We start from the raw sequence: 54,486 nt of genomic DNA, 5'->3' as shown, positions 1-54,486 counted from the left end.
CTCGCGATCGGGGCGACTCGGTCTTCCTAGACCTGCCCCTGAGCCCCTTCAAACCAGGCCAGTTTCTCGCGTAACTGCACCACTTCCCCCACGATCACCAGCGTCGGCGCATGCACCTCATGCTCAGCCACCAGCCGTGGCAAGTCGGCCAAAGTGCCGGTAAAGACCCGTTGGTTCGACGTCGTGCCCTGCTGGATCAACGCCGCTGGCGTATCCGCCGCGCGACCGTGCTTGATCAGCTCGTTGCAGATCATCGGCAGGCCGACCAAACCCATGTAGAACACCAGCGTCTGCGCCGGCGACACCAGGTCGGCCCACGGCAAGTCGCTGGTGCCGTCCTTGAGATGGCCGGTGATGAAACGCACCGATTGGGCGTAGTCGCGATGGGTCAGCGGGATCCCGGCGTAGGCCGCGCAACCACTGGCGGCGGTGATGCCCGGGACGACCTGGAACGGAATGCCATGGGCCGCCAGCTCTTCGATCTCCTCGCCACCACGGCCGAAAATGAACGGATCGCCGCCCTTCAACCGCACCACGCGCTTGCCCTGGCGAGCCAGGTCGACCAATTGCTGGTTGATCTGGTCCTGGGGTACGGCGTGGTCGGCGCGGCGCTTGCCAACGTAGATGCGTTCGGCGTCGCGTCGGCACAATTCCAGAATCGCCGGCGCCACCAGGCGGTCGTACAGCACCACGTCCGCCTGCTGCATCAAGCGCAAGGCGCGGAAGGTCAGCAGGTCCGGATCTCCCGGCCCGGCCCCCACCAGATAAACCTCGCCCGGCGCGCTCGGCGCCTGGCCGTCGATCTTTTCCCGCAGCAAGCGCTCGGCTTCGCCGCCCTGCCCGGCCAGTTGGCGGTCGGCGATAGGGCCTTGGAACACTTCCTCCCAGAACGCCCGGCGCTGCTGGACATCGGGAAACAGTTGCTTGACCTGATTGCGAAAACGCGCCGCCAGCCCGGCCAACTGCCCATAGGTCGAGGGAATCCAGGTTTCCAGCTTGGCCCGGATCAGCCGCGCCAGCACCGGCGCGTCGCCGCCACTGGACACTGCGATCACCAAGGGCGAGCGGTCGACGATCGCCGGGAAGATCACGCTGCACAGGGCCGGCGCGTCCACCACGTTGACCGGCACGCAACGCTTATGGGCGTCGGCCGAGACCTGGGCATTGAGCGGTTCGTCGTCGGTGGCGGCAATGATCAGCCCGCAACCGTCCAGATCCGCCTCAAGGTAACCGCGCTGGATACACTCGCCGCCGCTGCCACTGACCAGTTCCCGCAACTGCGGTTCGATGTCGGGTGCGACCACCCGCAGCAACGCGCCGGCATCGGCCAGTAGGCGGGACTTGCGCAAGGCAATTTCCCCGCCGCCGACCACCAGCACGCGGCTGCCGCGCAGGTTGTGGAACAGTGGCAAATAGTCCATTTAGCCGATGACCTCGATGCCGCCCATGTAGGGTTTCAACACCTCGGGCACACGGATCGAACCGTCGGCCTGCTGGTAGTTCTCCAGCACTGCCACCAGGGTACGCCCCACCGCCAGGCCAGAGCCATTGAGGGTGTGGACCAGTTCCGGCTTGCCGGTTTCCGGGTTGCGGAAACGCGCCTGCATGCGGCGGGCCTGGAAGTCGCCGCAGTTGGAGCACGACGAAATCTCGCGGTACTTGTCCTGGCTCGGAATCCAGACTTCCAGGTCGTAGGTCTTGACCGCGCTGAAGCCCATGTCGCCGGTGCACAGCGCCAGGGTGCGATACGGCAGTTCCAGCAGTTGCAGGACCTTCTCGGCGTTGGCGGTCAGGCTTTCCAGCGCCTCCATGGATTTCGACGGCTCGACAATCTGAACCATCTCGACCTTGTCGAACTGGTGCTGGCGGATCATGCCGCGGGTATCACGGCCCGACGCCCCGGCTTCACTGCGGAAGCACGGCGTGTGGGCGACGAACTTGATCGGCAGTTGCTTGGCGTCGACGATCTCGCCGGCCACGATGTTGGTCAGCGACACTTCGGCGGTCGGGATCAGGTACAGGTCGGCCTCGCCGTCGCGGCTGATCTTGAACAGGTCTTCCTCGAACTTCGGCAACTGACCGGTGCCCTGCAGCGCCGGGGCCTGGACCAGGTACGGGGTGTAGGCTTCTTCGTAGCCGTGTTCGGTGACATGCAGGTTGATCATGAACTGCGCCAGGGCCCGATGCAGGCGCGCGATCGGCCCGCGCAGCAGGGCGAAACGGGCGCCCGACAGCTTGGCGGCGGTTTCGAAGTCGAGCCAGCCGAATTTCTCGCCCAGGGCCACGTGGTCCTGCACCGGGAAATCGAAGGTTGTCGGCGTGCCCCAGCGGCGCACTTCGACGTTGCCGTCTTCGTCTTCACCAACCGGTACCGATTCGTGAGGCAGGTTCGGGATGCCCAGCAGGATCGAATCCAACTCGGTCTGGATCGCGTCCAGCTCGACCTTGCCCGCGCTCAATTCGCCCGCCATGCGCTCGACATCGGCCATCAGCGGTGCGATGTCTTCGCCACGCTGCTTGGCCTGGCCGATGGACTTGGAGCGCGCGTTACGTTCAGCCTGCAGGGCTTCGGTGCGGGTCTGGACGGTCTTGCGCTGTTCTTCCAGCGCTTCGATGCGCGCGACATCCAGGGCAAAGCCACGGGAAGCCAGGCGGTCCGCTACGTCCTGGAGGTTGCTACGTAACAGTTTGGAATCGAGCATGTCGGTCTCTCGTTATCAAAGTTTGGTCAAGGACAGGCCGGCCCAGGTGGCGAGCAGCCCGCCGAATACGCTGATGGCTGCATAGCCCAGGGCCAGCGGCACCTGCCCGCTTTCCAGCAGGCGCACCGTATCCAGTGAAAAGGATGAAAAAGTCGTCAGGCCGCCGAGAAAGCCAACCATCAACCCGGCCCGCACCTCGATGGGCACTTCCGGGCGAATCAAAAACAGACCGTATAGAACGCCGATCAGCAGACAGCCCACGATATTAACGGCCAGCGTCGCGGTATAGAAGTGCCGGGGCCAATTTGCGTTGATCCAGTTGCCCGTGGCGAAACGCAACAACGTGCCGACGATGCCGCCAGCGGAAACGGCAAGTATCAGGGGGATCAAGGTTTTCTCCGCTGCCGTGGACTCAGGCGATCCAGTTGTGCCAGGTGGTTGAGCTTCTCGCCGATCTTCAGTTCAAGGCCCCGCGGTACTGGCTGGTAGAAGCGCTGGGGTTCGAGTTCATCGGGGAAATAATCTTCGCCGGCGGCATAGGCGTCCGGCTCGTCATGGGCATAACGGTATTCTTCGCCATAGCCCAGTTGCTTCATGAGCTTGGTCGGCGCGTTGCGCAGGTGCAGCGGCACTTCGAGGGAGCCGTGTTCGGTAGCGCTGCGCATCGCCGCCTTGAAGCCCATGTACACCGCGTTGCTCTTCGGCGCACAGGCCAGGTACGTGATGGCCTGGGCCACGGCGAGCTCACCTTCCGGGCTGCCGAGGCGCTCCTGCACGTCCCACGCCGCCAGGCACAGGCTCAGGGCCCGGGGGTCGGCATTGCCGATGTCTTCGCTGGCCATGCGCACGACGCGCCGCGCCAGGTACAGCGGATCGCAACCGCCGTCGATCATGCGCGCAAACCAGTACAAGGCCGCGTCGGGGTTGGAACCACGGATGGATTTGTGCAGCGCCGAAATCTGGTCGTAGAACGCCTCGCCGCCCTTGTCGAAGCGGCGCCGGGTATCGCCCAGCAGGCTTTGCAGCAGCTCGACGCCAATCTCGCTGTCGTCTTCGGCCAGGTCCGAGGCGTTTTCCAGCAGGTTGAGCAAGCGCCGGCCATCGCCATCGGCGGCTGAAAACAGGATCTGGAAACCTTCATCGCTGAGGCTCAAATGCCGCTTGCCCAGGCCGCGCTCCTCGGTCAGCGCCCGATGCACCAGCTTGCGCATCGCCGTCTCGTCGAGGCTTTTGAGCACATAGACCCGCGCCCGCGAGAGCAAGGCGTTGTTGAGTTCGAACGAAGGGTTTTCGGTGGTGGCACCGATGAAGATCAGCGTGCCGTCTTCGACGTAGGGCAGGAATGCGTCCTGCTGGGACTTGTTGAACCGGTGCACTTCGTCGACGAACAGGATCGTGCGCTTGCCGTACTGCCCAGCCTGCTGCTTGGCCACTTCCACCGCCTGGCGGATTTCCTTGACCCCGGCCAGCACCGCCGACACCGTTTCGAAGTGAGCGTCCGAGACTTCCGCCAGCAGCCGCGCCAGGGTGGTCTTGCCCACGCCCGGCGGGCCCCAGAAGATCATCGAGTGCAGGGCGCCCTGCTCCAGGGCCTCGCGCAGAGGCTTGCCGCGGGCGAGCACATGCTCCTGGCCGACGTACTCATCCAGGTTGGTCGCGCGCAAGCGGGCGGCCAATGGCTGGGCAATCGGGGCGCTTCGAAACAGGTCCATGATTACTACAAAACCTCCGCTGGGTCCTGTTGCCATTCCTCTCTGCCGGAGCAGATCCATGGGAGCCAATCTGTGGGAGCAAGGCTTGCCCGCGATACAAACACCTCGGTGCATCTGGTGGACCGAGACGATGCAATCGCGGGCAAGCCTTGCTCCCACAGACCTTTTCCCACAGGCCATTTCCAACAGGGGGCCAGTGTTTATTCCTGGATTACATCGGCACCCTTGGGGATGTCGAACTTGAACTTGGACGCGGCGATCGGCTCGTTGGCCTTGACCCCGGTGAACAGGATATTGGTGCGCTGGCCGACACTGTCGATCAACTGCATGTCGTTGACCAGGCCGTTGCGGAACGACAGGCGCAGGCTGTCGAACAGGCTGTCCTTGGTCTTGGGCTTGAGGGTGAAGTCGATCACGCCACCGGCCTCCTTGGAGGTGATCTCGAAGCTCTGGCTGATCTCGGAGATGTCACCGGACAGCAACAACGCCGGCGTCTGGGTCAGGCGCTGGTCGAGGGTCTTGATGGTCACCTGTTCCAGGTCCGGGTCCCACAGGGAGACTTTCTTGCCATCGGACACCATCAGTTGTTCGGCTGGTGCATCCGTGTGCCAGTAGAACAGGCCCGGGCGCTGCAGGGCCATGTCGCCGGCGGTTTCCTGCAATTGGGTGCCACTGCCATCGAGGGTCAACTGGGAAAAACGTGCGGTCAGGGTCTGGGAGCCCCCCAGCAATTGGGTCAGGCGAGCCACGTCCTTTTCGCCGGCGTGGGCCGACAAGGTAGACAAGGCCAGTACGGGCAACAGCAACATGCGAATCAGGCGCATGGGAGTCCTCATGAAGTCGTGGGGGTTCGAGCGGCGCTTCGGCAGGCCGCCCGGGTCATTAGTCGCGCATCGGGCCCGGCGCCAGTACTTCGCGCGAGCCGTTGGTGTTCATGGCCGTCACCACCCCGGCCATTTCCATGGCTTCGATCATGCGGGCGGCGCGGTTGTAGCCAATCTTCAGCTTGCGCTGGACGGCGGAAATCGAGGCCCGGCGGCTCTCCAGGACAAACTGCACCGCTTCGTCGTAGAGCGCATCGGTTTCAGCGTCGTCGTCACCGCCGCCACTGCTGCCCTCGAAACCGCTGCCGGCCTCTTCGACACCGTTGAGGATGTCGTCGTTGTATTCAGGCGCGCCACGCAACTTCCAGGCTTCCACCACGCGGTGCACTTCGTCATCGGAAACGAACGCACCGTGCACACGAATCGGCAGGCTGGTGCCCGGCGGCATGTAGAGCATGTCACCATGCCCCAGCAACTGCTCGGCGCCACCCTGGTCGATGATGGTCCGCGAGTCGATCTTGCTCGATACCTGGAACGCCATGCGGGTCGGGATGTTGGCCTTGATCAGGCCGGTGATCACGTCCACCGACGGCCGTTGTGTGGCGAGGATCAGGTGGATACCGGCCGCACGGGCCTTCTGGGCGATACGGGCGATCAGTTCTTCGACCTTCTTGCCGACGATCATCATCATGTCGGCGAATTCGTCCACCACCACCACGATGGTCGGCAGCTTGTGCAGCAGCGGCGCTTCGTCGTGGATGCTCTCGCGGTGATACAACGGGTCGCTCAATGGCGTACCGGCCTCTTCGGCCTCCTTGACCTTGGCGTTGAAGCCCGACAGGTTGCGCACGCCCATCTTCGCCATCAGCTTGTAGCGGCGCTCCATCTCGGCGACGCTCCAGCGCAGGGCGTTGGCGGCGTCCTTCATGTCGGTGACCACCGGGCACAGCAGGTGCGGAATGCCTTCGTAGATCGACAATTCGAGCATTTTCGGGTCGATCATGATCAGCTTGGCGTCTTCCGGGCCGGACTTGAACAGAATCGACAGGATCATCGCGTTCACGCCCACCGACTTACCGGAACCGGTGGTACCGGCCACCAGCAGGTGGGGCATCTTCGCCAGGTCGGTGATGACCGGCTTGCCGCCGATGTCGTGGCCCAGGGCCAGGGTGACCGGCGACTTGTGGTTGTCATACTCAGGCGTCGACAGCACTTCGGAGAAGCGCACGATCTGGCGGTCTTCGTTGGGAATCTCGATGCCCACGGTGGTCTTGCCGGGAATCACCTCCACCACCCGCACGCTGGTCACGGCCAGGGAACGCGCCAGGTCTTTCGCCAGGTTGGCGATGCGACTGACCTTCACGCCGGCAGCGGGCTGGATTTCGTAGCGGGTAATCACCGGGCCCGGGTGGATCGAATCCACCGACACCTCGACCCCGAACTCCTTGAGCTTGATCTCCAGCAAGTGGCCGACGGCCGCCAGGGATTCGGGGGAATAATTGAGCTGTTTCTTCTCGGCCGGGTCCAGGATCGAGATCGGCGGCAAGGTGCCTTCCACTGCACTGTCGACGAACAGCGGCGCCTGTTTCTCTTTCTGTACGCGCTTGCTCTGCTCCGGCGGCTTGGCCGGGGCCATGGTGATGACCGGCGGCACCTGTTTTTCGCGCTCGGACATGTGCTTGCTCAAGGCCTGCTCACGCTCGATCAGGCGCTCCTTGACCTTGGCCTGCTCGCGCTTGTCCGGCGTCGTCGGGGCCACCACGTCGTGGACGCGGTCGTCGACTTCACGCAGTTGCGCCACCAGTTGCTTGCGCTCGGTGCGCGCCGCCCACCAGCGGTTCATGGCGCCCTGGATCAGTTCGATCAGGTCGAGGGTGATCTTGCCCGTGACGTCCATGACCTTGAACCAGGACAGGTCGGTGAACACCGTCAGGCCAAACAGGAACAGGGCGATGAACAACAACGTGCTGCCCTGGATGTTCAGGGCATTCCTGGCCAGGTCGCCGAGGCTTTCCCCCAGGGCACCACCCGCCCCGGCCGGCAAACCGGTGGGCGCATGGAAATGGATATGGGCCAGCGCGGCCCCCGACAACACCAGGAATACCAGGCCGATCAGGCGCCAGGAGAACAACCAGCCGCTCCACTGCCACGGCTCGTGGCGCTGGCGGAAGATCTGGTAGGCCTTGATCGCCAGCAGCAACGGGAAAATGTAGGCGAAATAGCCCAGCACCATGAACAGGATGTCGGCGCTGTAGGAACCGGCCGGACCGCCAAAATTCTGCACGTCGTCGATCTTGCTGTTATGGCTCCAGCCCGGATCGTCCTTGCCGTAGGTCAGCAAGGCCATCATCAGGAACAGGCACAGGGCACCGATGGCGATCAATGCACCTTCCTTGAGCCGGTAGTGCAGTTGCTGGCGCCAGAGCGGAACGACTGGTTTGGGTGCTGCGGTGGATTTCTTCAAAACGCTTCTTTTCCTGCGCCAACGGCGCGTCCATCTGTTGAATGACTATAAAAAACTGCCCATGACGAGCAGGTAAAAAAGTGAATGTGCACAACCGGTACTACTTTTACCACTGTGAGGCGCATCCAGAAAACTGCAGGCGTGGCCGAAAATTCTGATCTTTAGCCTATCCCGCGTTCAAAACCCAGGCATTGTACGGGTTTGTCTGCACCAATTGGACCATGCATTCTCTTTTGTGACAAAGGCTTATGAGGTGTTTTTATGAGCGAAGTGAAGCATTCACGCCTGATCATTCTGGGTTCCGGCCCTGCGGGGTACAGCGCGGCCGTCTATGCCGCCCGCGCCAACCTCAAACCCGTTGTCATTACTGGCCTGCAGGCCGGTGGCCAGCTCACCACCACCGTGGAAGTCGATAACTGGCCCGGCGATGTCGAAGGCCTGACCGGCCCGGTACTGATGGAGCGCATGCAACGGCACGCCGAGCGTTTCGACACGCAGATCGTCTACGACCATATCCACACCGCCAAGTTGCAGCAGCGCCCGTTCGAATTGATCGGCGACAGCGGCATCTATACCTGTGATGCGCTGATCATTGCCACCGGTGCCTCAGCCCAGTACCTGGGGCTACCCTCGGAAGAAAGCTTCGCCGGCAAAGGGGTTTCCGCGTGCGCGACGTGCGATGGCTTTTTCTATCGCAACCAGGTGGTAGCGGTAGTCGGCGGCGGCAATACCGCGGTCGAGGAAGCCCTGTACCTGTCGAACATCGCCAGGGAAGTGCACCTGATCCACCGCCGCGACAAGCTGCGCGCCGAGAAAATCCTCCAGGACAAACTCTTCGAAAAGGCCACCAACGGCAATATCAAGCTGCACTGGAACCAGAACCTGGATGAAGTCCTGGGCGACGCCAGCGGCGTGACCGGCGCACGCCTGCGACACAGCGAGACCGGCGAAACCAGCACCCTGTCCCTCGCCGGGGTGTTCATTGCCATCGGTCACAAACCCAACACCGATCTGTTCCAGGGCCAGTTGACGATGCGCGACGGCTACCTGCTCGTGCATGGCGGCAGCGAAGGCAACGCCACCGCGACCGATATCGAAGGCGTATTCGCCGCAGGCGATGTGGCCGACCATGTCTATCGCCAGGCGATTACCTCCGCCGGCGCCGGCTGCATGGCCGCACTCGACGCGGAGAAGTATCTCGATGACATCCCTGCCGTTTGACGGTTAACCTTCCAGGCGGGGCCTCGCTGACCGGCGAGACCCGCATCTGCCGCCCTCCCCTTCTACAAGCCGGACGCCCATGCTGACCTGGTTACAACGCAACAGCCTCGAATTTCCGCCACTGGCAAAAGCCATGCGCGATCCCAACGGATTATTGGCCGCCGGTGGCGATCTATCCGCCGACCGGCTGATCCAGGCCTACCGCCACGGCTGCTTCCCATGGTTCTCCGAGGGGCAACCGATCCTGTGGTGGTCGCCGGACCCACGCACGGTGTTGTTTCCCGACGAACTGCACATATCCCGCAGCCTGGGCAAACTGTTGCGCAAGCAGCGCTATGACGTAACGTTCGATCAGGATTTTGCCGCGGTCATCCAGGCCTGCGCGGCGCCGCGCGACTATGCCGAGGGCACCTGGATCACCGACGCCATGCAAACCGCTTATCTGGAACTGCACCGACGCGGTTTCGCCCATTCGGTGGAAGTCTGGGACCAGGGGGTGCTGGTGGGCGGCCTGTATGGCTTGGCCATGGGCCAGTTGTTTTTTGGCGAGTCCATGTTCAGCCGGGCCGACAATGCGTCGAAATTCGGCTTCGCCACCCTGGTCCAACACCTCAAGGCCGCCGGTTTCGTGCTGATCGACTGTCAGATGCCCACCGAGCACCTGCACAGCCTGGGCGCTCGGTCGATTCCACGCACCGAATTTGCGGGCTATCTAAAGGCACATCTGGACCTGCCCAACCAGGCAGCATGGGTTTGCTGAGCGACATTCGCGCTCCTGGCTTACAATTAAATCCAAAGCTTATTCCGAGGGCCGATCATGACCGAGTTGGCGCGTTTGAAGTTCTATGCCACTCAGCCCCACTCTTGCAGTTACCTGCCGGAGGAGCAGGCCACGACGCTGTTCCTCGACCCTAGCCAGCCCATGGATGTGCATGTCTACGCAGACCTGTCGGAAATGGGCTTTCGTCGTAGCGGCGATCATCTCTACCGGCCCCATTGCCAGCATTGCAACGCCTGCGTCCCGGCGCGCATTCCCGTGGCGCAATTCTTGCCCAATCGCCAGCAGAAACGCATTTTCAAGCGCAACGCCGACCTTCAGGTCCGCCCGGCCAAGCCGCAGTTCACCGAGGAATACTTCGACCTGTACCAACGCTACATCGAACAACGCCATGCCGATGGCGACATGTACCCGCCCAGCCGGGATCAGTTCTCGACCTTCCTGGTGCGTGACCTGCCGTTTTCCCGCTTCTATGAATTCCGGCTGGAGGGACGGCTGGTCGCCATCGCTGTCACGGACCTGCTGCCCAACGGCCTTTCAGCGGTGTACACCTTCTATGAGCCGGAGGAAGAACGGCGCAGCCTGGGGCGCTTTGCCATTCTCTGGCAAATCAACGAAGCCCGGCGCCTGGGACTGGAAGCGGTGTACCTGGGCTACTGGATCAAGAACTGCAAGAAAATGAACTACAAGACCCAATATCGGCCTATCGAATTGCTGATTAACCAGCGATGGGTCGTCCTGAGTTAGAAGCCTTTGGCTTAAAAGTTAGAACCCCTTGGCTTGAACCCCCTTTTTCGGGCACAATGCACGCCGCTTTTGCCTGGCGCAGTTGCACCGGGCCATTCACTGGATACCGAGGGCTTTACTGCATGTCGAAAGAAGACAGCTTCGAAATGGAAGGCACTGTCGTCGACACCCTGCCCAACACCATGTTTCGTGTGGAGTTGGAAAATGGGCACGTCGTAACCGCGCATATCTCCGGCAAGATGCGCAAGAACTACATTCGTATTCTTACCGGTGACAAAGTGCGCGTCGAGCTGACGCCCTATGACTTGAGCAAAGGGCGCATCACTTACCGCGCTCGCTAACAAGTCAATACAAGACGCCCGGCTAGATGCCGGGCGTTTTTGTTTGCCTGCGATTTGATGCCCCCCCCCGCCCTCCTTGTGGGAGCGAGCTTGCTCGCGATAGCAGAGGGTCAGCTTGCATTGATGCAGGATGTGCCGCCGCCATCGCGAGCAAGCTCGCTCCCACAGGAATTGGCGGTGGGGCCAGTAACAGCAAAAAGGCGCCTTTCGGCGCCTTTTGCTTTGTTGCAGTCAACGGTCAGGCCATTTCGGCCGTGGTTTCGAAGTCGAAGGTCAGTTCGCCGTCCTTGATGTCGATGTGAACCACACCGCCATGCTCGGCCAGCTCGCCAAAGAGAATCTCCTCCGCCAGCGGACGCTTGATCTTGTCCTGGATCAAGCGAGCCATCGGCCGCGCGCCCATCGTCACATCGTAACCACCTTCGGCCAGCCAACTGCGGGCCGCATCGGTCACCTCCAGCAACACACGCTTGTCTTCGAGCTGCGCCTGAAGTTCGGTAAGGAACTTGTCCACCACGCTCTTGATGACTTCATGACTGAGGCGACCGAACTGGATAATGGTGTCCAGGCGGTTGCGGAATTCAGGCGTGAAGCTCTTCTTGATCACTTCCATCGCATCGGACGAGTGGTCCTGATGGGTGAAACCGATCGAAGCGCGAGCTGCGGTTTCGGCACCGGCGTTCGTGGTCATGATGACGATCACGTTGCGGAAGTCCGCCTTGCGCCCGTTGTTATCGGTCAGCGTACCGTGATCCATCACCTGCAGGAGCAGGTTGAAGACTTCCGGATGCGCCTTCTCGATTTCGTCGAGCAGCAATACGCAGTGCGGTTGCTTGGTGATGGCTTCGGTCAACAGGCCGCCCTGGTCGAAACCGACATAGCCCGGAGGCGCACCGATCAGACGCGATACGGTGTGGCGCTCCATGTACTCGGACATGTCGAAGCGCACCAGCTCGATACCCATCGCCTTGGCCAACTGCCGTGCCGCCTCGGTCTTGCCGACACCGGTAGGACCGGCGAACAGGAACGAACCCACCGGCTTGTCCGGCGACTTGAGACCGGCGCGGGACAGCTTGATGGCGGTCGACAGCGAGTCGATGGCCGCATCCTGGCCGAACACCGTCAGTTTCAGGTCACGCTCCAGGTTACGCAGCAGTTCCTTGTCGGAACTGGTGACGTGCTTGGGCGGGATCCGCGCGATTTTCGCCACGATGTCCTCGACCTGAGGCACTTCGATGCGCTTGACGCGCTTCTCCACGGGCTGCAGGCGCTGGTAGGCACCCGCCTCGTCGATGACGTCGATGGCCTTGTCCGGCATGTGCCGGTCGTTGATGTAGCGCGAGGCCAGTTCAGCCGCCGCGCGCAGGGCTTCATCGCTGTATTCGATGTTGTGGTGCAGCTCGAATCGCCCCTTCAGGCCGCGCAGGATGCCAATGGTGTCTTCCACCGAAGGTTCCGACACATCGACCTTCTGGAAACGCCGGGCCAGGGCACGGTCTTTCTCGAAGATCCCGCGAAATTCCTGGAACGTGGTCGAGCCGATGCAACGGATATCACCCGAAGACAGCAGCGGCTTGAGCAGGTTCGACGCATCCATGACCCCGCCCGACGCAGCCCCGGCACCGATAATGGTGTGGATTTCGTCGATGAACAGGATCGCCTGCGGACGTTTTTTCAGTTCGCCGAGCAACGCCTTGAAACGCTTCTCGAAATCACCGCGGTATTTGGTACCGGCCAGCAAGGCACCCAGGTCGAGGGAGTACACCACGCTGTTGGCCAACAGGTCCGGCACCTGGTTGTCGACGATGCGTTTGGCCAGGCCTTCGGCAATCGCGGTCTTGCCCACGCCTGCCTCGCCCACCAGCAATGGGTTGTTCTTGCGCCGCCGAGCCAGGATCTGGGCAACGCGCTCGACTTCCGCCTCGCGCCCGACCAGCGGATCGATCCGGCCCTGGCGTGCCAGTTCGTTCAGGTTGCTGGCATAGGCATCCAATGGGTTGCCTGAAGAAGAAGACTCACCGCCCTCGTCGTCCTGCATATCCTGCTCACCCTCGGAATGATCGCCATGCCCAGGCACCTTCGAGATGCCATGGGCGATGTAGTTGACGACATCGATACGCGCAACGCTCTGCTGCTTGAGCAGGAACACTGCCTGGCTTTCCTGCTCGCTGAAGATGGCAACCAGCACGTTGGCGCCGGTGACTTCGCGCTTGCCCGAGCTCTGTACGTGGAAGACAGCACGCTGCAGGACACGCTGGAAGCCCAGGGTTGGCTGGGTTTCACGATCCTCGTCATGCACGGGGATCAATGGCGTGGTGGAGTCGATGAACTCCTGCAGATCATGCTTGAGTTTATCGAGGTTCGCGCCGCAGGCACGCAAAACGGTGGCGGCAGCCTCGTTATCCAATAGGGCCAGCAGCAGGTGCTCGACGGTCATGAATTCATGACGCTTCGAACGAGCCTCCTTGAAGGCAAGATTGAGGGTGACTTCGAGCTCGCGGTTTAACATAGCTTCACCTCATACCCAAGTGGTCGGCGTTAACCGTCCTTCTCGATTTCACAGAGTAGCGGATGCTGGCTTTCCCGGGCGTACTGGTTGACCTGCATAGCCTTCGTCTCGGCGATGTCGCGGGTAAACACGCCACATACTGCCCGTCCCTCTGTATGGACGGCCAGCATGACCTTGGTCGCCAGCTCCCGATTCAGGTTAAAAAACACCTCGAGCACTTCGACGACGAAATCCATCGGTGTGTAGTCATCGTTGAACAAAACCACCTTGTACATCGGTGGCGCCTGTAATGCGGGCTTTGCTTCCTGAACAGCAATGCCTGCGGAATCGTCGTCGTGTAGATCCGGGCGATCCTGATTGAATGTTAGTCGAATCTGGCTGACTGCATGCATGGAAAGAAAGGTTCGTTTAGTTGGCGAATACAGTGATGGGGGCGCTTGTGGGCGATTTCAACCACGACCACCGGAGCCACCTTGACTATCGGGAAAACGGTGTTACAACCAATAGAGCCCATCGTGGGTTAAAAAGGTCCGTGAAATCTATCCTGTACAAGAAGATTAACCTGCGGATGGACTGGATGATACTCCAGTGATGGAGTGCGTTGCAGAGGGAAATGGGTTATGTCGGTCGTCAAGATGAAAGGTAAGGTGAAATGGTTCAATAATGCCAAGGGTTACGGTTTCATTCTTGCGGACGGCAAGGATATTGGAGACCTGTTCGCCCATTTTTCGGTGATCGAGATGGACGGCTACAAGACCCTGAAGGCCGGGCAACCGGTGACATTCAACGTCATCCAGGGGCCCAAGGGCCTGCACGCGATCAACATCAAGGTTGTCCTCGCCGAAGACGCGCCCGCCCCTGCCAATGTCATTGTCAGGGTCACCGAGACCCACTGACCGGCAGTCGCCACCCCGCCTGAAGAAAATGCCCGGCTCGATCACTCGAGCCGGGCATTCGCGTTGAGCACCGATTCGCTTACATGTGCGAGATCAGGGCATCACCGAAGCCCGAGGACGATACCAGCTTGGCACCCTCCATCAGGCGTTCGAAGTCATAGGTCACGGTCTTGGCCGAAATCGCGCCGTTGGTGCCCTTGATGATCAGGTCGGCCGCTTCGGTCCACCCCATGTGGCGCAGCATCATTTCCGCCGACAGAATCAGCGAGCCCGGGTTGACCTGGTCCTTGCCGGCATACTTGGGCGCGGTACCGTGGGTGGCTTCGAACATCGCCACGGTGTCGGACAGGTTGGCGCCCGGCGCGATACCGATACCGCCCACTTCCGCCGCCAGGGCGTCGGACAGGTAGTCACCGTTCAGGTTCAGGGTGGCGATCACGTCATACTCGGCCGGGCGCAACAGGATCTGCTGCAACATCGCATCGGCGATGGCGTCCTTGACGATGACGTTCTTGCCGGTCCGCGGGTTCTTGAACTGCATCCACGGCCCGCCGTCGAGCAGGGTCGCGCCGAACTCTTCGGCTGCCACTTCGTAGGCCCATTCCTTGAAGGCACCTTCGGTGAACTTCATGATGTTGCCTTTATGCACGATGGTCAGCGAATCGCGGTCGTTGTCGACCACATATTGCAGGGCCTTGCGAGCCAGGCGCTTGGTGCCCTGCTTGGAAACCGGCTTGACGCCGATGCCGCAATCCTCGTCGAAACGGATCTTGGTCACGCCCATTTCTTCTTTCAGGAACTTGATGACCTTGGTGGCTTCGGGCGAGCCGGCTTTCCACTCGATGCCCGCGTAAATGTCCTCGGAGTTCTCGCGAAAGATCGTCATGTCCACGTCGCCAGGCTTCTTGACCGGGCTTGGCACACCTTCGAACCAGCGCACCGGACGCAGGCAGACATACAGGTCGAGCTGCTGGCGCAGCGCTACGTTCAACGAACGGATACCGCCACCCACCGGCGTGGTCAGCGGGCCCTTGATGGAAACCACGTAGTCCTTGACCGCATCCAGGGTTTCCTGGGGCAACCAGGTGTCCTGGTCGTAGACCTGGGTCGCTTTCTCACCGGCATAGACTTCCATCCAGGAAATCTTGCGCTTGCCGCCATAGGCCTTCTGAACCGCAGCGTCCACAACCTTGATCATGACCGGACTGATATCGACGCCAATGCCGTCGCCTTCGATGAAGGGGATGATCGGGTTGTCGGGAACATTAAGAGAATGGTCTGCATTGACGGTGATTTTGTCACCGACGGCTGGAACCTGAATCTTTTGATACCCCATGCTGAACTCCATTGCTTGGATTGAACATCTGGCTGCGTTCGAGCGTACCCCAGTTGAATCGGCACGCAAACCCTACGTTAGGCCCATCGGCGGCAAAGCGTTGCACTTCGCCGCGTACAACCCTGAAAACCAAGGGAAAAGCGCCAAACATGAGCATAGTCCGCCCCAGGGGGACTGCGACGTTTAGACCAATGGACGTGTACGGAAGTCTATGAACCATCGGCAGATCGCCAGCTACCTATGTATAATGCCGCCGCTGACCACAGGGTCACGACGGCTGACGGCTCTATCACAGGACTTTCCGCCAACTTAAAAGCCGGACCGTTACCGCGGCCCAACCGCTTGACGCTCGACTGATGCACCCAACATCACCGCGAAGAAACCTCGACATTCGGTTCACGGATGACTTTGAACGAACGCGCTTACCCGGCGCCCCTCGAGTTTCTGCGCATGCTTTAGCAAAGAAGAGAGTTAATCCGAATATGCCCACCCGCTCGAAGATCATCTATACCTTCACCGACGAAGCGCCTGCCCTCGCCACCTATTCGCTGCTGCCGATCGTCGAAGCCTTTACCGCTTCGGCCGATATCGCCGTGGAAACCCGCGATATCTCCCTCGCAGGGCGCATCCTGGCCAGCTTCCCCGAGCAACTGGGTGACAAAGCCGTAGCCGACCACCTCGCCGAACTGGGCGACCTGGCCGTTACGCCTGAAGCCAACATCATCAAGCTGCCGAACATCAGCGCCTCGGTGCCGCAACTGCAGGCCGCGATCAAGGAATTGCAGGCCCAGGGCTACGCACTGCCGGACTACCCGGAAACCGTGACCACCGACGCCGAGAAAGACGCTCGCGCCCGTTACGACAAGGTCAAGGGCAGTGCCGTGAACCCGGTCCTGCGCGAAGGCAACTCCGACCGCCGCGCACCGCTGTCGGTCAAGAACTACGCGCGCAAGCACCCACACAAGATGGGCGCCTGGGCCGCGGACTCCAAGTCCCACGTAGCCCACATGAGCACCGGCGATTTCTACGGCAGCGAAAAAGCCGCCCTGATCGACGCCGCCGGCAGTGTGAAAATCGAGCTGATCGCCCAGGACGGCACTGCCACTGTCCTGAAGGAAAAAACCACCGTACAAGCCGGTGAGATCCTCGACTGTGCCGTGATGAGCAAAAACGCCCTGCGCGACTTCATCGCCGCTGAAATCGAAGACGCCAAGCAAAAAGGCGTGCTGCTGTCGGTTCACCTCAAGGCCACCATGATGAAGGTCTCCGACCCGATCATGTTCGGCCAGATCGTTGCCGAGTTCTATAAAGACGCCCTGGCCAAGCACGCACAAGTGCTGGAGCAGATCGGCTTCAACCTGAACAACGGCATCGGCGACCTGTACGCCCGCATCAAGGCCCTGCCGGCCGAGCAGCAGGCGCAGATCGAAGCCGACATCCAGGCGGTCTACGCGGCGCGCCCATCCCTGGCGATGGTCAACTCCGACAAAGGCATCACCAACCTGCACGTGCCGAGCGACGTGATCGTCGACGCCTCGATGCCGGCCATGATCCGTGACTCCGGCAAGATGTGGGGCACCGATGGCCAGCTGCACGACACCAAGGCCGTGATCCCGGATCGCTGCTACGCCACCATCTACCAGGCGGTGATCGAAGACTGCAAGCAACACGGCGCCTTCGATCCAACCACCATGGGCAGCGTGCCGAACGTCGGCCTGATGGCCAAGAAAGCCGAGGAATACGGCTCTCACGACAAGACCTTCCAGATCAAGGCCAACGGCGTGGTCCGCGTTTCGGACAACACCGGTCGCACCCTGCTGGAGCAGAACGTCGAGGCTGGCGACATCTTCCGCATGTGCCAGACCAAGGACGCGCCGATCCAGGATTGGGTCAAACTGGCCGTCAACCGTGCCCGCGCCAGCAGCACCCCGGCGATCTTCTGGCTGGACCCGATGCGCGCCCACGACGGCGTCGTCATCGAGAAAGTCCAGACCTACCTGAAGGACCACGACACCAGCGGCCTGGACATTCGCATCATGTCGCCTGTCGACGCGATGAAGTTCACCCTGGGCCGCACCCGCGAAGGCAAGGACACCATCTCGGTGACCGGCAACGTGCTGCGTGACTACCTGACCGACCTGTTCCCGATCATGGAACTGGGCACCAGCGCCAAGATGCTGTCGATCGTGCCGCTGATGAACGGCGGTGGCCTGTTCGAAACCGGCGCCGGCGGCTCGGCACCCAAGCACGTTCAGCAGTTGCTGGAAGAGAACTTCCTGCGCTGGGATTCCCTGGGCGAGTTCCTGGCCCTGGCTGCATCCCTCGAGCACCTGGGCGGGACCTACAACAACCCGAAAGCCCTGGTGCTGGCCAAGACCCTGGACCAGGCTACCGGTGAGTTCCTGGACCGCAACAAGTCGCCTTCGCGCAAGGTCGGCGGCATCGACAACCGCGGCAGCCACTTCTACCTGACCCTGTTCTGGGCCCAGGCACTGGCCGCCCAGGACGACGACGCAGCCCTCAAGGCCCAGTTCGCCTCCCTGGCCAAGACATTGACCGACAACGAAGAAAAGATCGTTGCCGAACTCAATGCCGTGCAAGGCAAGCCCGTGGACATCGGCGGTTACTACTTCGCCAACCCCGAGCTGACCAGCAAGGCCATGCGCCCGAGCGCCACCTTCAACGCGGCGATTGCTGCGCTGGTGTAAGGTTGTAAGGGAACATCACAAACCCCGGCCTAGTGCCGGGGTTTGTGTTTCCAGACATACCAAGCCCTCCTGTGGGAGCACAGGCACTCTCCAACCTCTCTTGACCCACTCCCATCGACTGCCCAGGCTGACCTTGACAGTACAATCAGACAGCCTAGCCTTAAAAACATCGTTCTAAGTACGCCCTCTTCACTGAAGGCGCATGAAGTTACGCATGAGCGCCGAAAGCCCGGCTTGATCCAAGCACACCCTTTCAGCGTTTGTGGATGCGGGAAGTCTCGGCAAGAGAACGAGAGAGCGTCAGATCGGGCAGCACTCTGAACTGCCTACAGTTGTATCGACCTCAAGTGGAGCGAAACCGGGTTGCTCGAATCGCCTGTGTAGCGATGGCAATCCTTCTTGGTCTGAGTTTTTAACGAACGACACGCTAAAAACTCATTACCTGATTCGCATCCGTCGAGGAAGCACACCATGAAAAACAATGCGCAAATAACCCTACCCGCCCAAAGGCACTTCTCTATTGGTAACTGGAGCTTTCTGGAGCTGACAGTTTCCCCAACCCTCTATAAAAGAGACCATGACAATGAGCCCTTTGCCTATTATGAAGTGAGCAAGATCAGCTCTACGGGTGGAAGATACTCTACCGATGTTCGTACCAATGACCATGGCCAGCGATACAGCTACGCCACGGCCTCCCATGAATTGCTGTTTAAAAGCGCATCCGCCGAATACCGATTCAATGCGACCAAGTTTGGAAATCAGGTTACCTATTCCACCCACTCACCGGGCGCCTCGGTCGAAGCGTTCTATTTCATATTCGATGATTTTCTCCGCATGATCGAACTTACAATGCGCAAGCCGGGCGAACCCGCCGAGGGCAAGAGAGATGAGGCCGACAGGGAGTGCGAAGTTCAGATCAACGGCCAGATCATTCAATACTCTTCAGCAGAACCTGTGCATCCCGCCCCCCAAAAAAAGGTGTCGCAAATCGTTTTCGCAGACACCGATAAATTTTCTTTTTTATCCAACGTCAATCTCTATTTTTCGGGCTGCGATGTATACCTTGAAGAGTCCCCAGGAAAAGTAAAAAGAGTTGATCGACACGGCGAGGGCAATCCAAGTGCGGCCACCAACTACTACCTTACACCGGACAAGGGCTATCCCCCCGGAATCACAAGCCTGACTATAAAAGACGGGTTTTCGGAAACAACGGCTATCGTTGAGTTCGATCACGACACGCACAATAAACAGGTCACCATGACAATTAAATCCTTTACCAGCAGACTGTGCGATATCCGAGCATTCACCTACAACGAACACCACTTTCCCAATGCGATATGCATTGCCCTTTAAGAACGTCCAAACCTTTCACGGGCCAGCATCGCTGACCAGGGAAACATGAGCATAGGCATGGACATTTGCTCGGGACGGCGATTGGTCATTCATTTAATATCGACTGACCCACCGCTATCGCGAGCAAGCTCGCTTCCACGGTGGCCCATATTCCCTGCGAGAAATAAAGGAACCCCATGGACTGGCAACCCCACATCACCGTCGCCACCATCGTCGAGGACAACGGCCGCTTCCTGATGGTGGAAGAATCCAAGGGCGGACGCGCGGTGCTCAACCAGCCGGCCGGTCACCTGGACCCTAACGAAACGCTGATCGAAGCCGCCGTGCGCGAAACCCTGGAAGAAACCGGCTGGGACGTCGAGCCCACCGCCGTGGTAGGCATTTACCTGTACACCGCCCCCAGCAACGGCGTGACCTACCAGCGCGTCTGTTTCGCCGCCAAGGCCTTGCAACACCACCCCGAGTATCAATTGGACGATGGCATCCTTGGTGCGAAATGGCTGACCCGCGACGAATTGCTCGAGCGGCGCGAGCACTGGCGCAGCGAGCTGATCATCCGTTGCATCGACGATTATCTGGCCGGCCATTGCCACAGTCTGACGCTGATCCGTCCTTCTCTTTAGCCTTGCGCGCCCGGGCCTGATAGAATCGCGTCCTTTTTCAAGACACTCATTGAATTCCTATGCGTGATCCAGCCCCTTCTGACACACCCAAGAAGCGCGTCATTGTCGGCATGTCCGGCGGCGTGGACTCTTCCGTTTCCGCCCTTCTGCTGATCGAGCAGGGTTATGAGGTGGAAGGCCTGTTCATGAAGAACTGGGAAGAAGACGACGGAACCGAATACTGCACCGCCATGGATGACCTGGCGGACGCCCAGGCCGTGTGCGACAAGATCGGCATCAAGCTGCACACCGCCAACTTCGCCGCCGAGTACTGGGACAACGTGTTCGAGCACTTCCTGGCCGAATACAAGGCCGGTCGCACGCCGAACCCGGACATCCTGTGCAACCGCGAAATCAAGTTCAAGGCGTTCCTCGACTACGCCATGATGCTGGGTGCCGACCTGATCGCCACCGGCCACTACGTGCGCCGCCGCGACATCGATGGCCGCACCGAACTGCTCAAGGGCCTGGACCCTAACAAGGACCAGAGCTACTTCCTGCATGCCGTCGGCGGCGAGCAGATCGCCAAGACCCTGTTCCCGGTAGGCGAACTGGAAAAGCCCGAAGTGCGCGCGATTGCTGAAAAACACCAGCTCGCCACCGCCAAGAAGAAGGACTCCACCGGGATCTGCTTCATTGGCGAGCGCCGTTTCAGCGACTTCCTCAAGCAATACCTGCCAGCCCAGCCGGGCGAGATCAAGACGACCGAAGGCGAAGTCATCGGCCGCCACCATGGCCTGATGTACCACACCATCGGCCAGCGCCAGGGCCTGGGCATCGGCGGGCTGAAAGACGCCGGGGAAGAGCCGTGGTACGTGCTGGTCAAGGACCTGGAACACAACGAGTTGATCGTCGGCCAGGGCAACGACCATCCCTGGCTGTTTTCCCGCGCCCTGCTCGCCTCCGACATCTATTGGGTCAACCCGATCGACCTCAGCGAACCACGCCGCCTGACGGCCAAGGTTCGCTACCGCCAGAGCGACCAACCCTGCACCCTGGAAAAAACCGCCACGGGCTACCGCGCCACCTTCGATGACCCGCAGCGGGCGGTCACACCCGGCCAATCCGTGGTGTTCTACGACGGCGACATCTGCCTGGGCGGCGGCGTGATCGAAGTCGCAGAGCCCTGGAGCAGCCAGGCATGAACCCAATCCAGGAACAACTGACGGCATTGGGCGGCGTGTTTCTCGCCGCCGTGCTGGTGGACAGGATCGCCAAGACCGGCCAGGCCACCGAAGCGGGCGTGGCCTGCATGCTCGGCAGCCTGCTGGTTCGCGACCCCAAGGACACCCTGGAAGTCTATGGCGGCGACGACCTGAACCTGCGCGAAGGCTATCGTGCGCTGATCGGCGCCCTGGAGCGTGATCCCAGCGCCTTGCAACGCGAACCGCTGCGCTATGCCCTGTCGATGCTGGGCCTTGAGCGCCAGTTGGCCAAGCGCGACGACCTGCTGGAGACCATCGGCAAACGCTTGCCGCAGATCCAGTCCCAGGTCGAACACTTCGGCCCGGCTCACGAAAACGTCGTCGCGGCCTGCGGTTCGCTGTACCAGGACACCCTGAGCACCTTGCGCCAGCGCATCCAGGTGCATGGCGACATGCGCAACCTGCAACAGCCAAGCAATGCCTCGAAAATCCGCGCCCTGCTGCTGGCCGGGATTCGCTCGGCACGACTTTGGCGGCAATTGGGTGGCCATCGCTGGCAACTGGTGATCAGCCGCCGCAAATTGCTGAAAGAGCTTTACCCGTTGATGCGCAACGAATAAGTCGCCTCGACCTGCTTTTTTGTGGCGAAGGCGCTTGCTCCCTCGCCACAGGTAATAAACAGTTTTAGCTTGTTACGCGTAGCACGCCGGTCAGTTGGCGACGGACCGGCACTTGTTTTCATGTATGATACGCGCCCCATTTCGTTGCCCGACTGTCCGAGAACACCCCATGCAGCTCTCTTCGCTCACTGCGGTTTCCCCTGTTGACGGCCGCTACGCCGGCAAAACCCAGGCCCTGCGCCCGATTTTCAGCGAGTACGGCCTGATCCGTGCCCGCGTCCTGGTTGAAGTGCGCTGGCTCCAGCGCCTGGCCGCCCACCCTGCCATCGGCGAAGTGCCGGCGTTTTCCGCCGAAGCCAACGCGGTGTTGAACGCGCTGGCAGAAAACTTCGTGCTGGAGCACGCCGAGCGCGTCAAAGAGATCGAGCGCACCACCAACCACGACGTCAAGGCCATCGAATACCTGCTCAAGGAGCAGGCGGCCAAGCTGCCGGAGCTGGCCAATGTCAGCGAGTTCATCCACTTTGCCTGCACCAGCGAGGACATCAACAACCTGTCCCACGCCCTGATGCTGCGCGAAGGCCGTGATGAGGTGATGCTGCCCCTGATGCGCCAGACCGCCCAGGCCATCCGCGAACTGGCGATCCGTTTCGCCGACGTGCCGATGCTGTCGCGCACCCACGGTCAACCGGCTTCGCCGACCACCCTGGGCAAGGAACTGGCAAACGTGGTCTACCGCCTGGAGCGCCAGATCGCCCAGGTGGCAGCCGTGCCGCTGCTGGGCAAGATCAACGGCGCCGTGGGCAACTACAACGCCCACCTGTCGGCCTACCCGGACATCGACTGGGAAGCCAATGCCCGCGCCTTCATCGAAGACGAGCTGGGCCTGAGCTTCAACCCGTACACCACCCAGATCGAACCGCACGACTACATCGCCGAGCTGTTCGATGCGATCGCGCGCTTCAACACCATCCTGATCGACTTCGACCGTGACATCTGGGGGTATATCTCCCTGGGCTACTTCAAGCAGCGCACCATCGCCGGAGAAATCGGTTCTTCGACCATGCCGCACAAGGTCAACCCGATCGATTTCGAAAACTCCGAAGGCAACCTGGGCATCGCCAACGCGCTGTTCCAGCACCTGGCGAGCAAACTGCCGATCTCCCGCTGGCAGCGCGACCTGACCGACTCCACCGTGCTGCGCAACCTGGGCGTGGGTTTTGCCCACAGCGTCATTGCCTACGAAGCCAGCCTCAAGGGCATCAGCAAGCTGGAACTGAACGAGCAGAAGATCGCCGCCGACCTCGACGCTTGCTGGGAAGTTCTCGCCGAGCCGATCCAGACCGTGATGCGCCGCTACAACATCGAAAACCCGTATGAAAAGCTGAAAGAGCTGACCCGTGGCAAGGGCATCAGCCCTGAAGCGCTGCAGACTTTCATCGATGGCCTGGACATGCCTGCCGCGGCCCGCGCGGAGCTGAAGAAGCTCACGCCGGCCAGCTACATCGGCAACGCGGCGGAACAAGCCAAGCGCATCTGATCCACGGCCTTACCTTTGAGACGCCCGGCCGCGCCGGGCGTTTTTATTCGCGTCTGAAAAGTATATTTTTTCAATAGGTTACACATGAATCCTGATATTCCTCTGCAACTCCTGGGCGGCATCACAGCACGGGAATTCCTGCGCGACTACTGGCAGAAAAAACCCCTGCTGATCCGTCAGGCGATTCCTGACTTCCAAAGCCCGATCGACGCCGATGAACTGGCCGGCCTGGCCCTGGAAGAAGAAGTCGAATCGCGCCTGGTGATCGAACACGGCGAGACCCCTTGGGAAATGCGTCGCGGCCCGTTCGCCGAAGACGAATTCAGCAAGTTGCCGGAGCGCGAGTGGACCCTGCTGGTGCAGGCGGTCGATCAGTTCGTACCGGAAGTCAGCGAGCTGCTGGAGAACTTCCGCTTCCTGCCGAGCTGGCGCATCGACGACGTGATGATCAGCTTCGCCGCCCCGGGTGGCAGCGTGGGTCCGCATTTCGATAACTATGACGTGTTCCTGCTGCAAGGCCATGGCCAGCGCAACTGGAAAATCGGCCAGATGTGCGACTCCGAAAGCCCGCTGCTGCAGCACGCCGACCTGCGCATCCTCGCCGACTTCGAAGCCACCGACGAGTGGACCCTGGAGCCGGGCGACATGCTCTACCTGCCGCCGCGCCTGGCGCACTGCGGCGTGGCCGTGGACGACTGCATGACCTACTCCGTGGGTTTCCGTGCACCAAGCGCCGCTGAAGTGCTGACTCACTTCACCGACTTCCTGAGCCAGTTCCTGCCGGACGAAGAACGCTACACCGACGCCGACGCGCGCCCGGTGGCCGACCCGCACCAGATCCAGCAAGACGCCCTCGACCGCCTCAAGGGCCTGCTGGCCGAGCACATGAGCGACGAGCGCCTGCTGCTGACCTGGTTCGGCCAGTTCATGACCGAGCCGCGCTACCCGGAACTGGTGGTAGGCCCGGAAATGGAAGATGACGAGCTGTTGGCCGGCCTGGAGCAAGGCGCGGTGATCATCCGCAACCCAAGCGCGCGCCTGGCCTGGTCGGAAGTCGACGACGACCTGTTGCTGTTCGCCAGCGGCCAGAGCCGTTACCTGCCGGGCAAGCTGCGCGAACTGCTGAAAATGATCTGCGCCGCCGACGCCCTGCACAGCGAAAACCTCGGCCCGTGGTTGGCCGACGAAGACGGTCGCAGCCTGATCTGCGAGCTGGTCAAGCAAGGCAGCCTGGGGTTCGCCGATGAATAAAATCCACGTTCGTGTCGCAGACTGGCAAAAGGATAACGCCGAGATCCGGCGCATTCGTGAGACCGTGTTCATCGCCGAGCAGTCCGTCCCGCCCGAGCTGGAATGGGATGCCGACGACCAGGGCGCGGTGCATTTCCTGGCGTTTGAAGGCGATTTCCCCATCGGCACCGCGCGCCTGTTGACCGACGGCCACATCGGCCGTGTCTCGGTCCTCAAGGACTGGCGCGGCCTGAAGGTGGGCGATGCGTTGATGCACGCGGTGATCGCCGAAGCCGAGAAACGCGGGCTCAAGCAGCAGATGCTCAGCGCCCAGGTGCATGCCACGCCGTTCTACGAGCGGTTGGGGTTTGCTGTGGTCAGCGAGGAGTTCCTGGAAGCCGGGATTCCTCACGTGGACATGGTGCGGCGCTCGGCCTGAAACCGCAGTGCGGCCATCGCGAGCAAGCTCGCTCCCACAGGAGGCCGGCGGTGAACCCATGATTCATGTACACCTGCCCCCCATGTGGGAGCGAGCTTGCTCGCGATGAGGCCCTCAAGCCTTACCAAAAAACGCCCCGCCATCCCCCGATGCCGGGGCGTTTTGCCGTCTACCATTCAACTTGCCCCATCCGGGGCCGACAAACTGGCAATATCAAGCCTTTGTCTCGCGGAGAAATGGACATGCCTCTACGCACCCTCCTGGTCACCCTGCTGCTCGGTTGCAGCCTGTCGGTCATGGCCGATACGCAAATCGTGCCGCTGAACTACCGCACCAGCGCCGACCTGTTGCCGGTGGCGCAGAATTTCATTGGCAAGGACGGCCAGGTCAGCGCCTACGGCAACCAACTGATCGTCAACGCCGAGCCCGGCAAAATCGAAGAGCTTCGGCAATTCCTGGCCCAATTGGACACCGCGCCCAAGCGCCTGCTGATCACGGTCGACACCAACGAAAACAACCTCCAGGGCGACCAGGGTTACTCGATCAACGGCGCCGCTCCCAGCCAGACCCGCATCATCAACCGCAGCACCGCCAGCCGTGACGGCGGCGTACAGCAGGTGCAGGCCAGTGAAGGCCAGCCGGCGCTGATCCAGGTAGGCCAGAGCGTGCCATTCACTAGCAACCAGACCGACAACTACGGCCGCATGCAGAGCCAGACTGAATACCGCAACGTCACCCAGGGTTTTTATGTAACGGCCAGCGTCACCGGCGAGACCGTTCATCTGAGCATCAGTACCAACCGTGACCGCATGAGCCAGGAACGTCCCGATGTAGTGAACGTTCAGAGTACCGACACAACTGTCAGCGGACGCCTCGGCGAATGGATCACCCTGGCCGGCGTGAATCGCCAGACTCAGGCCGACAAACAAGGCCTGACCCGCAGCTACTCGACCCAGGGCCGCGACGACATGATTTTGCGGGTCAAGGTCGACACCCTGAACTGAAGCACCAAAAACTGACTGATGAGTCGTATTAGACCAAAGATGTAGTGCTATAAAAAAAGCACTACAAAACGTTTGACGAGCCAAAAAACCGAAGGCATGATGGCCTCGCTCCCGCTAATCAGGGGCCCTGGCAAGGGCCTTCGGGTCGACGCTTGCAACTATCCTGCGAGCCGATTCGTGTCTGTACCGCCCACAAGGTGTGTTTGACGAGGTTGCGACTGGAACGAAGTTGTCCCGAGGGACGGAAGCGTAACTAGGTAACCCGGCATCACTCTGAGTTCGTATTAAAGGCCCACGACGCCCGAATGCGCCCGCAGTTCGCCCCTACCTGCTCACTTTCCCCTCGAGCCCATCGTTCATCCCGTCGCCACCTCGCCTGAACCGACTTGTACGCCAACCCCTGGTCGGCAGGAGCAGGAATTTTCCACCAAGACCTATGCGACGAGGTTTATCTCCATGGCACTGACACGCGAACAGCAAATTGCAGCCCTTGAAAAAGACTGGGCTGAAAACCCGCGCTGGAAAGGCGTGAAGCGCAATTATTCCGCTGCTGACGTCGTCCGTCTGCGTGGCTCGGTTCAACCTGAGCACACCTTTGCGAAAATGGGCGCCGAGAAGCTGTGGAACCTGGTCACCCAGGGCGCCAAGCCAGCCTTCCGTCCCGAGAAAGATTTCGTCAACTGCATGGGCGCCCTGACCGGCGGCCAGGCTGTGCAGCAAGTCAAGGCGGGCATCCAGGCGATCTACCTGTCGGGCTGGCAAGTGGCTGCGGACAACAACTCCGCCGAGTCGATGTACCCCGACCAGTCGCTGTACCCGGTGGATTCGGTTCCAACCGTGGTCAAGCGCATCAACAACTCGTTCCGTCGCGCCGACCAGATCCAGTGGAAAGCCGGCAAGAACCCGGGCGACGAAGGCTACATCGACTACTTCGCACCGATCGTGGCTGACGCCGAAGCCGGTTTCGGCGGCGTCCTGAACGCCTACGAACTGATGAAGAGCATGATCGAAGCAGGCGCCGCCGGCGTTCACTTCGAAGACCAACTGGCCTCGGTGAAAAAATGCGGCCACATGGGCGGCAAGGTTCTGGTTCCAACCCAGGAAGCCGTGCAGAAGCTGACGGCTGCCCGCCTGGCCGCCGACGTTGCCGGTGTACCGACCATCATCCTGGCCCGTACCGACGCCAACGCCGCTGACCTGCTGACCTCCGACTGCGACCCGTACGACCAGCCGTTCGTGACCGGTACCCGCACCCAGGAAGGCTTCTACAAGGTGCGTGCCGGTCTCGACCAGGCCATCGCCCGTGGCCTGGCCTACGCGCCGTACGCCGACCTGATCTGGTGCGAAACCGCCAAGCCGGACCTGGACGAAGCCCGTCGCTTCGCCGAAGCGATCAAGAAGGAATACCCGGACCAACTGCTGTCGTACAACTGCTCGCCTTCCTTCAACTGGAAGAAAAACCTGGACGACGCGACCATCGCCAAGTTCCAGCGCGAACTGTCCGCCATGGGCTACAAGCACCAGTTCATCACCCTGGCCGGCATTCACAACATGTGGCACAGCATGTTCAACCTGGCGCACGACTACGCCCGCAACGACATGACCGCCTACGTGAAACTGCAAGAGCAGGAGTTCGCCGACGCCGCCAAGGGCTACACCTTCGTGGCTCACCAGCAGGAAGTGGGCACCGGTTACTTCGACGACATGACCACCGTGATCCAGGGCGGCACTTCGTCGGTGACCGCACTGACCGGCTCCACCGAAGAAGAACAGTTCCACTGATTCACACGCTTGCCTCGAGTAAGCGGCCCTTGCGGACCGGATAAAAACTAACCGCAAAGCCGACGATCTGAAGCCCCGACTGGTTCGGGGCTTTTTTTTCGCCGGTTTTTACACTTTGAAGTGACTGACCAGTTGCTGCAACTGGTTACCCAGGCGCGCCAGCTCGATGCTGGAAGCGGCGGTTTCTTCGCTGGCCGAGGCGGTCTGTTCGGATACATCGCGCACGCTCAGAATACTGCGGCTGATGTCCTCGGCCACCGAACTTTGTTGCACCGCAGCAGCGGCAATCTGCTGGTTCATGGCCTGGATGCCGGAAACCGCCTGGGTGATGTTGCCCAGGGAGATGCCGGCCTTGCCGGCCAATTCCACGCTGCTGTCGGTCAGCTCACGGCTGTTTCGCATGATGCTCGACACCTGGCGCGTGCCGTTCTGCAAGCCCGCCACCAGGCTTTCGATCTCTTCGGTGGAATGCTGGGTACGCTGGGCCAGGCCCCGCACTTCGTCGGCGACCACGGCAAAACCGCGCCCGGCGTCACCCGCGCGAGCGGCCTCGATGGCGGCGTTAAGGGCCAGCAAGTTGGTCTGCTCAGCCACCGCCTTGATCACGTCCATGATCTTGCCGATGCGCGCGCTTTCTTGTTCCAACTCACCCATGGCGTCGACGGAGCGCCCGACTTCGCCGGCCAAGCGCTCGATCTGAACGATGGCCTGGGCGACCACCTGGTCGCCGATACGGGCCTGCGCATCGGCCTCTGACGCGACTGCGCAAGCCTGTTCGGCATTACGCGCGACCTCATGCACGGTGGCCGACATTTCCTGCATGGCGGTGGCTACCTGGTCGGTCTCGGTCTTCTGGCTATTGACCCCGGCACTGGTCTGCTCGGTGACCGCCGATAACTCTTCGGCGGCGCTGGCGATTTGGGTGACGCCATCGCGGATGCCACCGATCAGCTCGCGCAACGTGGTGCCCATGCGCTGGATACCTTGCTGCAGGACACCCAGTTCATCACCACGGGTCACGACCATGTCTTGGGTGAGGTCGCCTGCTGCAATGCGATCGACCACAGCCAATGTGTCCTGCAATGGCCGCGTAATCTGGCGAGTGATGACCATGGCCGCAAGAATCCCCAACAACATCGCCAAAGCAGTGCAGCTCAACTGCAGGATGCGGGCCTGAGCGCTGTCTTCGTCACGGGAGGTCAGTTGGCTGGCATACATTTCCTCAGTCAGACGGGTGATGGTGTCACCCGAATCGATGGTGTCCTGCACAGCCTTGCCAATGGCCTGGTTACTGGCGGTGAAGTTCTGCACCGACTGGCGGTAAGCAATCAGTGCGGTTTCCAGCTGCTTGATGGTGTCGGCATAGCTCGGGCCGAAAGCACTATTAAGGGTTTCGATACCCTTGAGCGCATTTTCGAGCTGGCGGGTGGCGGCTTGTTCGGTGGCACTGTTGGGGTTGCCGGTGTAGCCCCGCACTTCATAACGCACCAGCGCCACGTCCTCCTTGGCCTTGAGGATGATCCTGTACAACTCGAAACGGCGCTCATCCGAGGCAGGCATTGCCTCTACGTCATTGATGACCTTGGCAATCAGCGCGGCGCCCTTGACCGCATTGACGCCCATCTCCTTGCGCATGGCCGCGTCATTGCGATAAGCCTCGCGCATCGTATTCAGTGCCACCTGATACTGCTTGCTGGCCTGCTCGATCAGCGCAAGCTTTTTCAGGTTGTCAGGCTTTCTCAACTCGTTCGCAAGGCTTTTCTGCTTGGCGACAAACTGCTCCAGCGACGCCTGGATCAATGCCCCCTTTTGCTCATCGCCCTTGTCCAGCTGGTATTGCAAACGAGCCCTGCGCAGGTGATCGAGGCGGTCGCCGAGTTCGGTAATGCTGGTCATTCGATCAGTGCGCTCGACCATTTTTCCCAGGCTGAACCAGCCGCTCGCGGCCAGGATAGCGGTCAGCAGCAGCACAACGGCAAAGCCCAAAGCCAACTTGAGCATAACGCTCATATTCGCGAACCAAGAATTCATGACATTCCTTTGGTAATCAGCCGCGAGCGATGGGAACTGACGCAGCTATCTATGGAGGGGGAGCGATTTTCTAATCAATATTGATATAGATGATTAGATGAGCGAGCGGCAAAGATAGCTATTTGCCATCAATCCTTCAAGGCTCTAGGCCAGGCCTCTTGCCGATTTTTTGCTGGCACGGCGGTTTCGTTGGACGCTCCAATGCCCCGGGCGCAGTTTCTGGATGGGCTCGGCTGAGCGACCTCGATCTGATGGCCGAGGTTTTTTTACCCGTTTTCTTTGAAGCCACCTACGCTGTAAGAGCAAGCCTGCACCTGTGGAAGCCAGGCTTGGCTGCGATGAACGACAAGGCGGTCTGCCTCGGGACCGCATTGCCGACATCGCGAGCAAGCCTGGCTCCCACGGGAGCAGTCCCTCATGCAGATCCACCCCTCACCGAGCCCTTCCCTTCGATGCGCCGATAGAAAAATTGATCGAACGCAGTATTGGGCAGTCCGAAAAGGAGTAAAACGTCCGACGCTGACAATTGCAGTAGCGACGATTAAGACAGCTTCTCAGACACGACACTAAGTGCACTGTAGAAAAGGCCGGCACAGATAATAATAATTATCATTTGAAAGTCGTTATCATTGTTACATTCCGCACGAAATATTATTGATGAATAACCGGCCAACGCCCACGGGGCCGGGGCCGCAGGGTCCTGGAGGCGCGCTATGTCCTTATTCCAATAAATAATTTCGCTATAGGAATTTTACTTGCCCGGTGTTTAGCCATAAAATCACCGCGATTGATTGCTGCGACATATCGTCACTGCGTTATTTCATTCAAGCTCAGAGACCTTTGCTCTCTGTTAAGGATTTCCAGCATGTCCGAAGCGACAGGACTCATGGCCCACAACTGGGGCTTTGCCATTTTCCTTCTGGGCGTTGTTGGCCTGTGTGCTTTCATGCTCGGTGTGTCGAGCCTGCTTGGGTCAAAAGCCTGGGGCCGCAGCAAAAATGAACCGTTCGAGTCCGGCATGCTGCCTACCGGTGGCGCCCGCTTGCGGCTCTCAGCCAAATTCTATCTGGTCGCGATGCTGTTCGTGATCTTCGATATCGAAGCCCTCTTTCTCTTTGCATGGTCTGTGTCCGTCCGCGAAAGCGGCTGGACCGGATTCGTCGAAGCTCTCGTTTTCATAGCAATTCTGTTGGCAGGTCTTGTCTACCTTTACCGGGTGGGGGCACTTGATTGGGCTCCGGAAGCTCGGCGCAAGCGGCAAGCGAAGCTGAAACAATGAGGCTTTGGCAATGCAATACAATCTCACCAGGATCGACCCCGATGCTCCTAACGAGCAGTATCCGATTGGCAAGCGGGAAACCGTCGCCGATCCGTTAGAAGATCAAGTCCACAAAAACATCTTCATGGGTAAGCTCGAAGACGTGCTGAACAGCACGGTCAACTGGGGTCGCAAGAACTCCCTGTGGCCGTACAACTTCGGCCTTTCGTGCTGCTACGTGGAAATGACCACCGCCTTCACGGCGCCCCACGACATCGCGCGCTTTGGCGCCGAGGTGATCCGGGCATCGCCGCGCCAGGCGGATTTCATGGTTATCGCCGGTACCTGCTTCATCAAGATGGCGCCGATCATCCAGCGTCTCTACGAGCAAATGCTCGAGCCCAAGTGGGTCATCTCCATGGGTTCGTGCGCCAACTCCGGTGGCATGTACGACATCTACTCTGTCGTTCAAGGGGTGGACAAGTTCCTGCCCGTGGACGTCTACGTGCCCGGCTGCCCGCCTCGCCCCGAAGCTTTCCTGCAAGGCTTGATGCTGTTGCAGGAGTCGATTGGCCAGGAGCGTCGCCCACTGTCCTGGGTCGTTGGCGATCAAGGCGTCTATCGCGCCGAGATGCCGTCGCAAAAGGAACAGCGCCGCGAACAGCGTATCGCAGTCACCAACCTGCGCAGCCCCGACGAAGTCTGATCCAGCTCTGCTCTGTACAAGAAACGAGAACCTGGCTTCATTCTTTACGTTGACCGAAAGCGATAAATAACCATGACTACAGGCAGTGCTCTGTACATCCCGCCTTACAAGGCAGACGACCAGGATGTGGTCGTCGAACTGAACAACCGTTTTGGCCCCGAGGCGTTCACCGCCCAGCCGACCCGTACCGGCATGCCGGTGCTTTGGGTCGCCCGCGCCAAACTCGTCGAAGTCCTGACTTTCCTGCGCAACCTGCCCAAGCCGTACGTCATGCTCTATGACCTGCACGGCGTGGACGAGCGCCTGCGCACCAAGCGTCAAGGGCTGCCCGACGGCGTCGACTTCACCGTGTTCTATCACTTGATGTCGATCGAGCGTAATAGTGACGTAATGATCAAGGTCGCCTTGTCCGAGAGCGACCTCAGCGTACCGACCGTGACCGGCATCTGGCCGAACGCCAACTGGTACGAGCGTGAAGTGTGGGACATGTACGGGATCGACTTCCCCGGCCACCCGCACCTGACCCGCATCATGATGCCGCCGACCTGGGAAGGTCACCCGCTGCGCAAGGACTTCCCGGCCCGTGCCACCGAGTTCGACCCGTTCAGCCTGTCCCTGGCCAAGCAACAGCTCGAGGAAGAAGCCGCGCGCTTCAAGCCTGAAGACTGGGGCATGAAGCGTTCGGGCGCCAACGAGGACTACATGTTCCTCAACCTGGGCCCGAACCACCCTTCGGCCCACGGTGCGTTCCGCATCATCCTGCAACTGGACGGCGAAGAGATCGTCGACTGCGTGCCGGACATCGGCTACCACCACCGTGGCGCCGAGAAAATGGCCGAGCGCCAGTCCTGGCACAGCTTCATCCCGTACACCGACCGTATCGACTACCTCGGCGGTGTGATGAACAACCTGCCGTACGTACTGTCGGTGGAGAAACTGGCCGGGATCAAGGTCCCGGAGAAGGTCGACGTCATCCGCATCATGATGGCCGAGTTCTTCCGCATCACCAGCCACCTGCTGTTCCTGGGTACCTATATCCAGGACGTGGGGGCGATGACGCCGGTGTTCTTCACCTTCACCGACCGCCAGAAGGCCTACACGGTGATCGAAGCCATCACCGGTTTCCGCCTGCACCCGGCCTGGTACCGCATCGGTGGCGTGGCCCACGACCTGCCGCGCGGCTGGGAAAAGCTGGTCAAGGACTTCGTCGAGTGGATGCCCAAGCGCCTGGACGAATACACCAAGGCCGCCCTGCAGAACAGCATCCTCAAGGGTCGTACCATCGGGGTCGCCGCCTACAACACCAAGGAGGCCCTGGAGTGGGGCGTCACCGGTGCCGGCCTGCGTTCCACCGGTTGCGACTTCGACCTGCGCAAGGCGCGCCCCTACTCCGGCTACGAAAACTTCGAATTCGAAGTACCGCTGGCGGCCAACGGTGACGCCTATGATCGCTGCATGGTCCGTGTCGAGGAAATGCGCCAGAGCATCAAGATCATCGACCAATGCCTGCGCAACATGCCGGAAGGCCCGTACAAGGCGGATCACCCGCTGACCACGCCGCCGCCCAAAGAGCGCACGCTGCAGCACATCGAGACCCTGATCACGCACTTCCTGCAGGTTTCGTGGGGCCCGGTCATGCCGGCCAACGAGTCCTTCCAGATGATCGAAGCGACCAAGGGCATCAACAGTTATTACCTGACGAGCGACGGCGGCACCATGAGCTACCGCACCCGGATTCGCACCCCAAGCTACCCGCACCTGCAGCAGATCCCTTCGGTGATCAAAGGCAGCATGGTCGCGGACTTGATCGCGTACCTGGGTAGTATCGATTTCGTTATGGCCGACGTGGACCGCTAAGCATGAACAGCACGCTTATCCAGACTGACCGTTTCGCCCTGAGCGAAACCGAGCGCTCGGCCATCGAGCACGAGTTGCATCACTACGAAGACCCGCGCGCGGCGTCGATCGAAGCCCTGAAGATCGTCCAGAAGGAACGTGGCTGGGTGCCCGACGGCGCGCTCTACGCCATCGGCGAGATCCTCGGCATCCCGGCCAGCGACGTCGAAGGCGTCGCCACTTTCTACAGCCAGATTTTCCGCCAGCCAGTGGGCCGTCACATCATTCGCGTCTGCGACAGCATGGTCTGCTACATCGGCGGCCACGAATCGGTGGTCGGCGAGCTCCAGAGCAAGCTGGGCATCGGCCTGGGCCAGACCACCGCCGACGGCCGCTTCACCCTGCTGCCGGTGTGCTGCCTGGGCAACTGCGACAAGGCACCGGCGCTGATGATCGACGACGACACCTTCGGTGACGTTACGCCCGCCGGCGTCGCCAAACTGCTGGAGGGCTACGTATGACCCTGACTTCCTTCGGGCCCGCCAACCGCATCCAGCGTTCGGCCGAAACCCATCCCTTGACCTGGCGTCTGCGTGACGACGGCGAAGCGGTATGGCTGGACGAGTACCAGGCCAAGAACGGCTACGCCGCCGCGCGCAAGGCGTTCACCGACATGGCCCAGGACGACATCGTCCAGACCGTGAAGGATTCCGGCCTCAAGGGTCGTGGCGGCGCGGGCTTCCCCACAGGCGTGAAGTGGGGCCTGATGCCCAAGGACGAATCCATCAACATCCGCTACCTGCTGTGCAACGCGGATGAAATGGAGCCCAACACCTGGAAGGACCGCATGCTGATGGAGCAACTGCCCCATCTGCTGATCGAAGGCATGCTGATCAGTGCACGCGCGCTGAAGACCTACCGTGGCTACATCTTCCTGCGCGGCGAATACACCACCGCCGCCAAGCACCTGAACCGTGCCGTGGAAGAAGCCAAGGCCGCGGGCCTGCTGGGCAAGAACATCCTGGGCAGCGGCTTCGATTTCGAGCTGTTCGTCCACACCGGCGCCGGGCGCTACATCTGCGGTGAAGAAACCGCGCTGATCAACTCCCTGGAAGGCCGCCGCGCCAACCCACGCTCCAAGCCGCCCTTCCCTGCCGCCGTGGGCGTGTGGGGCAAGCCGACCTGCGTGAACAACGTCGAGACCCTGTGCAACGTGCCGGCGATCATTGCCGACGGCGTGGACTGGTACAAATCCCTGGCCCGCGACGGCAGCGAAGACATGGGCACCAAGCTCATGGGCTTCTCCGGCAAGGTCAAGAACCCTGGCCTGTGGGAACTGCCGTTCGGCATCACCGGCCGCGAGCTGTTCGAAGACTACGCCGGCGGCATGCGCGACGGCTACACGCTCAAGTGCTGGCAGCCCGGCGGCGCCGGTACCGGTTTCCTGTTGCCGGAACACCTGGACGCACAAATGTACGCCGGCGGCATCGCCAAGGTGGGCACCCGCATGGGTACCGGCCTGGCCATGGCGGTGGACGACAGCGTCAACATGGTGTCGCTGCTGCGCAACATGGAAGAGTTCTTCTCCCGTGAGTCGTGCGGTTTCTGCACCCCTTGCCGCGATGGCCTGCCGTGGAGCGTCAAGCTGCTGCGGGCCATTGAAAACGGCGAAGGCCAGGCCGGCGACATCGAGACCCTGCTGGGTCTGGTGGGTTTCCTCGGCCCAGGCAAGACCTTCTGTGCTCACGCACCGGGTGCCGTGGAGCCGTTGGGCAGCGCCATCAAATACTTCCGTCCAGAGTTCGAAGCCGGCATCGCGCCCACCAGCGCCGTCGTCCCGCCTCTGGCAAAGCCGATCGTAGTCGGCGCGTAAACGCTTAAAAAGACGAAGGGTCCGTGCCCTTCGTCTTCTCGTGTGATGACGCCGTAAGCGGCTGTGTTGATTCACGCGAACAACAAGATTCCATTAGCCACGCCCGCTGACACCGGGCCAACGAAGAACTTTGAACCATGGCCACTATCCACGTAGACGGCAAAGAGCTCGAAGTCGATGGCGCAGACAACCTGTTACAGGCATGTCTGTCGCTGGGCCTCGACATTCCTTATTTCTGCTGGCACCCCGCCCTTGGCAGCGTTGGCGCTTGTCGCCAGTGCGCGGTCAAGCAGTACACCGACGAAAACGACAAGCGTGGTCGGATCGTCATGTCCTGCATGACCCCCGCCACCGACGGCAGCTGGATCTCCATCGACGACGAAGAAGCGAAAGTGTTTCGCGCCAGCGTCGTCGAATGGCTGATGACCAACCACCCTCACGACTGCCCGGTCTGTGAGGAAGGCGGCCACTGCCACCTGCAAGACATGACCGTGATGACCGGCCACAACGAGCGCCGTTATCGCTTCACCAAGCGCACCCACCAGAACCAGCAACTGGGCCCGTTCATCTCCCACGAGATGAACCGCTGCATCGCCTGCTACCGCTGTGTGCGTTTCTACAAGGACTACGCCGGCGGCACCGACCTGGGCGTGTTCGGTGCCCACGACAACGTGTACTTCGGTCGCGTCGAAGACGGCACCCTGGAAAGCGAGTTCTCCGGTAACCTCACCGAGGTCTGCCCGACCGGTGTGTTCACCGACAAGACTCACTCCGAACGCTACAACCGCAAGTGGGACATGCAGTTCTCGCCGAGCATCTGCCATGGCTGCTCCAGCGGCTGCAACATTTCCCCGGGCGAGCGCTACGGTGAACTGCGGCGCATCGAAAACCGCTTCAACGGTTCGGTCAACCAGTACTTCCTGTGTGACCGTGGCCGTTTCGGCTATGGCTACGTCAACCGCAAGGATCGCCCACGCCAACCGCTGCTGGCGGGCGGCGCCAAGCTGAGCCTGGACGAAGCGCTGGACAAGGCCGCCGAGCTGCTGCGCGGGCGCAACATCGTCGGCATCGGTTCGCCACGGGCCAGCCTGGAAAGCAACTACGCCCTGCGTGAACTGGTCGGCGCCGAGCACTTCTACAGTGGCATCGAAGCCGGCGAGCTGGAACGCATCCGCCTGGTGCTGCAAGTGCTCAAGGACAGTCCGCTGCCGGTGCCGACGATGCGCGACATCGAAGACCACGACGCGGTGTTCGTCCTCGGCGAAGACCTGACCCAGACCGCCGCCCGCATGGCCCTGGCCCTGCGCCAATCGGTCAAGGGCAAGGCCGAGGACATGGCCGACGCCATGCGCGTTCAGCCATGGCTCGACGCCGCCGTGAAGAACATCGGCCAGCACGCGCTGAACCCGCTGTTCATCGCCAGCCTCGCTGAAACCAAGCTCGACGACGTCGCCGAAGAATGCGTCCACGCCGCGCCCGACGACCTGGCCCGCATCGGTTTCGCCGTGGCCCACGCCCTGGACGCCAGCGCCCCGGCCGTCGACGGCCTGGACAGCGAAGCGGCCGCCCTGGCCCAACGCATCGCCGATGCCCTGCTGGCGGCCAAGCGCCCATTGATCATCGCCGGCACCTCCCTGGGTTCCAAGGCCTTGATCGAAGCCGCCGCCAACATCGCCAAGGCCTTGAAGCTGCGCGAGAAGAACGGTTCCATCAGCCTGATCGTGCCGGAAGCCAACAGCCTTGGCCTGGCCATGCTCGGTGGCGAATCGGTGGACGCGGCCCTGCAAGCGGTGATCGACGGCAGTGCCGACGCCATCGTCGTGCTGGAAAACGATCTCTACACTCGCACCGACAAAGCCCGGGTGGATGCTGCCCTGAACGCCGCGAAAGTGGTGATCGTCGCCGACCATCAGAAAACCGCCACCACCGACCGTGCCCACCTGGTGCTGCCGGCGGCGAGCTTCGCCGAAGGCGACGGTACGCTGGTCAGCCAGGAAGGCCGCGCCCAGCGCTTCTTCCAGGTGTTCGACCCGACTTACCTGGACGCCAGCATCCTGGTCCACGAAGGCTGGCGCTGGCTGCATGCCCTGCGCGCCACCCTGCTGGACCAGCCGATCGACTGGACGCAACTGGACCACGTCACCGCCGCCGTCGCTTCGAGCAGCCCGCAACTGGCTCGCATCGTCGATGCCGCGCCATCGGCCTCGTTCCGCATCAAGGGCCTGAAACTGGCGCGCGAACCGCTGCGCTACTCCGGTCGCACCGCCATGCGCGCCGACATCAGCGTCCACGAACCACGGACCTCCCAGGACAACGACACTGCGTTCTCGTTCTCCATGGAAGGCTACTCGGGCTCCACCGAACCGCGCTCGCAAGTGCCGTTCGCCTGGTCCCCGGGCTGGAACTCGCCGCAAGCCTGGAACAAGTTCCAGGACGAAGTCGGTGGTCACCTGCGTGCTGGCGACCCGGGCACTCGCCTGATCGAAAGCCAGGGCGATGGCCTGAGCTGGTTCGCCAGCGTGCCACGCGCCTTCAACCCGGCACCGGGCACCTGGCAGGTCGTGCCGTTCCATCACCTGTTCGGCAGCGAAGAGAACTCTTCCAAGGCCGCACCGGTGCAGGAACGCATCCCGGATGCCTACGTGGCGCTGGCCAAGTCCGAAGCCGACCGCCTGGGCGTCAACGATGGTGCCCTGCTGAGCCTGAACGTGGCCGGCCAGACCCTGCGTCTGCCGCTGCGCATCAATGAAGAACTGGGCGCCGGCCTGGTGGCCCTGCCGGCCGGTTTGGCGGGTATTCCACCGGCGATATTCGGCAAAACCGTCGACGGTCTGCAGGAGGCAGCGCAATGAGCTGGTTCACCCCTGAAGTGATCGATGTGATCCTGACGGTCCTCAAGGCCATCGTGATCCTGCTGGCCGTGGTGGTCTGCGGCGCGTTGCTGAGCTTCGTCGAACGTCGCCTTCTGGGCTGGTGGCAGGACCGCTACGGTCCGAACCGCGTCGGCCCGTTCGGCATGTTCCAGATCGCCGCCGACATGATCAAGATGTTCTTCAAGGAAGACTGGACACCGCCGTTTGCCGACAAGGTGATCTTCACCCTGGCACCGGTCGTGGCCATGAGCGCCTTGCTGATCGCCTTCGCGATCATCCCGATCACCCCGACCTGGGGCGTGGCGGACCTGAACATCGGCCTGTTGTTCTTCTTCGCCATGGCCGGCCTGTCGGTCTACGCGGTGCTGTTCGCCGGCTGGTCGAGCAACAACAAGTTCGCCCTGCTGGGCAGCCTGCGGGCCTCGGCCCAGACCGTGTCCTACGAAGTGTTCATGGGCCTGGCGCTCATGGGCATCGTGATCCAGGCCGGCTCGTTCAACATGCGCGACATCGTCGAGTACCAGGCCCAGAACCTGTGGTTCATCATTCCGCAGTTCTTCGGTTTCTGTACCTTCTTCATCGCTGGCGTGGCCGTGACTCACCGTCACCCCTTCGACCAGCCGGAAGCGGAACAGGAACTGGCCGACGGTTACCACATTGAATATGCCGGCATGAAATGGGGCATGTTCTTCGTCGGTGAATACATCGGCATCATCCTGATCTCGGCGCTGCTGGTGACGCTGTTCTTCGGTGGCTGGCACGGTCCGTTCGGCATCCTGCCGCAACTGTCCTTCGTCTGGTTCGCCCTGAAGACCGCGTTCTTCATCATGCTGTTCGTCCTGCTGCGCGCCTCGATCCCGCGCCCACGCTACGACCAGGTGATGGACTTCAGCTGGAAATTCTGCCTGCCGCTGACCCTGATCAACATGCTGGTGACCGCTGCGATCGTTTTGATGAACGCGCCTGCGGCCGCGGTTCAGTGAGGATTTGACCCATGTTCAAATATATTGGCGACATCGTTAAGGGTACCGGTACCCAACTGCGAAGCCTGGTCATGATCTTCGGCCATGGCTTTCGCAAGCGCGACACCCTGCAATACCCGGAAGAGCCGGTCTACCTGGCCCCCCGTTACCGTGGCCGCATCGTCCTGACCCGCGACCCCGACGGCGAGGAACGCTGCGTGGCCTGCAACCTGTGCGCCGTGGCGTGCCCGGTGGGTTGCATCTCGTTGCAGAAAGCTGAAACCGAAGACGGTCGCTGGTACCCGGACTTCTTCCGCATCAACTTCTCGCGCTGCATTTTCTGCGGCCTCTGCGAGGAAGCCTGCCCGACCACCGCGATCCAGCTCACGCCGGATTTCGAAATGGCCGAGTTCAAACGTCAGGACCTGGTGTACGAGAAAGAAGATCTGCTGATTTCCGGTCCCGGTAAAAACCCTGATTACAACTTCTATCGTGTTGCAGGCATGGCCATTGCCGGTAAGCCAAAAGGCGCCGCGCAGAATGAAGCCGAACCGATCAACGTGAAGAGCTTGCTGCCTTAAGGAAGAAAGATGGAATTCGCTTTCTATTTCGCATCGGGTATCGCGGTGGTGTCCACGCTTCGTGTGGTCACCAACACTAATCCCATACATGCCCTGCTCTACCTGATCATTTCGCTGATCGCCGTGGCCATGACCTTCTTCGCCCTCGGCGCGCCGTTCGCCGGTGCCCTGGAAGTGATCGCCTACGCTGGCGCCATCATGGTGCTGTTCGTGTTCGTGGTGATGATGCTCAACCTCGGCCCGGCCGCGGTCCAGCAGGAACGCTCCTGGCTCAAGCCGGGCATCTGGGCGGGGCCGGTGATTCTCGCCGCCCTGCTGCTGGGTGAACTGCTGTATGTGCTGTTCGCTCACCAGAGCGGCCAGGCCATCGGCCACACCACCGTAGGCGCCAAGGCCGTGGGCATCAGCCTGTTCGGTCCGTACCTGCTGGTGGTCGAACTCGCCTCGATGTTGCTGCTTGCCGCAGCCGTCACGGCGTTCCATTTGGGCCGTAACGAGGCGAAGGAGTAATCACATGCCTGCTATCCCTCTCGAACATGGCCTGGCGGTTGCCGGCATCCTGTTCTGTCTCGGTCTGGTCGGCCTGATGGTCCGCCGCAACATTCTGTTCGTGTTGATGAGCCTGGAGGTCATGATGAATGCCTCCGCCCTGGCTTTCATCGTCGCGGGCGCTCGCTGGGCGCAGCCGGATGGACAGATCATGTTCATCCTGGTGATCAGCCTGGCAGCCGCCGAGGCCAGTATCGGCCTGGCGATCCTGTTGCAGCTGTATCGCCGCTTCCACACTCTCGATATTGACGCTGCCAGCGAGATGCGCGGATGAACCTTCTCTTCCTGACTTTCATATTTCCTCTTGTCGGTTTCCTGCTGCTGTCGTTCTCCCGTGGACGCTGGTCGGAAAACCTGTCGGCACTGGTTGGCGTGGGCTCCATCGGCCTGTCTGCCATCGTCACGGCCTACGTGATCTGGCAATTCAACGTCGCCCCGCCGGAAGGTGGCCGGTACGTGCAAGTGCTGTGGCAGTGGATGGCGGTGGAAGGCTTCACGCCGAACTTCGCCCTGTACCTGGACGGCCTCTCGGTGACCATGCTCGGCGTGGTGGTCGGCGTGGGTTTCCTGATCCACCTGTTCGCGTCCTGGTACATGCGCGGTGAAGCCGGTTACTCGCGCTTCTTCGCCTACACCAACCTGTTCATCGCCAGCATGCTGTTCCTGGTGCTCGGCGATAACCTGTTGTTCCTGTACTTCGGCTGGGAAGGCGTGGGCCTGTGCTCGTACCTGTTGATCGGTTTCTACTACAGCAACCGCAACAACGGCAACGCCGCACTCAAGGCGTTCATCGTGACCCGGATCGGCGACGTGTTCATGGCCATCGGCCTGTTCATCCTGTTCCAGCAACTGGGCACGCTGAATATCCAGGAACTGCTGGTCAAGGCACCCGAGCACTTCAAGGTCGGTGACTTCTGGATCGTCCTGGCGACCCTGATGCTGCTGGGCGGTGCCGTCGGTAAATCCGCACAACTGCCGCTGCAGACCTGGTTGGCGGACGCGATGGCCGGTCCTACCCCGGTCTCGGCCCTGATCCACGCCGCGACCATGGTGACCGCCGGTGTCTACCTGATCGCCCGTACCCACGGCCTGTTCGCCCTGGCGCCGGACATCCTGCACCTGGTGGGCATTGTTGGCGGCGTGACCCTGGTGCTGGCCGGTTTTGCCGCCCTGGTACAGACCGACATCAAGCGCATCCTCGCCTACTCGACCATGAGCCAGATCGGCTACATGTTCCTGGCCCTGGGCGTTGGTGCCTGGGAAGGCGCGATCTTCCACCTGATGACCCACGCCTTCTTCAAGGCCCTGCTGTTCCTGGCGTCCGGTGCGGTGATCGTGGCCTGCCACCACGAGCAGAACATCTTCAAGATGGGCGGCCTGTGGAAGAAACTGCCGCTGGCCTACGCCAGCTTCATCGTCGGTGGTGCGGCCCTGGCGGCCCTGCCACTGGTCACCGCCGGTTTCTACTCCAAGGACGAGATCCTCTGGGAAGCGTTCGCCAGCGGTAACCAGGGCCTGCTCTATGCCGGCCTGGTGGGTGCGTTCATGACCTCGCTGTACACCTTCCGCCTGATCTTCATCGCGTTCCACGGTGAAGCCAAGACCGAAGCCCACGCCGGCCACGGCATTGCCCACTGGCTGCCACTGTCGGTGCTGATCGTGCTGTCGACCTTCGTCGGCGCCCTGATCACCCCACCGCTGGCCGATGTGCTGCCGCAAAGCGTCGGCCATGCCGGCGGCGAAGCCAAGCACAGCCTGGAAATCGCCTCGGGCGCCATCGCCCTGGCGGGTATCCTGCTGGCCGCCCTGCTGTTCCTGGGCAAGCGTCGTTTCGTCACGGCGGTCGCCAACAGCGGCATCGGGCGGTTCCTTTCGGCCTGGTGGTTCGCCGCCTGGGGCTTCGACTGGATCTACGACAAACTGTTCGTCAAGCCATACCTTGCGATCAGCCACATTCTGCGCAAAGACCCGCTCGACCAGACCATTGGCCTGATCCCGCGCATGGCCAAGGGCGGTCACACCGCCTTGAGCCGTACCGAGACCGGTCAACTGCGTTGGTATGCGGCTTCCATGGCGGCTGGCGCCGTGCTGGTTATCGGCGCCATCGTGCTGGTAGCGGTCTGATATGAACCTTGCGAACTTGCGAAAGGAAACGAGCCCGTCATGATTCTGCCCTGGCTAATCCTGATCCCCTTCATCGGCGGCCTGCTGTGCTGGATCGCGGAGCGCTCCAGCTCCACGCTCCCGCGCTGGATTGCGCTGCTGACCATGTCCCTGGAACTCGCGCTCGGCCTCTGGCTGTGGGCGACCGGCGACTATTCATTCGCTCCGGCCCCTGGCGCCGATCCGACCTGGGCACTTGAGTTCAAGCACGCCTGGATCGCGCGCTTCGGCATCAGCGTGCACCTGGCCCTCGACGGCCTGTCGTTGCTGATGATCCTGCTGACCGGCCTGCTGGGTATTCTCTCGGTCCTCTGCTCCTGGAAAGAGATCCAGCGTCACGTCGGTTTCTTCCACCTGAACCTGATGTGGATCCTGGGCGGTGTCGTCGGCGTGTTCCTGGCGCTGGACCTGTTCATGTTCTTCTTCTTCTGGGAAATGATGCTGGTGCCGATGTACTTCCTCATCGCGCTCTGGGGTCACAGTTCTTCGGACGGCAAGAAAACCCGGATCTACGCGGCGACCAAGTTCTTCATCTTCACCCAGGCTTCCGGCCTGATCATGTTGGTGGCGATCCTTGGCCTGGTGCTGGTCAACTTCAACAACACCGGCGTGATTACCTTCAACTACGCCGACCTGTTGAAAGTGCAGATGTCGCGCACCACCGAGTACGTGCTGATGCTGGGCTTCTTCATCGCGTTCGCGGTGAAGCTGCCGGTGGTGCCGTTCCACTCCTGGCTGCCGGACGCCCACGCCCAGGCGCCGACCGCCGGTTCCGTGGACCTGGCGGGTATCTTGCTGAAGACCGCGGCCTACGGCCTGCTGCGCTTTGCCTTGCCGCTGTTCCCCAATGCCTCGGCGGAGTTCGCGCCGATTGCCATGACCCTGGGCCTGATCGGGATTTTCTACGGTGCGTTCCTGGCGTTCGCCCAGACCGATATCAAGCGCCTGATCGCGTTCTCCAGCGTCTCGCACATGGGCTTCGTGCTGATCGGGATCTACTCCGGCAGCCAGCTGGCCCTGCAAGGCGCGGTGATCCAGATGCTCGCCCACGGCCTGTCGGCGGCGGCGCTGTTTATCCTCAGCGGTCAGCTGTACGAGCGCCTGCACACCCGGGACATGCGTGAAATGGGCGGCATCTGGTCGCGCATCGCCTACCTGCCGGCCATCAGCCTGTTCTTCGCGGCCGCGTCCCTGGGCCTGCCGGGCACGGGCAACTTCGTCGGCGAGTTCCTGATCCTGATCGGCTCGTTCGTCAGTGCGCCTTGGATCACGGCGATTGCCACCTCCGGCCTGGTGTTCGGTTCGGTCTACTCGCTGATCATGATCCACCGCGCCTACTTCGGTCCGGCCAAGTCGGATGAAGTGTTGCGTGGCATGGACGGTCGCGAACTGATCATGGTGCTCGGCCTTGCGGTGCTGCTGGTTTACCTCGGCGTGTACCCGCAACCGTTCCTCGACACCTCTGCCGCCACGATGCATGGCGTGCAGCAGTGGCTCGGCACCGCCTTCTCTCAACTCGCTTCGGCCCGGTAAGAGCGCTATGGAATTCACGATTCAACACTTTATCGCGCTTGCGCCGCTGTTGATCACCAGCGCCACGATCATCGTGGTGATGCTGGCGATCGCCTGGCGGCGCAATCACTCGCAGACCTTCCTGCTGTCGGTGGCGGGGCTGAACCTGGCCCTGCTGTCGATTTTGCCGGCCCTGAAAGTCGCACCACTGGCGGTCACGCCACTGATGCAGATCGACAGCTTCGCCTGCCTCTACATGGCGTTGATCCTGGTCGCCACCCTGGCCTGCGTCACCCTCGCCCACGCCTACCTCGGCGATGGCGGTTCGGGTTACCCGGGCAACCGCGAAGAACTGTACCTGCTGATCCTGATGGCCGCCGCCGGCGGCCTGGTGCTGGTCAGCTCGCAGCACCTGGCCAGCCTGTTCATCGGCCTGGAACTGCTGTCGGTACCGGTCTACGGCCTGGTGGCCTACGCCTTCTTCAACAAGCGCTCCCTGGAAGCCGGCATCAAGTACATGGTGCTGTCGGCGGCCGGTTCCGCGTTCCTGTTGTTCGGCATGGCCCTGCTCTACGCCGAAGCCGGCACCCTGAGCTTCGTCGGCATCGGCCAGGCCCTGGCGGCCACCGGCCTGCCTAGCCCGATCGCGCAACTGGGCCTGGGCATGATGCTGATCGGCCTGGCGTTCAAGCTGTCGCTGGTACCGTTCCACCTCTGGACCCCGGACGTCTACGAAGGCGCCCCGGCACCGGTGGCGGCGTTCCTGGCCACCGCGTCGAAAGTGGCGGTGTTCGCGGTCATGGTGCGGCTGTTCCAGATCTCGCCCGTGGCCAGCAGCGGTGTACTGAGCAACGTGCTGACCATCATCGCCATCGCGTCGATCCTGTTCGGTAACCTGCTGGCACTGACCCAGAGCAACCTCAAGCGTCTGCTGGGTTACTCGTCCATCGCTCACTTCGGCTACCTGCTGATCGCCCTGATCGCCAGCAAGGGCCTGGCCGTGGAAGCCATCGGCGTGTACCTGGTCACCTACGTGATCACCAGCCTCGGCGCCTTCGGCGTGATCACCCTGATGTCCTCGCCGTACAACGGCCGCGACGCCGATGCCCTGTACGAATACCGCGGCCTGTTCTGGCGCCGTCCGTACCTGACCGCCGTGCTGACCGTGATGATGCTGTCCCTGGCCGGCATCCCGCTGACCGCCGGCTTCATCGGCAAGTTCTACATCATCGCCACCGGCGTCGAGGCTCACCAATGGTGGCTGGTCGGCTCCCTGGTGCTGGGCAGTGCCATCGGCGTGTTCTACTACCTGCGCGTGATGGTCACCCTGTACCTGATGGAACCGAACCTGCGTCGTCACGATGCCGAGTTGCACTGGGAACAGAAGGCAGGCGGCGTGATGCTGCTGGCCATCGCCGTGTTGGCGTTCTTCCTTGGCGTGTACCCGCAGCCGTTGCTGACTTTGGTCCAGCAGGCGGGCTTGGTGGGCTGATCGCCCAAGCGTTGTAGCCATCGAAAGTGCCCGTATCGCAAGATACGGGCATTTTTTTTGGCTCTCGTTCGCGAAGAGTGATACGAGATAAGACAAGAAGCGCGGACTGATTCAGGTCCTTGACGCTGCCACCTTATTCAATATGATTAACCTTGAATCAGATTGCTGTACAACGATACAAAATAAATCGCTAATCATCGGCCTGGAAGCGGTTGTTTGAGAAGGCTGGCTATTCCCGCCAATTGAAAGGGGTCATCCATCATGGCAACCACCACGAAAACTCGCTCTGTCACCGCCCACGTCCCAGTGCAACTGGCCGAAAAAGTCGACCTGATGGCTGAACGCCTTGAGCGCTCCAGGAACTGGATCGTCAAACAGGCTCTATCTGCTTGGATAGATCAGGAAGAGGAGCGCAGTCGTCTGACCCTCGAGGCCCTGGCCGATGTTGACGCTGGCCGTGTGATTGATCACCAGGCGGTCCAGGCTTGGGCCGATAGTCTCAATACCGACACTCCGTTACCGGTCCCGCGCTGATGGAGTTGAAGTGGACCAGCAAGGCACTGTCCGACATAGCCCGACTCTATGAGTTTCTGTCATCGGCGAACCAACCCGCTGCCGCACGAACAGTACAACAGCTCACGACTGCACCGACCTCATTGCTGGTCAACCCGCGCATGGGTGAACGCCTGGAAGAGTTCGAACCTCGGGATGTGCGCAGAATTCAGGTCGGCCACTACGAGATGCGCTACGAAATAGTAGGTTCCACCCTGTACCTGCTGCGCCTGTGGCACACACGTGAGGATCGATAACGCCGACTCGGCCAGCTTGGTCGCGATGACAGCGGCACCTTCAACATCGATGCAAGCTGACCCACCGCTTTCGCGAGCAAGCCCGCTCCCACAGAAACTCAACGCGCCTGCCAGTCAAAGTGCAAGACCATTTCTCCCGCCCTCTTGCAGCTTGCACGAACATAGAAAGCCACCTTAATACAACCAATTGTTTTTAAAGGCTTTTTTAAGATGCTTCGGCTGGCACGGCTGATGCAATTCATCTCATACGCGGCGTCGGCGCTTGAAGCCTGCCCGCATCCGTGAATTGCCGAGGAGCTACCCATGAATGCCATCGATCTGTTGAAAGCCGACCATGAGCGCGTCAAAGCCATCCTGACTCAACTGAGCGAGTCGACCGAACGCGCCGTGAAAAAACGTACCGACCTGTTGGCGAAACTGGAAATGGAAATTTCCATCCATACCCGCCTGGAAGAAGAAATCCTTTATCCGGCTTTCAAGCAGGCAGGTGGCAAGGAGGAGGCGCAGATGTACTACGAAGCCAAGGAAGAGCACCGCACCGTCGACTCGCTGGTGCTGCCTGACCTGAAGGCGACCGACCCGTCCACAGCGGAATTTTCCGGCCGGGCAAAAGTGGTCAAGGAGCTGCTTGAGCACCACATCGAGGAGGAAGAAAAAGAAATGTTCCCCCACGCGAAAAAACTGCTGGGCAAGGCAAAACTGGACGCCTTGGGTGCGGAAATGGAGACCATGAAAGCGCAGTACAAAAAAGAACTGAGCAGCGCCAGCCTCGCCGCCTGATCGTACGCCGCGGATGCGTCAGCCGTCGCCCGACGGCTGCACGCCCGAGGCGTTATTGCATGTGTTCGCGCAAGAACTCCACCAACGCCTGTACCGGGCGTGAGCCTTGGCGATGTTGCGGGTAGACCGCCGACAGCGCCAGGGGCTCGGTTTCGAACCCCTCCAACACCTTGATCAACCGACCATCCTTCAAGGCATCGCCGAGGATGAAGGTAGGCAAGTAGGTGACCCCCATGGCGGCGATGGCCGCGTCCCTGAGCACATCGCCGTTATTGGCGCGCATGCGCCCCGTGACCTCCAGGGTCAACGGTTTGCCGGCCCCCGCGAAACGCCACTGCACCTGGCGGCTGTGACCATAGGGCAGGCAGTCATGATGGCGCAGGTCTTCCGGTCGCATGGGTGTGCCTTTTTGCGCCAGGTAAGCCGGACTGGCGCAGTACACCCGTTCGATGGTCGCGATGCGCCGGGCAATCAGCGTCGAGTCCTCCAGCACGCCGATGCGCAGCGCCAGGTCATAGCCCTCCCCCAGCAGGTCCACCGAACGGTCGCTCAGGTCCACTTCGACGCTGACGCCCGGATAACGCTGCAGGAACTGCGGCAACAGGCTGCCCAGATGCGCCATGGCGAAGGACAGCGGTGCGCTGAGCCGAATCGTGCCACGGGGCTCACTGGTCTGGCCGCTGATCCCCTGCTCCACCTGTTCGACGTCATTGAGCAGACGCAACGACGCTTCGTAATAGCGCTGGCCCAACGGGGTGACGTCCAGCCGGCGGGTCGAGCGATTGAGCAAACGTACGCCCAGGCGCTGTTCCAATGCCATGAGCTTGCGGCTGACGAACTGCTTGGACAGCCCCAGCTTGTCCGCCGCGGCGGTGAAACTGCCTGACTCCATGACCTGGGCAAAGATGCGCATTTCTTCGAAGGGGTTCATTGTCATTCCTGGGGTGGACAGTCAGGGGGATGAGTTGGGCATTGTGGGTGGAGCAAGGCAGCTTGGAAAGGTGTTGGATGGGCTGACGCTATCGCGAGCAAGCTCGCTCCCACGGGGTTTGAGGCGTATTCAGGTTCTGTAATCACTGGGAACCCTGTGGGAGCGAGCTTGCTCGCGATAGCGGCGGATCAGCTTGCAAGAACCTGATGCCGGGCACAAAAACGCCCGCACAAGGCGGGCGTCATTGAGCATGAATTGCTTACTTGGCCGTCAGCGCCGAGTAGCTGTTCATCAGGTTGCGGTAGTTCGGAATCCGCTGGGACAGCAGGTTGCCCAGGCCTTCGATGTCGTTGCGCCAGTCGCGGTGCAGCTCACAGGCCACCGAGAACCAGTTCATCATCTGCGCGCCGGCGGCGGTCATGCGGACCCAGGCGGCCTGCTGCACGGTTTCGTTGAAGGTGCCCGAGGCATCGGTCACGACGAACACGTCGAAACCTTCGGCCAGCGCCGACAGGGTCGGGAACGCTACGCAGACATCGGTGACCACGCCCGCGATGATCAATTGCTTGCGGCCGGTGGCCTTGATCGCCTTGACGAAATCTTCGTTGTCCCAGGCATTGATCTGGCCTGGACGCGGGATGTATGGCGCGTCCGGGAACATTTCCTTGAGCTCCGGCACGATCGGGCCGTTGGGGCCTTGTTCGAAGCTGGTGGTCAGGATGGTTGGCAGTTCGAAGAACTTCGCCAGGTCGGCCAAGGCCAGCACGTTGTTCTTGAACTCGTTGGGCGAGAAGTCCTGGACCAGGGAAATCAGGCCGGTCTGGTGATCGACCAGCAGGACGACCGCGTCGTCTTTGTTCAGACGGTTGTAGGCGGGAACGTTGCTCATGGGATGACTCCTTTGGGATGGATAGTAAAACCTGTGGGAGCGAGCTTGCTCCGGGCGGCGTTCCGACGATGGCGGAGTGTCAGGCGACGGCAGTGCTGAATGTTCAACCGCTATCGCGAGCAAGCTCGCTCCCACAGAGGGGGTTGTGTGTTAGTTAAAAGGCAAAGCAGGAACAGCCAAACGCGCCCCAGAAACCTTGGAAATCACTGACCGGAACGTTCGACAGTCGTGCCCGTTCATGGCTGTGGGCATGCACCGTGCACGGACCACTGCACTGGTGGACCTGAGCCTGCAACGGCGAAGTCGGGCGCCAATGGCCCGGGACCTTGACCACCGGCGACCAGTCGGGCAAAACCGGGACGCTGGCCGGGCCGAGTTTTTCGAAATCACCAGCGGCGTACACCACCTTGCCGTCCACAACGGTCAGTACCGACTCGATCCACTTGATGGCTTCTTCCTCGACGCTGAAGAAGTCCGCGCTGAGGGCCGCCAGGTCCGCCAGTTGGCCGACCTTGATCTGGCCCTTCTTGCCCTGCTCCGACGAGAACCAGGCGCTGCCATGGGTAAACAGTTCCAATGCGGTCAGGCGCGGCAGGCCTTCTTCGTGCAACGAAAGACCACCGACCGTGCGGCCGCTGACCATCCAGTACAACGAGGTCCAGGGGTTGTAGCTGGAGACGCGGGTGGCATCGGTGCCGGCGCCCACCGGTACGCCTTCGGCCAACATGCGCTTGATCGGCGGCGTGGCTTCGGCGGCCTTGGCACCGTAGCGGTCGACGAAGTATTCGCCCTGGAAGGCCATGCGGTCCTGAATCGCAATGCCGCCGCCCAGCGCTCGCACACGTTCGATGTTCTTCGGCGTGATGGTCTCGGCGTGGTCGAAGAACCACGGCAGGCCGTTGAACGGAATATCGCGGTTGACCTTCTCGAACACGTCGAGCATGCGGCTGATGGATTCGTCATAAGTGGCATGCAGGCGGAATGGCCAGCGTTGCTCCACCAGGTGCCGGACCACCGGTTCCAGGTCCTGCTCCATGCCGGGCGGCAGGTCTGGACGCGGCTCCAGGAAGTCCTCGAAATCCGCCGCCGAGAACACCAGCATTTCCCCGGCGCCGTTGTGCCGCAGGAAATCGTCGCCCTGGTGCAGCTTGACGCTGCCGGTCCAGTTCTTGAAGTCGCTGAGTTCTTCCTTGGGCTTCTGGGTGAACAGGTTGTAGGCGATGCGCACCGTCAACTGCTGCTCGCGGGCCAACTGCTCGATCACCGCGTAGTCGTCCGGGTAGTTCTGGAAACCGCCGCCGGCATCGATGGCGCTGGTCAGGCCCAGGCGATTGAGTTCCCGCATGAACTGGCGAGTGGAGTTGACCTGGTATTCCAGCGGCAGCTTCGGCCCTTTCGCCAGCGTCGAGTAAAGGATCATCGCGTTGGGCCGCGCCACCAGCATGCCAGTGGGCTCGCCCTTGCTGTCACGCACGATCTCGCCACCCGGCGGGTTCGGCGTGTCACGGGTGTAACCGGCGACCCGCAGCGCGGCGCGGTTGAGCAAGGCGCGGTCATACAGGTGCAACACGAATACCGGCGTATCGGGGGCCGCCTGGTTGAGTTCTTCCAGGGTCGGCATGCGCTTTTCGGCGAACTGGAATTCGTTCCAGCCGCCGACCACGCGCACCCACTGCGGCGTCGGCGTGCGGTCGGCCTGGTCCTTGAGCATGCGCAAGGCATCAGCCAGGGACGGCACGCCTTCCCAGCGCAGTTCCAGGTTGTAGTTCAGGCCACCACGGATCAGGTGCAAGTGCGAGTCGTTGAGGCCGGGGATAACGGTACGACCCTTGAGGTCGATGACCTGGGTGCCGCTGCCCCGCAGGGCCATGGCCTCGGCATCGGTGCCTACCGCGACGAAGCGGCCCTGGCTGATGGCGACTGCGCTGGCCCGAGGCTTCTCGCGGTCGACGGTATGGAATTGACCGTTGAATAGAATCAGATCGGCGTTCATAGGGTTACCTTTGACGATAAGAGTGAATACGGTCCGTGGCGAGGGAGCTTGCTCCCGCTCGGCTGCGTAGCAGCCGCAAAAAGCCAGGGGCTGCTTCGCAGCCCAGCGGGAGCAAGCTCCCTCGCCACAACTATGTTTGTCATAACCGCTCAGCGATGCTCGGGCTCCAGATGCTCATGGGTCTTGGGTTCCAGCCAAGGCGCGAACAGGCGTGTCGCCAAAGGCATGCACACGTAGACCACCGAGAGCACGATGGTCAGGGTGATCAGGAACGTGGCGACCACGTAGTTGGACAGAAACGCGTTGAGCTGCAACAGCGGGCCCCAGAGCAACGGCACCAGCAAGGTGTGCGGCAGGATGACCAACAGCGTCACCACCGATTGCTTCCAGCGCGGCGGCGGTGTGGCGGCATCGGCCAGCGGGGCGAACCAGAATTCCTTGTGGGAGGCGACCTCGGTCTGGTCGCCATCGGCCAGCAGCGGCGCGGCCTCTTCCACCAGTTCGCGGCGCTCGGGCGAATCCAGCCAGCGTTGCATGGCCTCGGTGGAGCAGAACCGCAGCACACAGGTGAACAGCGACAAACCGCCCTGCTTGCCCCGCACCACATCCACCCCCAGATGCCCCGGCCACTGGCCAGCCACGCTGACGATGCGCCGCAACCAGGCTTCATAGGCATCATCCTGGCCGGCCTTGATCCGGTGCTTGACCACCAGGGTCACGATTTCATCGAGGCCGGGTTTGGCCGGGCTCCCAGGAGAGTCGATGGTTTGAGATTCAGACATGGCGAAGCACTCCAACAAAACGCGTGTTCATCGCCAGGCGCCCGGGCCCGGCGATCAATACGCTGGTAAATATGATCAACAGCAACCAACCGAACTGCCCTTCTTCCAGGCTCCATTGCGGATGCACCACCAGCAGCGCCACCGCCAGCAGAAACAGGATCGGCAGGCACGCCAGGCGTACCAACACACCGGCCATGATCAGCAGCGGACACAGCACCTCGGCGAAAATCGCCAGGATCAGGGTTGGCGCCGCCCCCAGGTGAAAGGGGTCTTCGATGCGGGTCAGCTCGACGCTGTAGTGCAACAGCTTCGGCAGCCCATGGACCCACAGCAGGAACAACCCGCCGCTAAGGCGCAGGAACAGCAAACCCAGGTCCTGCCACGGGCGTTCATCAGTCATGCTCATCGGTGGGCTCCGTCCGGGGCGGCCGAGGCCGCGGCCGGCAAGGGTTGGGACATGTGGCTGGCAATGCGCGAGCGCAGCCAGCGCTCGGCCGGGTCGTTGTCATGCACGCCGCTCCAGACCATCGACAGTTCGGCCGCATTGATCTCGAACGGCGGGTCCTCGGCACGCAGCGCGCAGCCTTCCACCAGCGCGCAGGCGGCATAGTCGGGCACGGTGGCGATCAGCTCGGTACCGGCCAGCAAGGCCCGCAGCCCGCTGAATTGCGGCACCGCCAGCACCACTTTGCGGGTCCGGCCAATGCGGGCCAGGTCCAGGTCGATATTGCCGCTCAAGTCGCCCGAAAACGAAACCATGGCGTGGGGCCGCGAGCAGTACTCGTCCAGGGTCAGCGGCCCCGGGCGCTTGTCGCCACGCAAGACCTTGCAAGGAATGTCCCGCAGTTTCTTACGCTTGGCATTGGCCGGCAGATCGGTGGTGTAGCTCACGCCGACGCTGATTTCACCGCTGGCCAGCAGCGACGACATCAGCAGGAAATTGGCCCGGCGCACCACCACGATGATCCCCGGCGCCTCTTCGCGCAGTTGGCTCAGCAATGGCGGAAACAGGCCGAATTCGGCATCGTCGGACAGCCCGATGCGAAACACATCGCAACTGGTGGATGGGTCGAACGCCTTGGCCCGGCTGACCGCGCCGGAGATGGTGTCCATGGCCGGTTGCAACTCTCGCAGGATCGCCAAGGCTCGTGGGGTCGGTTCCATGCCACGACCGTGACGGATCAGCAACGGGTCGTCGAACAGATCCCGCAGCCGCCCCAGCGCCGCGCTCACCGCCGGCTGGCCCATGAACAGCTTTTCGGCGACGCGGGTCAGGTTTTTCTCGAACATCAGCGCCTCGAAGATCACCAGCAGGTTCATGTCGAGACGGCGTAAATCGTTGCGGTTCATCGGTTTGGGCCCTGTTGGATGCCGATCCTGTGGGAGCGAGCTTGCTCGCGATAGCGGGGTGTCAGTCGGCGGCGATGTTGCCTGTTGCGCCGCCATCGTCGGAACGCCGCCCGGAGCAAGCTCGCGCCTACAGGTTTGTGGCTTGATCAGCCCCGGATGAACGCCAGCAGGTCCGCGTTCAGCCGGTCCTTGTGGGTATCGGTCAGGCCATGGGGCGCGCCCGGGTACACCAGCAACTGCGAGTTCTTCAGCAATTTGGCGGCGGCGATGCCGGCGGTTTCGATGGGGACCACCTGGTCGTCATCGCCATGGACCACCAGGGTCGGCACGTCGATGTTGCGCAGGTCTTCGGAAAGATCGGTCTCCGAGAACGCCTTGATGCAGTCGTAGGCGTTCTTGTGGCCGGCGAGCATGCCCTGCATCCAGAACCAGTCGATCATGCCTTGGGAGACTTTGGCGCCCGGACGGTTGGCACCGAAAAACGCGCTGGCCACATCTTTGTATAGCTGAGAACGGTCGGCCAGGGAGGCCTGGCGGAAACCGTCGAAGACTTCGATGGGCAAGCCGCCAGGATTGGCCGCGGTCCTGAGCATCAGCGGCGTCACCGCCGAGATCAGGCCGAGCTTGGCGACCCGGGCGGCGCCATGGCGGCCGATGTAGCGCGCCACTTCGCCACCGCCGGTGGAGAAGCCGAGCAGCACCGCATCCTTCAAGTCCAAGCGTTCGATCAGCTCGGCCAGGTCATCGGCGTAGGTGTCCATGTCGTTGCCGTCCCAGGGCTGGCTGGAACGCCCGTGTCCACGGCGGTCATGGGCGATCACCCGATAGCCGTTGGACGCCAGGAACATCATCTGCGCCTCCCAACTGTCCGAGTTCAACGGCCAGCCGTGGCTGAAGACCACCGGTTGACCACTGCCCCAATCCTTGTAGTAGATCTCGGTGCCGTCGCGGGTGATGAAGGTGCTCATGACATGACTCCTTGAGGTGGGTGGATCGCTTTATGGTCTGGTCAGAGGGGGCATGGGCGTGAGTTAAACGTTGTTAATTTTTTCGGGACTGAAGTGTTAAAAACCCGGATTAAGACTGCTTTTGTGGCGAGGGGA

At 61.4% G+C, this 54,486-nt stretch carries 48 protein-coding genes and 1 pseudogene; 31 read left to right on the top strand and 18 right to left on the bottom strand.

Annotated elements, in window-relative coordinates:
* Positions 1–26: 26 nt before the first annotated feature.
* From cysG to J4E53_RS08065, 6 genes are all read right to left on the bottom strand, one after another.
* A complete protein-coding gene (cysG, locus tag J4E53_RS08090; protein ID WP_060741566.1) occupies positions 27–1,421 on the bottom strand; it encodes a siroheme synthase CysG in 1,395 nt (464 codons plus the stop codon).
* The gene (gene serS, locus J4E53_RS08085; protein WP_025213005.1) at positions 1,422–2,702 is read right to left on the bottom strand and encodes a serine--tRNA ligase; all 1,281 of its coding nucleotides are present in this window, start codon (positions 2,700–2,702) and stop codon (positions 1,422–1,424) included.
* Between the two features lie 15 nt (positions 2,703–2,717).
* Positions 2,718–3,092, bottom strand: coding sequence for a fluoride efflux transporter CrcB (gene crcB / locus J4E53_RS08080; RefSeq protein WP_072392893.1), 375 nt, complete (start codon positions 3,090–3,092; stop codon positions 2,718–2,720).
* Entirely contained in the window at positions 3,089–4,414 is a 1,326-nt protein-coding gene (locus tag J4E53_RS08075) for a replication-associated recombination protein A (protein WP_046064131.1), read from the bottom strand. Before J4E53_RS08075 ends, crcB begins: the two co-directional genes overlap by 4 nt.
* Positions 4,415–4,614: 200 nt before the next feature.
* Positions 4,615–5,238 carry an outer membrane lipoprotein chaperone LolA gene (gene lolA / locus J4E53_RS08070; RefSeq protein ID WP_003203330.1) on the bottom strand — a complete coding sequence of 208 codons (624 nt, stop codon included), beginning with the start codon at positions 5,236–5,238 and terminating at the stop codon, positions 4,615–4,617.
* A gap of 58 nt (positions 5,239–5,296) precedes the next feature.
* Positions 5,297–7,702 (bottom strand): DNA translocase FtsK, encoded by a 2,406-nt coding sequence (locus J4E53_RS08065; RefSeq protein ID WP_060741564.1) that lies wholly within the window; start codon positions 7,700–7,702, stop codon positions 5,297–5,299.
* A gap of 261 nt (positions 7,703–7,963) precedes the next feature.
* Between J4E53_RS08065 and trxB the strand changes: the two genes are divergently transcribed.
* The 4 genes from trxB to infA all read left to right on the top strand — a co-directional run bounded on the left by trxB (position 7,964) and on the right by infA (position 10,789).
* Positions 7,964–8,923 carry a thioredoxin-disulfide reductase gene (gene trxB, locus J4E53_RS08060; protein ID WP_060741563.1) on the top strand — a complete coding sequence of 320 codons (960 nt, stop codon included), beginning with the start codon at positions 7,964–7,966 and terminating at the stop codon, positions 8,921–8,923.
* A gap of 79 nt (positions 8,924–9,002) precedes the next feature.
* Complete coding sequence (aat, locus tag J4E53_RS08055; protein WP_103308486.1) at positions 9,003–9,683, top strand: leucyl/phenylalanyl-tRNA--protein transferase; 681 nt, start codon at positions 9,003–9,005, stop codon at positions 9,681–9,683.
* Positions 9,684–9,740: 57 nt separating this feature from the next.
* Positions 9,741–10,448 carry an arginyltransferase gene (locus J4E53_RS08050; RefSeq protein WP_053123176.1) on the top strand — a complete coding sequence of 236 codons (708 nt, stop codon included), beginning with the start codon at positions 9,741–9,743 and terminating at the stop codon, positions 10,446–10,448.
* Between the two features lie 122 nt (positions 10,449–10,570).
* Positions 10,571–10,789: a translation initiation factor IF-1 gene (gene infA, locus J4E53_RS08045; protein WP_002553999.1), complete on the top strand. Its 219-nt coding sequence runs from the start codon at positions 10,571–10,573 to the stop codon at positions 10,787–10,789.
* A 238-nt stretch (positions 10,790–11,027) separates the two neighbouring features.
* Here infA and clpA read toward each other — a convergent pair whose 3' ends face one another.
* Together clpA and clpS are read right to left on the bottom strand one after the other, a co-directional pair.
* Complete coding sequence (gene clpA / locus J4E53_RS08040; protein ID WP_024616766.1) at positions 11,028–13,298, bottom strand: ATP-dependent Clp protease ATP-binding subunit ClpA; 2,271 nt, start codon at positions 13,296–13,298, stop codon at positions 11,028–11,030.
* Between the two features lie 29 nt (positions 13,299–13,327).
* Entirely contained in the window at positions 13,328–13,690 is a 363-nt protein-coding gene (gene clpS, locus J4E53_RS08035) for an ATP-dependent Clp protease adapter ClpS (protein ID WP_003180089.1), read from the bottom strand.
* 228 nt (positions 13,691–13,918) lie between these two features.
* On the opposite strand from clpS, the gene J4E53_RS08030 reads away from it, so the two are divergent.
* Positions 13,919–14,194 (top strand): cold shock domain-containing protein, encoded by a 276-nt coding sequence (locus tag J4E53_RS08030; RefSeq protein ID WP_103308485.1) that lies wholly within the window; start codon positions 13,919–13,921, stop codon positions 14,192–14,194.
* Positions 14,195–14,273: 79 nt separating this feature from the next.
* Here the strand turns inward: J4E53_RS08030 and icd are convergent, their stop codons facing one another.
* Entirely contained in the window at positions 14,274–15,530 is a 1,257-nt protein-coding gene (gene icd, locus J4E53_RS08025) for an NADP-dependent isocitrate dehydrogenase (protein WP_060741560.1), read from the bottom strand.
* A 482-nt stretch (positions 15,531–16,012) separates the two neighbouring features.
* On the opposite strand from icd, the gene J4E53_RS08020 reads away from it, so the two are divergent.
* The 10 genes from J4E53_RS08020 (at position 16,013) to aceA (ending at position 28,013) form a co-directional block, all read left to right on the top strand.
* Positions 16,013–18,238 carry an NADP-dependent isocitrate dehydrogenase gene (locus tag J4E53_RS08020; protein WP_103308484.1) on the top strand — a complete coding sequence of 742 codons (2,226 nt, stop codon included), beginning with the start codon at positions 16,013–16,015 and terminating at the stop codon, positions 18,236–18,238.
* A gap of 471 nt (positions 18,239–18,709) precedes the next feature.
* On the top strand, positions 18,710–19,591 hold the full coding sequence (locus J4E53_RS08015) for a hypothetical protein (RefSeq protein WP_103308483.1): 882 nt from the start codon (positions 18,710–18,712) through the stop codon (positions 19,589–19,591).
* A gap of 176 nt (positions 19,592–19,767) precedes the next feature.
* Positions 19,768–20,214, top strand: coding sequence for an NUDIX hydrolase (locus J4E53_RS08010; protein ID WP_060741556.1), 447 nt, complete (start codon positions 19,768–19,770; stop codon positions 20,212–20,214).
* A 59-nt stretch (positions 20,215–20,273) separates the two neighbouring features.
* Entirely contained in the window at positions 20,274–21,398 is a 1,125-nt protein-coding gene (gene mnmA / locus J4E53_RS08005; RefSeq protein WP_103308482.1) for a tRNA 2-thiouridine(34) synthase MnmA, read from the top strand.
* Positions 21,395–22,018, top strand: a complete 624-nt coding sequence (gene hflD / locus J4E53_RS08000; protein ID WP_060741554.1) for a high frequency lysogenization protein HflD — start codon at positions 21,395–21,397, stop codon at positions 22,016–22,018. The genes mnmA and hflD overlap by 4 nt, the downstream gene beginning before the upstream one ends.
* 169 nt (positions 22,019–22,187) lie before the next feature.
* Positions 22,188–23,558: an adenylosuccinate lyase gene (gene purB / locus J4E53_RS07995; protein ID WP_060741553.1), complete on the top strand. Its 1,371-nt coding sequence runs from the start codon at positions 22,188–22,190 to the stop codon at positions 23,556–23,558.
* A gap of 84 nt (positions 23,559–23,642) precedes the next feature.
* A complete protein-coding gene (locus tag J4E53_RS07990) occupies positions 23,643–24,809 on the top strand; it encodes a cupin domain-containing protein (RefSeq protein WP_103308481.1) in 1,167 nt (388 codons plus the stop codon).
* On the top strand, positions 24,802–25,227 hold the full coding sequence (locus tag J4E53_RS07985; protein ID WP_060741551.1) for a GNAT family N-acetyltransferase: 426 nt from the start codon (positions 24,802–24,804) through the stop codon (positions 25,225–25,227). The genes J4E53_RS07990 and J4E53_RS07985 overlap by 8 nt, the downstream gene beginning before the upstream one ends.
* A gap of 242 nt (positions 25,228–25,469) precedes the next feature.
* Complete coding sequence (locus J4E53_RS07980; RefSeq protein WP_060741550.1) at positions 25,470–26,231, top strand: secretin N-terminal domain-containing protein; 762 nt, start codon at positions 25,470–25,472, stop codon at positions 26,229–26,231.
* Positions 26,232–26,687: 456 nt separating this feature from the next.
* Positions 26,688–28,013: an isocitrate lyase gene (gene aceA, locus J4E53_RS07975; protein ID WP_014337679.1), complete on the top strand. Its 1,326-nt coding sequence runs from the start codon at positions 26,688–26,690 to the stop codon at positions 28,011–28,013.
* 108 nt (positions 28,014–28,121) lie between these two features.
* On the opposite strand, the gene J4E53_RS31040 is transcribed toward aceA, so the two are convergent.
* Together J4E53_RS31040 and J4E53_RS31035 are read right to left on the bottom strand one after the other, a co-directional pair.
* Positions 28,122–28,826, bottom strand: coding sequence for a methyl-accepting chemotaxis protein (locus J4E53_RS31040; RefSeq protein ID WP_371919209.1), 705 nt, complete (start codon positions 28,824–28,826; stop codon positions 28,122–28,124).
* A 198-nt stretch (positions 28,827–29,024) separates the two neighbouring features.
* Positions 29,025–29,909 (bottom strand): annotated as a pseudogene (locus J4E53_RS31035) (methyl-accepting chemotaxis protein); the annotation flags it as partial.
* 1,000 nt (positions 29,910–30,909) lie between these two features.
* Between J4E53_RS31035 and J4E53_RS07965 the strand changes: the two are divergent.
* From J4E53_RS07965 to J4E53_RS07890, 16 genes are all read left to right on the top strand, one after another.
* Complete coding sequence (locus J4E53_RS07965) at positions 30,910–31,323, top strand: NADH-quinone oxidoreductase subunit A (RefSeq protein ID WP_003203367.1); 414 nt, start codon at positions 30,910–30,912, stop codon at positions 31,321–31,323.
* A gap of 10 nt (positions 31,324–31,333) precedes the next feature.
* Positions 31,334–32,008: an NADH-quinone oxidoreductase subunit B family protein gene (locus J4E53_RS07960; protein WP_030141322.1), complete on the top strand. Its 675-nt coding sequence runs from the start codon at positions 31,334–31,336 to the stop codon at positions 32,006–32,008.
* A gap of 72 nt (positions 32,009–32,080) precedes the next feature.
* Entirely contained in the window at positions 32,081–33,865 is a 1,785-nt protein-coding gene (nuoC, locus tag J4E53_RS07955; protein WP_060741548.1) for an NADH-quinone oxidoreductase subunit C/D, read from the top strand.
* A gap of 2 nt (positions 33,866–33,867) precedes the next feature.
* Positions 33,868–34,365, top strand: a complete 498-nt coding sequence (gene nuoE, locus J4E53_RS07950) for an NADH-quinone oxidoreductase subunit NuoE (RefSeq protein WP_072392829.1) — start codon at positions 33,868–33,870, stop codon at positions 34,363–34,365.
* Positions 34,362–35,717, top strand: coding sequence for an NADH-quinone oxidoreductase subunit NuoF (gene nuoF / locus J4E53_RS07945; RefSeq protein WP_060741547.1), 1,356 nt, complete (start codon positions 34,362–34,364; stop codon positions 35,715–35,717). Before nuoE ends, nuoF begins: the two co-directional genes overlap by 4 nt.
* Before the next feature lie 137 nt (positions 35,718–35,854).
* Positions 35,855–38,569, top strand: a complete 2,715-nt coding sequence (nuoG, locus tag J4E53_RS07940) for an NADH-quinone oxidoreductase subunit NuoG (RefSeq protein ID WP_103308480.1) — start codon at positions 35,855–35,857, stop codon at positions 38,567–38,569.
* Positions 38,566–39,573, top strand: coding sequence for an NADH-quinone oxidoreductase subunit NuoH (gene nuoH / locus J4E53_RS07935; protein WP_092196998.1), 1,008 nt, complete (start codon positions 38,566–38,568; stop codon positions 39,571–39,573). The genes nuoG and nuoH overlap by 4 nt, the downstream gene beginning before the upstream one ends.
* Positions 39,574–39,584: 11 nt before the next feature.
* On the top strand, positions 39,585–40,133 hold the full coding sequence (gene nuoI, locus J4E53_RS07930; protein ID WP_003180051.1) for an NADH-quinone oxidoreductase subunit NuoI: 549 nt from the start codon (positions 39,585–39,587) through the stop codon (positions 40,131–40,133).
* Between the two features lie 9 nt (positions 40,134–40,142).
* Positions 40,143–40,643 carry an NADH-quinone oxidoreductase subunit J gene (gene nuoJ, locus J4E53_RS07925; protein WP_060741545.1) on the top strand — a complete coding sequence of 167 codons (501 nt, stop codon included), beginning with the start codon at positions 40,143–40,145 and terminating at the stop codon, positions 40,641–40,643.
* 4 nt (positions 40,644–40,647) lie between these two features.
* Entirely contained in the window at positions 40,648–40,956 is a 309-nt protein-coding gene (gene nuoK, locus J4E53_RS07920; protein WP_003180046.1) for an NADH-quinone oxidoreductase subunit NuoK, read from the top strand.
* Positions 40,953–42,806 carry an NADH-quinone oxidoreductase subunit L gene (gene nuoL / locus J4E53_RS07915; protein WP_060741544.1) on the top strand — a complete coding sequence of 618 codons (1,854 nt, stop codon included), beginning with the start codon at positions 40,953–40,955 and terminating at the stop codon, positions 42,804–42,806. The genes nuoK and nuoL overlap by 4 nt, the downstream gene beginning before the upstream one ends.
* A 39-nt stretch (positions 42,807–42,845) precedes the next feature.
* The gene (gene nuoM, locus J4E53_RS07910) at positions 42,846–44,378 is read left to right on the top strand and encodes an NADH-quinone oxidoreductase subunit M (RefSeq protein ID WP_060741543.1); all 1,533 of its coding nucleotides are present in this window, start codon (positions 42,846–42,848) and stop codon (positions 44,376–44,378) included.
* A 7-nt stretch (positions 44,379–44,385) separates the two neighbouring features.
* Complete coding sequence (nuoN, locus tag J4E53_RS07905) at positions 44,386–45,849, top strand: NADH-quinone oxidoreductase subunit NuoN (RefSeq protein ID WP_060741542.1); 1,464 nt, start codon at positions 44,386–44,388, stop codon at positions 45,847–45,849.
* Positions 45,850–46,110: 261 nt separating this feature from the next.
* Positions 46,111–46,383 carry a CopG family ribbon-helix-helix protein gene (locus J4E53_RS07900; protein WP_060741541.1) on the top strand — a complete coding sequence of 91 codons (273 nt, stop codon included), beginning with the start codon at positions 46,111–46,113 and terminating at the stop codon, positions 46,381–46,383.
* Positions 46,383–46,658 carry a type II toxin-antitoxin system RelE/ParE family toxin gene (locus J4E53_RS07895; protein WP_103308479.1) on the top strand — a complete coding sequence of 92 codons (276 nt, stop codon included), beginning with the start codon at positions 46,383–46,385 and terminating at the stop codon, positions 46,656–46,658. Before J4E53_RS07900 ends, J4E53_RS07895 begins: the two co-directional genes overlap by 1 nt.
* A 303-nt stretch (positions 46,659–46,961) precedes the next feature.
* Complete coding sequence (locus J4E53_RS07890) at positions 46,962–47,438, top strand: hemerythrin domain-containing protein (protein WP_060741539.1); 477 nt, start codon at positions 46,962–46,964, stop codon at positions 47,436–47,438.
* 52 nt (positions 47,439–47,490) lie between these two features.
* On the opposite strand, the gene J4E53_RS07885 is transcribed toward J4E53_RS07890, so the two are convergent.
* The 7 genes from J4E53_RS07885 to J4E53_RS07855 all read right to left on the bottom strand — a co-directional run bounded on the left by J4E53_RS07885 (position 47,491) and on the right by J4E53_RS07855 (position 54,351).
* Positions 47,491–48,369 carry a LysR family transcriptional regulator gene (locus J4E53_RS07885; RefSeq protein WP_060741538.1) on the bottom strand — a complete coding sequence of 293 codons (879 nt, stop codon included), beginning with the start codon at positions 48,367–48,369 and terminating at the stop codon, positions 47,491–47,493.
* A gap of 259 nt (positions 48,370–48,628) precedes the next feature.
* The gene (gene ycaC / locus J4E53_RS07880; RefSeq protein ID WP_014337664.1) at positions 48,629–49,258 is read right to left on the bottom strand and encodes an isochorismate family cysteine hydrolase YcaC; all 630 of its coding nucleotides are present in this window, start codon (positions 49,256–49,258) and stop codon (positions 48,629–48,631) included.
* A gap of 154 nt (positions 49,259–49,412) precedes the next feature.
* On the bottom strand, positions 49,413–51,251 hold the full coding sequence (locus tag J4E53_RS07875; protein WP_024617381.1) for an amidohydrolase: 1,839 nt from the start codon (positions 51,249–51,251) through the stop codon (positions 49,413–49,415).
* Positions 51,252–51,400: 149 nt separating this feature from the next.
* Positions 51,401–52,033, bottom strand: a complete 633-nt coding sequence (locus tag J4E53_RS07870; RefSeq protein ID WP_103308478.1) for an antibiotic biosynthesis monooxygenase — start codon at positions 52,031–52,033, stop codon at positions 51,401–51,403.
* Entirely contained in the window at positions 52,026–52,439 is a 414-nt protein-coding gene (locus J4E53_RS07865) for a DoxX family protein (protein WP_060741536.1), read from the bottom strand. The genes J4E53_RS07870 and J4E53_RS07865 overlap by 8 nt, the downstream gene beginning before the upstream one ends.
* Positions 52,436–53,383, bottom strand: coding sequence for a LysR family transcriptional regulator (locus tag J4E53_RS07860; RefSeq protein WP_060741535.1), 948 nt, complete (start codon positions 53,381–53,383; stop codon positions 52,436–52,438). Before J4E53_RS07860 ends, J4E53_RS07865 begins: the two co-directional genes overlap by 4 nt.
* Before the next feature lie 146 nt (positions 53,384–53,529).
* The gene (locus J4E53_RS07855; protein ID WP_103308477.1) at positions 53,530–54,351 is read right to left on the bottom strand and encodes an alpha/beta fold hydrolase; all 822 of its coding nucleotides are present in this window, start codon (positions 54,349–54,351) and stop codon (positions 53,530–53,532) included.
* Positions 54,352–54,486 lie beyond the last annotated feature (135 nt).

The sequence above is a fragment of the Pseudomonas sp. FW305-28 genome (assembly GCF_017351395.1).
Classification (GTDB): Bacteria; Pseudomonadota; Gammaproteobacteria; order Pseudomonadales; family Pseudomonadaceae; genus Aquipseudomonas; species Aquipseudomonas fluorescens_AA.
Note: the sequence above shows the minus strand (reverse complement) of the source record. Positions and strands in the feature narration are given on the sequence as shown.

What these genes read in the sequence shown, in the direction of transcription:
- cysG (WP_060741566.1), bottom strand. Translation starts at nt 1,421, where the DNA reads ATGGACTATTTGCCACTGTTCCACAACCTGCGCGGCAGCCGCGTGCTG.
- serS (WP_025213005.1), bottom strand. Translation starts at nt 2,702, where the DNA reads ATGCTCGATTCCAAACTGTTACGTAGCAACCTCCAGGACGTAGCGGAC.
- J4E53_RS08075 (WP_046064131.1), bottom strand. Translation starts at nt 4,414, where the DNA reads ATGGACCTGTTTCGAAGCGCCCCGATTGCCCAGCCATTGGCCGCCCGC.
- lolA (WP_003203330.1), bottom strand. Translation starts at nt 5,238, where the DNA reads ATGCGCCTGATTCGCATGTTGCTGTTGCCCGTACTGGCCTTGTCTACC.
- trxB (WP_060741563.1), top strand. Translation starts at nt 7,964, where the DNA reads ATGAGCGAAGTGAAGCATTCACGCCTGATCATTCTGGGTTCCGGCCCT.
- aat (WP_103308486.1), top strand. Translation starts at nt 9,003, where the DNA reads ATGCTGACCTGGTTACAACGCAACAGCCTCGAATTTCCGCCACTGGCA.
- J4E53_RS08050 (WP_053123176.1), top strand. Translation starts at nt 9,741, where the DNA reads ATGACCGAGTTGGCGCGTTTGAAGTTCTATGCCACTCAGCCCCACTCT.
- infA (WP_002553999.1), top strand. Translation starts at nt 10,571, where the DNA reads ATGTCGAAAGAAGACAGCTTCGAAATGGAAGGCACTGTCGTCGACACC.
- clpA (WP_024616766.1), bottom strand. Translation starts at nt 13,298, where the DNA reads ATGTTAAACCGCGAGCTCGAAGTCACCCTCAATCTTGCCTTCAAGGAG.
- clpS (WP_003180089.1), bottom strand. Translation starts at nt 13,690, where the DNA reads ATGCATGCAGTCAGCCAGATTCGACTAACATTCAATCAGGATCGCCCG.
- J4E53_RS08030 (WP_103308485.1), top strand. Translation starts at nt 13,919, where the DNA reads ATGTCGGTCGTCAAGATGAAAGGTAAGGTGAAATGGTTCAATAATGCC.
- icd (WP_060741560.1), bottom strand. Translation starts at nt 15,530, where the DNA reads ATGGGGTATCAAAAGATTCAGGTTCCAGCCGTCGGTGACAAAATCACC.
- J4E53_RS08020 (WP_103308484.1), top strand. Translation starts at nt 16,013, where the DNA reads ATGCCCACCCGCTCGAAGATCATCTATACCTTCACCGACGAAGCGCCT.
- J4E53_RS08015 (WP_103308483.1), top strand. Translation starts at nt 18,710, where the DNA reads ATGAAAAACAATGCGCAAATAACCCTACCCGCCCAAAGGCACTTCTCT.
- J4E53_RS08010 (WP_060741556.1), top strand. Translation starts at nt 19,768, where the DNA reads ATGGACTGGCAACCCCACATCACCGTCGCCACCATCGTCGAGGACAAC.
- mnmA (WP_103308482.1), top strand. Translation starts at nt 20,274, where the DNA reads ATGCGTGATCCAGCCCCTTCTGACACACCCAAGAAGCGCGTCATTGTC.
- hflD (WP_060741554.1), top strand. Translation starts at nt 21,395, where the DNA reads ATGAACCCAATCCAGGAACAACTGACGGCATTGGGCGGCGTGTTTCTC.
- purB (WP_060741553.1), top strand. Translation starts at nt 22,188, where the DNA reads ATGCAGCTCTCTTCGCTCACTGCGGTTTCCCCTGTTGACGGCCGCTAC.
- J4E53_RS07990 (WP_103308481.1), top strand. Translation starts at nt 23,643, where the DNA reads ATGAATCCTGATATTCCTCTGCAACTCCTGGGCGGCATCACAGCACGG.
- J4E53_RS07985 (WP_060741551.1), top strand. Translation starts at nt 24,802, where the DNA reads ATGAATAAAATCCACGTTCGTGTCGCAGACTGGCAAAAGGATAACGCC.
- J4E53_RS07980 (WP_060741550.1), top strand. Translation starts at nt 25,470, where the DNA reads ATGCCTCTACGCACCCTCCTGGTCACCCTGCTGCTCGGTTGCAGCCTG.
- aceA (WP_014337679.1), top strand. Translation starts at nt 26,688, where the DNA reads ATGGCACTGACACGCGAACAGCAAATTGCAGCCCTTGAAAAAGACTGG.
- J4E53_RS31040 (WP_371919209.1), bottom strand. Translation starts at nt 28,826, where the DNA reads ATGTCGGCCACCGTGCATGAGGTCGCGCGTAATGCCGAACAGGCTTGC.
- J4E53_RS07965 (WP_003203367.1), top strand. Translation starts at nt 30,910, where the DNA reads ATGTCCGAAGCGACAGGACTCATGGCCCACAACTGGGGCTTTGCCATT.
- J4E53_RS07960 (WP_030141322.1), top strand. Translation starts at nt 31,334, where the DNA reads ATGCAATACAATCTCACCAGGATCGACCCCGATGCTCCTAACGAGCAG.
- nuoC (WP_060741548.1), top strand. Translation starts at nt 32,081, where the DNA reads ATGACTACAGGCAGTGCTCTGTACATCCCGCCTTACAAGGCAGACGAC.
- nuoE (WP_072392829.1), top strand. Translation starts at nt 33,868, where the DNA reads ATGAACAGCACGCTTATCCAGACTGACCGTTTCGCCCTGAGCGAAACC.
- nuoF (WP_060741547.1), top strand. Translation starts at nt 34,362, where the DNA reads ATGACCCTGACTTCCTTCGGGCCCGCCAACCGCATCCAGCGTTCGGCC.
- nuoG (WP_103308480.1), top strand. Translation starts at nt 35,855, where the DNA reads ATGGCCACTATCCACGTAGACGGCAAAGAGCTCGAAGTCGATGGCGCA.
- nuoH (WP_092196998.1), top strand. Translation starts at nt 38,566, where the DNA reads ATGAGCTGGTTCACCCCTGAAGTGATCGATGTGATCCTGACGGTCCTC.
- nuoI (WP_003180051.1), top strand. Translation starts at nt 39,585, where the DNA reads ATGTTCAAATATATTGGCGACATCGTTAAGGGTACCGGTACCCAACTG.
- nuoJ (WP_060741545.1), top strand. Translation starts at nt 40,143, where the DNA reads ATGGAATTCGCTTTCTATTTCGCATCGGGTATCGCGGTGGTGTCCACG.
- nuoK (WP_003180046.1), top strand. Translation starts at nt 40,648, where the DNA reads ATGCCTGCTATCCCTCTCGAACATGGCCTGGCGGTTGCCGGCATCCTG.
- nuoL (WP_060741544.1), top strand. Translation starts at nt 40,953, where the DNA reads ATGAACCTTCTCTTCCTGACTTTCATATTTCCTCTTGTCGGTTTCCTG.
- nuoM (WP_060741543.1), top strand. Translation starts at nt 42,846, where the DNA reads ATGATTCTGCCCTGGCTAATCCTGATCCCCTTCATCGGCGGCCTGCTG.
- nuoN (WP_060741542.1), top strand. Translation starts at nt 44,386, where the DNA reads ATGGAATTCACGATTCAACACTTTATCGCGCTTGCGCCGCTGTTGATC.
- J4E53_RS07900 (WP_060741541.1), top strand. Translation starts at nt 46,111, where the DNA reads ATGGCAACCACCACGAAAACTCGCTCTGTCACCGCCCACGTCCCAGTG.
- J4E53_RS07895 (WP_103308479.1), top strand. Translation starts at nt 46,383, where the DNA reads ATGGAGTTGAAGTGGACCAGCAAGGCACTGTCCGACATAGCCCGACTC.
- J4E53_RS07890 (WP_060741539.1), top strand. Translation starts at nt 46,962, where the DNA reads ATGAATGCCATCGATCTGTTGAAAGCCGACCATGAGCGCGTCAAAGCC.
- J4E53_RS07885 (WP_060741538.1), bottom strand. Translation starts at nt 48,369, where the DNA reads ATGAACCCCTTCGAAGAAATGCGCATCTTTGCCCAGGTCATGGAGTCA.
- ycaC (WP_014337664.1), bottom strand. Translation starts at nt 49,258, where the DNA reads ATGAGCAACGTTCCCGCCTACAACCGTCTGAACAAAGACGACGCGGTC.
- J4E53_RS07875 (WP_024617381.1), bottom strand. Translation starts at nt 51,251, where the DNA reads ATGAACGCCGATCTGATTCTATTCAACGGTCAATTCCATACCGTCGAC.
- J4E53_RS07870 (WP_103308478.1), bottom strand. Translation starts at nt 52,033, where the DNA reads ATGTCTGAATCTCAAACCATCGACTCTCCTGGGAGCCCGGCCAAACCC.
- J4E53_RS07865 (WP_060741536.1), bottom strand. Translation starts at nt 52,439, where the DNA reads ATGAGCATGACTGATGAACGCCCGTGGCAGGACCTGGGTTTGCTGTTC.
- J4E53_RS07860 (WP_060741535.1), bottom strand. Translation starts at nt 53,383, where the DNA reads ATGAACCGCAACGATTTACGCCGTCTCGACATGAACCTGCTGGTGATC.
- J4E53_RS07855 (WP_103308477.1), bottom strand. Translation starts at nt 54,351, where the DNA reads ATGAGCACCTTCATCACCCGCGACGGCACCGAGATCTACTACAAGGAT.